Raw genomic sequence first — 54,593 nt, 5'->3', positions numbered from 1 at the left:
TATTTCCGCGAAAAGGCATCGACATGTGGATACGTGGAACAGTGCGCCTCAGCGTAGTCGCACTCCTCGGCATTGAGATCTCCATAATCGCGCTGGCCTCGGCCGCCTCCGCCGCCACCCACCCCGATGGGGGGCCGGCAGCGAGCAGCCTGGACGAGTCCGGACTTCACCACGGGCCGTCCGAGGCCGGCGCCGCCGCCTTCATGGAGGCGTTCTCGGACGCGATGGGCCCGGAGATGACCAGGGCTCTCGAGGATCTCCTGATCATGGAGGCGGTCCGCGACTGGCCGCGGCACGACCAGGCATGGACTCTGGAGGACATGAGAGTGGCTCAGGAGCGCTCGGAACGACCCTCGGCGGTCGCCGAGGCGCGGGAGCGGACGGACGCGGCCGAGCAGCGATCTCAGGCCCTCGAGGCCCATCAGCCGTCACAGGCTCATGAGGCTCATGAGGCTCATGAGGCCCAGCAGCCGTCACAGACCCGCCCGCTCCAGCAGCCGTCACAGGCCCGCGCGACCGAGCCGAAGGAAATGCGCCGGCTCAAGAGCCGCAAGCGCGCGAAGGTCGATCTGACGCGCGTCCTGCCTCGGCAGGCGGCCGTGCGCATGTCCCACATCACCGCGACCGGCTGGCTGAAGAGCGCGGGCCTGCGGACGAGCTCGACCGGCAACTGCACGAGCAAGCACATGCGCCACTGTACGTCGCTCGACAAGGTGCGGACCGGCACGATCGCCCGCATCATCGAGCTGAAGCGGGAGAGCCGCTGCCCGATCATGGTCACGGGCGGCACGGAGGAGGGCCACGCGCCGGGGTACTACAGCCACGGCAACGGCTACAAGCTGGACATCACCCACAACTCGTGCATCGACCGCTACATCATCGAGCGCCACGACAAGGCCGGAGTGCGCAGCGACGGCGCCCGGCTCTACCGCTCAGGCTCGGGCACGACGTTCGCCGACGAAGGCGACCACTGGGACATTCTCTTCCGGTGACAGAGCCGGTGGACGCCGCACGGAACGCACGGCGCCCACCTCACTGATCAGAGCTCGGAAGCGACCAGCTCGGCGATCTCCGCCGCGTTGAGCGCCGCGCCCTTGCGCAGGTTGTCCCCGCACACGAACAGGTCGAGCGTGTTGGGGAAGTCGATCGCCTGACGCACCCGCCCGACGTACGTCGGGTCGTTGCCCACCACCTCGAGAGGCGTCGGATAGACCCCGTTGGCCGGGTCGTCCATGAGGACCACCGTCGGCGCCGCCTCCAGGACCCGGTGCGCGTCCGCGACCGTGATCTCGCGCTCGAAGCGCGCGTGCACGGCCAGCGAGTGCGTCGTGACCACCGGCACGCGTACGCACGTCGCGGAGACCTTCAGGTCCGGGATGCCGAGGATCTTGCGGGACTCGTTGCGGAGCTTGAGCTCCTCGGAGGCCCAGCCGTCGTCCTTGAGCGAGCCCGCCCACGGCACCACGTTGAACGCGATCGGCGCGGGGAACGGCGAATCGTCGGACAGCTTGTTGGCCAGCGCCTTGCGCACGTCACCGGCCGCCTGACCAATCGAACGGTCGCCGGCCAGCGCCTCGACCTCGTCGTAGAGCCGGGCCGAGCCCGCCACGCCGGCGCCCGACACCGCCTGGTAGGACGCCACGACCAGCTCCGTGAGCGTGAACTCGGCGTGCAGCGCGCCCATGGCCGCCATCATCGACAACGTCGTGCAGTTGGGGGTCGAGATGATGCCCCGCGGCCGGTTGCGCGCGTCGAGCGGGTTGACCTCGGGCACGACCAGCGGAACGTCCGGGTTCATCCGGAACGTGCCGGACTTGTCGATGGCGATCGCGCCGCGCTCGGCCGCGATCGGCACCCACACGGCCGACACCTCGTCGGGCACGTCGAAGATGGCGATGTCGATGCCGTCGAACACCTCAGGCGCCAGCGCCTGCACGACGACGTCCTCGCCGCGTACGCGGAGCACCTTGCCCGCCGAGCGGGGCGAGGCGACGAGGCGGATCTCACCCCAGATGTCCTCACGCGACGACACGATGTCCCGCATGACGGTGCCCACGGCGCCGGTCGCGCCGATCAGAGCCAGGTTAGGCCTGCTCATCGTCCTGTCCCTCCATACACCACGGCTTCGACCTGGTCGGCGTCGAGATCGAAGGCGCGGTGCGCGGCCGCCACGGCCGCGTCGATCGCGTCCTGCTCGACGATCACAGAGATGCGGATCTCCGAAGTGGAGATCATCTCGATGTTGACCCCCGCGTCGGCGAGGGCCGCGAAGAACGTCGCGGTGACGCCGGGGTGCGAGCGCATGCCCGCGCCGATCAGCGACACCTTCCCGATCTGGTCGTCGAAGAGCAACGACTCGTAGCCGATCTGGGACTGGATCTTCTTCAGCGCCGTCAGCGCCGTCTGGGCGTCGGCCGTGGGCAGCGTGAAGGAGATGTCCGTGCGGCCCGTGGCCGCGGCCGAGACGTTCTGCACGATCATGTCAATGTTGATCTCGGCGTCGGCCAGCGTTTTGAAGATCGAGGCAGCCTCGCCGACCTTGTCGGGGACCCCGACAACAGTGATCTTGGCCTCGCTCCGGTCGTGTGCGACGCCGGAGATGATCGGCTGCTCCATCTCGGTTCCTTCGGTGTAAGGGTCGGAGACGACCCACGTGCCTTCCCTGGTGCTGAAAGAGCTGCGGACGTGAATCGGCAGGTTGAAGCGGCGAGCATACTCGACGCAGCGCAGATGCAGGATCTTGGCGCCGCAGGCCGCCATCTCCATCATCTCGTCGTAGGAGATCCTGGGGATCTGGCGGGCCGCCGGCACGATGCGCGGGTCGGCGGTGAAGATGCCGTCGACGTCGGTGTAGATCTCGCACACGTCGGCCTCGAGGGCCGCCGCCAGCGCCACCGCCGTGGTGTCGGAGCCGCCTCGGCCCAGCGTGGTGATGTCCTTGGTGTCCTGGGACACGCCCTGAAACCCGGCCACGATCGCGATGTGGCCCTGGTTGATCGCCTCCCGGATGCGGCTGGGCGTCACGTCGATGATGCGCGCCTTGCCGTGCGTGGAGTCGGTGATCACACCTGCCTGCGAGCCGGTGAACGAGCGGGCCTCGTGCCCGAGGTTGGCGATCGCCATCGCCAGCAGGGCCATCGAGATGCGCTCGCCGGAGGTCAGCAGCATGTCGAGCTCGCGTGCCGGAGGCAGCGGCGACACCTGCTCGGCCAGGTCGAGCAGCTCGTCCGTCGTGTCACCCATGGCGGAGACGATCACGACCACGTCGTTGCCGGCTTTTTTCGTCGCGACGATCCGCTGCGCGACCCGCTTGATGCAGGACGCGTCGGCGACGGACGAACCACCGTACTTTTGCACAACGAGCGCCACGAGAGTCTCCCGGTTTGGACTGTGAGCTGCCAGTCTACTGGGGCCATCTCATGCGCCTGTTGGCCTATCCCACTATGCGGATGATCATCACACCGTGGTGGTTTCCTCCGCCACGTCGAGGCGCGAGTGAGCGGCCAGCGCCTGGAGGGCCCGCATCGCGGCGCCCGCGTGGTTGCCCCAGGTGTTGAAGTACGAGTATTGCCACCACCACAGCGCCTCGTGGGGCCGCCCCGCGTGGTAGTGACGGAGCCCGTGGATGAGGTCGGCGGCGACCGCGGTCAGGTCGTCGGACAGCCGGTAGGGGGTGACGCCGGTGTCCTTGTACGGGTCGAACACCTCCGCGTAGTCGTCAACCGGCCCGAGCCGTTCGGCCAGCGCGGTGCGCACGCCGTCGATGTCAGGGTCCTCGCTCATCGGCGGCTCGTAGTTGCCGGCGAGGATCACGTCCCGGTTGGCGCCCAGCTTGGCGCCGGCCAGGCTCACCTGGGCGACCTCCACCAGCAGCAACGACCAGATGGCGTCGCCGCCCTCGCCGCCGGCCACCCTGGTCAAACCGTCCACGTAATCCTGCGCGTGCCCGGAGATCTCTTCCGCCAGCGCGCTCCACTCGTCAGACATCCAGCAGCCTCCGTCCTTCGAACGCGCGGCCCAAGGTCACCTCGTCGGCGTATTCGAGATCGCCGCCGACAGGCAGACCGCTGGCCAGTCGTGTCACTTTGATGCCCATCGGCTTCACCAGACGGGCGAGGTAGGTAGCCGTCGCCTCCCCCTCCAGGTTGGGGTCCGTGGCGAGGATGAGCTCGGTGACCCGGCCGTCGGCCAGGCGTGTCATGAGCTCGCGAATGCGCAGGTCGTCCGGGCCGACGCCGTCGATCGGGCTGATCGCGCCACCGAGCACGTGGTAGGTGCCGCGGAACTCGCGCGTCTTCTCGATCGCCACGACGTCCTTCGGCTCCTCGACCACGCAGATCACATGCACGTCCCGGCGGGAGTCGCGGCAGATGCGGCACTCCTCCTCGGAGGCCACGTTTCCGCACACCCGGCAGAAGCGCGTTTTCTCCTTGACCTCCAGCAACGCGTGCGCCAGCCGCTTGACGTCGGCTGGATCGGCCGCCAGCAGGTGGAACGCGATCCGCTGCGCGCTCTTGGGACCGACGCCGGGCAGCAGGCCCAGTTCGTCGATCAGGTTCTGGACGACCCCTTCGTACATGCCTAGAACCCTGGCAACTGTCCGAGGCCGCCGCCACCCAGCCCCTGGGCCAGCGGGCCGAGTTTCTCCTGCTGGAGGTCGGCGGCCGCGCGTACGGCGTCGCGGACGGCCGCGATCACCAGGTCGGCGATCGTATCGGCCGTGTCCTGCGGGTCCCCGGCGTCGATCACACTCGGGTCGATCTTGAGCTCGAGCAGCTCGCCCGAGCCGTTGACGACGGCCGTGACCAGACCACCGCCGGAAGAGCCCTCGATCTGCGCGTCGTTGAGCTCCTGCTGGGCGCTCACAAGCTGCTGCTGCATGAGCTGGGCCTGCTCCAGCAGCTGCTGCAGGTTGACATCCCCTGGGTTCACCGTCGTGCGCTCCTCGTGGCTCCGCGTCCTTGACTGCCACGAGCCTACGGTGTTTGGGGGGCGACATGTACTGGTGGCCCACCCATTTCGCTCGTTGGCGTCGGCGTTTCCTCCCGGCGCACCGCACAGGGGCGATGTTTTCCCGCCTCGAATGCCATATGGGGCCGATGTTCCCACCTGCTAAATAAGACCGATTTGCTGTTTGGCCGGGTCCCGGCCCCCCTCCAGTGTCCGAGACCCGGCCATCACGCCGGCGGAGCGGCCGCACCACGCCGACGCGTTGGACCGGAACGCTAGCGAGGCCAACGTTGCACACACGTTGCGTTCATTCAAACACCCTCCGCAATCCCCTGAACAGGTTGCGCAGATCGACCGCAAGGCGGATGCTCTACATGACTACTTGGAGTGACCGATGAGTTACGCCCATCTCGACGCGTACTCCCGCCTACTGCGCGGAGCACACGAAGCCGCGGCGACGGGTCGGGCCTGGCCGGAGTCGCCCCGCAGACTGATCGAGGCCTCCTGGCGCCGTTCGCTGGAGGCGGGGATCGATCTGGAGGGCACGAGCGCCCCCCTCGTGTACGACCTGTCGTACATCGAGGACATCCGCCGGGCCCACCCGCTGCAGCCGTTGCTGCCCCTGCTCGCCGAGACGTTGTCCGATCTGGCCCGTCAGACCGGACATGTCATGATCGTCACGGACGGTCAGGGCAGGGTGCTGTGGCGCGAGGGCGGCACCGCCATACTCCGCCGCGCCGACCAGATCGGCCTGGCCGACGGCCACCAGTGGGAGGAGGGCGCCGTCGGCACCAACGGCATCGGCACCGCGCTCGCGACCGGCCGGCCCGTGCACGTGTACTCCGAGGAGCACCTGATGCGCGTCCTGCACGTCTGGTCGTGCAGCGCCGCCCCGATCACCGACCCCGACTCGGGCCGGGTCATCGGCTGCGTCGACGTCAGCGGGACGGCGCGCAGCCTGCACCCCGCCACCGTCGCGCTGGTCGGGGCCGCGGCCAAGCTCGCCGAGAGCCGGCTCGCCCTGCGCATGCACGAACGCGACGAGCGCCTGCGCCGCCGCTACGAGTCCCTGCACGGCCGGCCCGGCGTCCTGCTCTCCCCCACCGGCCGCGTCATCTGCGGCGACCCGGCCGGCCGCCTCGGCGACCGGGTCCCCCTCTGGGACGATCCCGACCCGCCCGGCGACCGGATCCGCCTGCCCGGCGAGATCGGCGAGCACCTGCGCATGTCCGGGCAGCGCATGATCCTGCGCGACGGCACGGTCGGCCTGCTGGAGCCGTTCTCCGACGGCTACCTGCTGCGCACCGTGCCGACGGCCACGCCTCCCGCCCTGACCCTGTCGTTCCTCGGCGAGGGCCCGCCGTCCGTCGCCCTCGGGGACCGCGAACGGCCGCTGTCGCTCCGGCACGCCGAGATCCTCGCCCTGCTGGCGCTGCACCAGCACGGGCTGACGGCCGAGCAGCTCTCCTTCCACGTGTACGGCGACGCCGGCAATCCCGTGACGATCCGGGCGGAGATCCACCGGCTGCGTTCCCAGCTCGGGAACGCGATCGCCGCCAAGCCGTACCGGCTGGCCTGCCCCGTCGAGGCCGACTTCCTCGCCGTCCGGCGCCACCTCGCCGCGGCCGACCCGGGCGCGCTGGCCCGCGCGTACAAGGGGCCGCTGCTGCCGCGGTCGGAGTCGCCGGAGATCCGGCGCGCGCGGGACGAGCTCGAAGCGCAGGTCCGGGCCTGCCTGCTGCGGCACGGCTGTCCTGAGCACCTGTGGGCGTACGCCCAGACCGCGGGCGGCCGCGACGACTACGAGGTCCTCGAACGCCTGGCCGCGCTTCCCTCAACGGACTCCCGCTCCGCGGCCGCCCGCACCCGCCTCCACCCCTGAGGGCCCTGCCTTCGGCGTCGCGGACCACATCCCCCCACACCGGCCGCCGCCTGCATCGCTCTCCGGCCCCCGCTTGACGTTGCCTCCTACGGCGGCTTGCCCTCGTACGCCCCACAAGAGGGCCCGCCCCCGACATCGCGCGCCGGACCGCCCACCCATTACCTCGACATGTCGCGCGCCCACCCCTTCTGGGGCCCGCCATCCGACATCACGCGCCGCACCACCGCCCCGCCGGACAGCGTCAAGTGCGCCGGGGCCGCACGTACCGGCGCCCCCACTGGAGTGCGCCGTAACCTGACGTCGCCCCATCTGCCGGGCTCTCGACGACTGCCATTCGCGACACCACCGCACCCGTTCGGCCGCCCGCCATAGCTGCCACGCACATTCCCGGCATCACGGCTCTGCCTGCGGACCTCGCTACGCCACGACCCGTACCACCCGCGTTCCCTGACGTCGGCCGGACCGCGGACGCGGCGTTGCGCAAGCAAGCCCGCCTGCCGTCGCGGGCGCGGGGCGCGTCAGGTGTGGTCGATCTCGCCGATCACGCGGGCTCCGAGCTCCCGCTCCAGGAGAGCCATGCCCGAGATCGTGTCCACGTCGGCGTCCGCGTCGTTCAAAGGGTCGACCTCATCCGTGTCGGCTCCCTTGTTACGGCCCGGAACGGTTTCCGGCCAGGCCGCGGCACCACCACGCGACGCCGCGGCACGGGGCCCGGCCTGGGCTGCCGCCTTGGCCGCCGACCTGGCGGCCGCGAGCCCCGCACCCGGCTGGGAGCCGGCGGCGGGGACGGTGCGCGTCGGGTCGGGGGCCGGTGGGAGGCTCGGGCCGGGGTCGTCCGGGGCATTGGGCCAGGACTCGTCCGTGGTCTGCCGCCCTGGAGAGGCAGCCGGAGGTTGCCCGGGGTCCTGGGATCCCTGGTCATCGTGAGAGGCGCCATGTGAGGCCGTACGTCCCTGCGGGCCCGACATGCCGTGAGGGGTGCCTTGCGCGTTGGGCGTCGGCGTCTGCCCGCCCGGACCGGTCGGCGCTCCGGGCCGGCCTGGGGCGGCGGGGGCACCGTGCGACGGGGGCTGCGGGGGACGGCCGCGGGAGGGCTGCGGGGGCGGGGCGTTGCCGACGACGGCCTCGACGCGCCAGGTGCCACCGAGCACGTCGCCGAGCGCGCCGGCCACCACGGCGTCCTTGCCTCCGCCCGTGAAGTTCTTCATCGCGCCGACCTGGCTGAAGCCGAGCGTGACCAGGTTGCTTTCCACGCCCACCACCTGGGCGTTGGTGCTCACGTTGGCCCAGACCACGATGCTGCGTTGCTTGAGCGCCGCGAGTACGGAAGGCCACTGCTGCTGCATGACGCCCAACCCGCTACCCGACTGCCCGCCGCCGGACGGCGTTTGCGTGCCGCCTGCCTCCGGGGCGGCCGGTGTCGTGTCGCCTGCGGAAGGAGCGGCCGGGGCGCCGGGACGCGCCGGCTCCGGCCAGTCGTCGGCACCCGCCGATGCGGTGGCATGAGCCTGAGCCGGCTGAGCCCCACCATGAGCCGGCGACGTGGACGGAACACCGTGAGCCTGAGCCGAAGGAGCGCCGGCAGACGGCTGGGCCGCGGGAGCGTCCTGCCCGGCCGCCTGGCCGGTGGGTGAGTGACCGCTGGTGGCGCGAGACACCTGGTCGGCGCCCGAGGAATGAACGGAGGCACTGCCCGGACGGGGAATGGGCACAGAAGCGGTGGGACCGGGCGTGCCCGGGGAAGAGACCCGGGCGGCCATCTGAGCGACGGCGCCGCCGCGCTCGAGGCGTTCGAGGCGGGCGAGCAGGGCTTCCTCGCCGTGCGAGGCGCCGGGAAGCAGGACCCGTGCGCACATGAGCTCGAGCAGCAGCCGCGGCGACGTCGCGCCGCGCATCTCGGTGAGGCCGGCGTTGAAGACCTCCGCCGCCCGCGTCAGCTCGGCGGGCCCCATCGAGGACGCCTGCTGGACGAGCCGCTCCAGCTCGTCGGCGGGCCGGTCGAGCAGGCCACTGGAGGCCGCCTCGGGGACGTTTGCCAGGATCACCAGGTCGCGGAAGCGTTCGAGCAGATCGGCGGCGAAGCGGCGGGGGTCATGGCCGCCCTCGATCACCCGGTTGACCGTATGGAAAACCTTGGCGCCGTCACGCGACGCGAACGCGTTGACGACCTCGTCGAGCAGGTCGCCGTCGGTGTAGCCGAGCAGGGAGACGGCCTTGGCGTAGGTGATGCCGTCGTCGTCGGCCCCGGCGAGCAACTGGTCCAGGATCGACAGCGAGTCACGCGCGGAGCCGGCCCCGGCGCGTACGACCAGGGGCAGCGCATTCGGCTCGAAGGGCACGTTCTCGGAGGAGAGGATCTCCTCCAGCAGCCCGCGGAGCGTCGCGGGCGGCATCAGCCGGAACGGGTAGTGGTGCGTACGCGACTTGATCGTGCCGATGACCTTTTCCGGCTCGGTGGTCGCGAAGATGAACTTCAGGTGCGGCGGGGGCTCCTCGACGAGCTTGAGCAGCGCGTTGAACCCCTCGCGGGTCACCATGTGCGCCTCGTCGATGATGTAGATCTTGTAGCGCGCCGAGACGGGGGCGAAGAACGCCCGCTCCCGCAGGTCACGTGCGTCGTCCACGCCACCGTGCGAGGCGGCGTCGATCTCGATGACGTCGAGGTGGCCGGGGCCGGTGGGGGCGAGCGCCACGCAGGACTCGCAGACGCCGCAGGGGTCGGGCGTCGGGCCCTGCTCGCAGTTGAGTGAACGTGCCAGGATGCGCGCGCTGGAGGTCTTGCCGCAGCCCCGGGGGCCGCTGAACAGGAAGGCGTGGTTGATGCGGCCCGTACGCAAAGCCTGCCGCAGCGGGTCTGTGACGTGCTCCTGACCCTTGACCTCGGCGAAGGTCCCGGGTCGGTACTTGCGATAAAGCGCAAGGCTCATGCGACCACATCCCGCCTGCGAGGGGGCTCCCAACGAAGAGACCCCCCGCACACCCGCCAGAGCCCGCTTATCCTTGCTGCCTTCCGGCCCTGGGGAGGTTCACAGGATGACGCCGCGCGAGGGGTCCTTGGACAGTCTAGCCGCCCGCGGCAGTGCTCGCTCCATGCTCTCTCCACCGATGAACACGAAAAACGTGGTCTGCGCACACCCGGAAGTCCGGTAAGCTCGTCGGCGGAGGATTCGCCTAGTGGCCGAGGGCGCACGCTTGGAAAGCGTGTAAAGGGCAACCTTTCGGGGGTTCAAATCCCCCATCCTCCGCCAGCGAAGAGGGGCCATGCCGAATCAACGGCATGGCCCCTCTTCGCGTCAGTCTCAGTTGCTACCGCTGTTGGCGATGTCTCGGAGTCTCGCTCACATCACTGTTGACGTCCGCCGTCTCCGCAAGCTCGGTCGCGACGACACGCATCCCTCTGACCCACGGCCCTCTGTAGTCGCGCACCATGCGGGCAAGCAGCTTGCGAACAGGCGTGGCTGAGCCCAGCGTCGTCAAGTTCGGCATAAGCGAGATCCGCCCGCTCATGAGGGCGTTCCGTGAGTGTTCGCCCGGTCTAGTTTGGGCGACGTCTATACGTGATGGTCCACCCGGGGCAGGTCGGCGCGGGCGGACCGTGACCGGCCGAAGGGCAACAGCGCGCCGTCGGGCTGATCCGGCATTTCAACGGCCTCCCCGAACCGTACGAGACGGAACATGCCAGGTTCTTCGTCAATGAAGTGGCGATGGGCAATGCTGATCGGACGAGTACGTGATCCTTGACGCAATCAGCCGTGAGCGGCTCGGCAGAGTCGGCCTCCGGCTCCACCGGGGTGGCGCCGGAGAAATCGGCTGTTGGGCCGCTCCAGAGACACGCGGCAAGGGGGTTATCACTCATGCCGTGAAGGCCTTGTGGAGGTAGGCCTTCCGACCACTGGACCTGCACGTGATCCAGTGGCGAGCGGAGTGTCCCCGTAGCCCGGCCACCGTCACCCAGAATTGGGCATTGGGTGACACGCGCCGGGGTGAGGATCAGAGCATGTTCTTGATCGGCTGGGGTGTTTCCGGCACGGGCTGGGCGAGGATCTCGGTCGCCTCCCGGGGTGTGAGCAGACGGGCGTCGCGCAGGAGGCGGATGGACTCCTCCCACTGTTTCCGTGCTTCGCCGTGCCGTTCGAGGTGGTGCAGGGTGGTGCCGAACCACCAGCGTGACACGGCTTCCTTCAGGCGGTATCCCGACTCGCGGAGCAGCCGCACGGCCGTCGTGTAGCTTTCCATCGCCTCGGGCAGCCGACCGGCATGACGGTAGGCGTCGCCCAGCGAACCCTGTGCGATGCCTGCATCGGCGAGCGGGCCCGCATTCGGCCCCAGCTCCACCAATTGGCGTGCTTCCGCAATCGCCTCGTCGTAGCGCCCCTGACGGTAGTAGACATGCACCCGGTTGTTGCGGATCGTGGCCGTGGCCCCGGGGCGTTCGGCGTCGTCGTTGAGGTCCAACGCGGACTCCAGGTAGCCGAGTGCCTCGTCGAGACGGCCCACGATCGTGTTGATGACGCCGAGGTTGTTGAGCACCCCGACCTTCCGCCGAGGCAGGCCAGCACGGTCCCAGTCGGTGAGAGCCGTCTTCAGCTGCGTGATCGCGGCGTCGTAGCGGCCCTGGTCTCGGTAAACCCAACCCAGGAAGCTGCGGAGCTGGGCCTTGTCCTCCCATGCCGCGATGCGATCGGCCACCTCGATGGCGTGCGCGTAGATGTCGGCCAGTTGCGTGTGCCAGCCCTGATAGCAGAAGGGCCAGTGGAGTCCGATGGCCAGGCCGATGGCGGTCGCCGGGTCGGGGCCGTCCAACGCCTGCTGCGCGGCGGCGAGCAGGTTCTCCCGCTCGTCCTGGACCCATCGTTCCGCCTCCGCCAGGTCCTTGAAGGTGATGTCGGGCAACTCGACGGGGCATCGCAGTACGGGATCGCTGTTGAGCATGGTGCTCGCCATCCACAGGGTGGTCAGGTAGTGGTGGAGCGCGCGCCGTACGGCGGTGGTGCGTTCCTCCTCCGGCAGGTCCTGGTGTGCGCGTTCGCGGGCATAAAGACCGACCAGGTCGTGGGACTGGTAGCGGTCGGGTCCGGCGGGTTCGAGGAGGCGGGCGTCCTGGAGGCGTTCCAGGGCGGCTTCGGCGCGGTGGAGGGGCCAGTCGGTCAGGGCGGCGGTGGCGGCGGGGGTGTGGGCGGGCAGGCCGAGCAGGCCGAGCAGGGGCAGCAGGTGGGCGGCGTCGCGGCCGGCGGGTTCTTCGCGGAGGTGGTGGTGGCTGACCGCGATGCCGGCGCGGACGGCCAGGTCGGCGTACTCCAGCATGTCCAGGCGGCGGGTGGCGTCGGCCAGCCGTACTTCCAGGTCGGACAGGGTCCAGTCGGGGCGGGCGGCCAGGCGGGCGCCGACGATCCGCAGGGCAAGGGGGATGCCGCCGCACAGGTGGACGATCCGCTGCATCGCCTGCGGTTCGGCGCGTACCCGGTCGGGTCCGGCCAGGCGGGACAGGAGCGCGGCGGCGTCGGCGGCATTCAGGGTGCCCAGGTGGAGGTGTCGGGCGTTGTCCAGGGTGGCCAGCGGGTCGCGGCTGGTGATCAGGACCCGGCAGCCGGGGCCGGCGGGGATGAGCGGGCGGATCTGGCGGACGTCGCGGGCATTGTCCAGGATGACCAGCAGGTTGCAGGTCGCGGTCAGGGAGCGGTAGCGCGCGGCGGCCTCGCCCGGCTCGGCGGGGACGGCGGAGCCGTCCAGGCCGAGGGAGCGCAGCAGGTGGCGCAGGGCTTGGGCCGGGGTCAGTGGGTCGAGTCCGGGGGTGGATCCGTGCAGGTTGAGGTAGATGACGCCGTCGGTGAATCGGGCGGCCATGGCGTGGGCGACGTGGACGGTCAGGGCGGATTTGCCGATGCCGCCGGGTCCGTCGATCACGGTGATGGCAGGCCCGTGGGTGGGTCCGTCGGCGGGGCCGAGTTCGGTGCGCAGGCGGTGGATCTCGGTGGCGCGGGCGGTGAAGGCGTGGGTGTCGGCGGGCAGTTCGGCCGGGATGTACGGCTCGCTGACCGTGACCTGCTGGGCCGGGGTGGTCAGGTCGAGGACGGGGTCCTTCGCCAGGACGGCCTGATGCAGGCGGCGTAGTTCGGCGCCGGGTTCGATGCCGAGTTCGGCGACCATGACCCGGCGGGTGTCCTGGTAGACGGCGAGCGCTTCGGAGGGGCGGCCGGCGCGGTGCAGGGCGAGCATGAGCTGGGCGGCGGGGCGTTCGCGCAGTGGGTGGGCCCGCACGTGTACGGCCAGGTCGGCGGCCAGCGCGTGGTGGTCGCCGGCGGCGAGGCGGAGATCGGCGTGGTCTTCCAGGAGGGTGCGGTGTTCTTCTTCCAGACGGGTGGCTTCGATTCGTGCCCAGGGGGCGGCCAGTTCGGCCAGTGGTTCGCCTCGCCACAACTGCAGGGCTGTGCGGAACAGGGCGTCCGCGGCGGCCCTGCCCTCCTGTGCCCGGGCGGTGCGGGCACGTTTGGCCAGGCGGGTGAACAGGTGGGCGTCGATGTGGTCGGGTTCGAGCGCGAGCCGGTAGCCGCCGGGCACGGTCTGGATGATCTCTTCGGTGGTGTGGGGTCCGAGGGTTTCGCGGAGTTTGGAGATCACGATGTGGAGTTGTTTGGTCATGGTCGCCGCGGAGCTGTCTCCCCATATGTCGGTGAGGATCCGCTCGGTGGGGACGACCTGCCCGGCGTCCAGGGCGAGTCTGGCGAGCACACCGATTCGTCGATGCCCGGCGAACCGGACCGGTTCGTCAGCAGCCAGGACCTGCCAAGGGCCGAGGAATCTGATCTCCAGCGTCACGAGGAGCGCTCTTCTCCTTCAACGAAGTCGGCATTTAATGGGATGATCGATCCTATTTGCGGCGATATAGGATGGAACGCCGTCTTCGTGCAGACTTCCGGCGTCTTGTTTCACATGTGCATGTCTAGACGTACAGGCTTACAGGTGCCTTACAAATGACTCGCCAGGCTCCTGATCACCAGGAGAGACCACGGCAGGACCTCTCTCAGGGCGTCCGTACCGGCCGGCCACACGGTGGGATCGGGCTGGCGCTGCGCAGTGCGGGCGGACTGCTCGGAGCCATGCTCACCGGATGCGTCGCCGTCGGGTCGGGACAGCATGAGCGCTTCTGCTGCGCGGGGCGGCGCTTGGAGCGTATGAGTGCCACCAGCGCAGTTCCTTGCGATGGCCGGCAGTTCGGCGGCACCGCGGCCAGTCGCTTCATCGACGCGCGCGTCCGCCCTCGCACCTCACGCCTGAAGTTACCGGTCCGCAGGATTGCCGCGCGCTTACCGGGGAGACGAAGCTTTGTCGGGTGTTCACCTGACACCGTCACATTCCTGCAGTACATAGGCTCGCACCCAGCCTTATATGGAGGATTGTGTCGCGATCTTTGTGTCCAATATCATCACCCCTCCATCTTCGTATCGCACGGGAGGTCTCGTGACACACGTCAGACTGCTCAAGAAACTCGCCGTTGTGGCCGCAGCCGGTCTTCTCGCGCTCGGTTTCGGCGCTGCGACCGCCTCTTCCGCCTCCGCCGCTGGAGCCTCCGAGAAAATCTACGGCATCACCCCTTCCGGCGAAATCTCCTCCAGCCCCACCTCGGGCGCCCTTCAGCAGCGATTCCACGGTGCCGCCGGTCCCCGGTGACCAGGTAACCCGCCGTGGCTACCGGTCTCGGGTGCGTTCGAATCACGGTGACGGCGGTGCTGACCGCGCCACCGGTGGGCACGGTCAGCGTCTCTCGACTGAGGCCTGACAGGCATGGAGAGAATCTGTTGGCGATCTCCAGATCGTGCGGGCGCGTAGTCGGCGTGGCACCACCGCGATGTGGGTGCGTGACGCTTGCGGAACGATAAGGACGGTGGTCCCCCACACCGCCGGGATTCCGCGTGAGTACTGGCACGTGCATGGCACGACTAGATCTTGCTCGGGAGCAGTCTCATTTCACCCTCGTACGGAGGCGTTCACCGAGGTCAGCATGGGAGCCGATGCCGCAGTCAGGGACCCCGGTGACCGGCGGTGAACGAAGGTCCACAGACTTGGAAAGCGGGTAAGGGGCAACCCTTCAGGAGTTCAAATCTCCTATCCTCAGCCAGCTGACCCGGTTTGAACATCGACCGTTGCCGTGACCAGAAGATGGCCGCGCTCGCGATGGCCTTGCCGGGCCAGACGGCTTTTCATGGAGCGCAGCTGAGTGCCCTACCGTCCTCCGAAGAGACCAAGAGACCAAGAAATGGGACGGTCGAAGGGCCGCCAACGGTCGTCGGTGGTTCGTGGAACATGTGTGGGCTGACGGGTGCGTGCAGGTCCAGTGGGCCGCATGATCGCCTACGCGCGGTCGTTGCGTGAGCGCGGCATCGCGGTGTCCGATGGCGTTCGGCGACGCTGGCCACGCCCCGGCACAGGAGCCCCACTCGGGTCCGTGTCGGAGAGTTTCGTGACGTCGCCGGACCTGGAGGTGTCGTAGCCGCTGAGTGAGGAGATCCTGTCACGCAGGGTCGGCGTGTGTAGCGCGGCGATGAGATGAGCGGCCGGGTCGAGGGCGTGCCCGACCAGCCCGATGTCGAAGTCCTCCCAAGTCAGGGGAATGAACTCGAGGTCCAGGTCGGTCGCGGCGGAGCGGACTCCGAGGCCGGCATCGACGGTGCCGGTGGCGACGGCCAGAGCAACCTCGAGATGGGTGCCTACCTGCGGTCCCCGGAGCCTGTCCGGGTCGTGACCGGCGGCGAGGAGCAGCCGGTCCAGAAGGATTCGGGTCCCGGTACCTGGGTGTCGGGTAGCGACCCGCCGCTCTGCGAGATCGGCGATGCCGGTGATGTGGTGGGGGTTGCCCGGCAGCACGATCAGCCCTTGTTCGCGTCGCCAGAGATGGATCAGGTGCGGTTCCAGGCCACGCAGCATACCGAGCGCGAAAGGCGCGTTGTAGACCCCGGTGTGGTGCAGCAGATGGATCGCGGCGCCGTCGACGCGACCCTGGCGCACCGCGCCGAGGCCGGCGACACTGCCCTCGCGTGCGACGATTCTCAGCTTTCCGTCCAGCGCGCCGGTGAGGAGGTCGAGAGCGGGATCGTCGCTGCCGGCGAGGGTGAAAACCGAGTCCGCGTGCAGGAACCGCCGGGCAGCGAGCGCAGCGCCAGGGGCTATGCGTGCACGGCGACGGTCGGCCAACTCGAGCATTCCGGCGTCGGCCAGCCGGCGCTGCGCTCGGCTGACGGTTGAGGCGGTGGTGTGCCATTGCTGGGCGAGATCGCGGACCCCCGGCAGTTCGTCGCCTGGGTGGAGGGTCCCCGCGCCTATCCGGTGGGCGAGGTCGGTGCAGATCTCCCGGTATCGGGTCACGCTTGCACAATTTACACTTGCTGCACTGCTCTGAAGTAGCACAGATAGGGCCACAATGATGATTCAAAGGCTCTTGGCCGTTTTCGCGTGGGTCGCGACTGTCTTACTGGCCGGGTGTGGGACCGCCCCGTCCTCCACCGGGCCGGCGTCAAACGCTTCGGCGGAGAAGTCGCTGATCTTGGCAACCACGACCAGCACCCAGGACAGCGGGCTGCTCGATGAGCTGTTGCCGGCGTTCACCCGCGACAGCGGCTGGCAGGTCAAATCCCTGGCGGTCGGCAGTGGGCAGGCCATCGAGCTGGGCCGTCGCGGGGAGGCCGACGTGCTATTGGTGCATTCCCCCGCAGCGGAGGCGAAGTTCGTGGCCGAGGGCGGCGCCGGCTCGCGACGGCTGGTGATGCACAACGACTTCGTGCTGGTCGGTCCACGGGCCGACGCGGCCAAGATACGAGGCACGAGCAGCGTAGAGGCGATGAAGAAGATCGCGGCCGCACAGGCGGTGTTCATCTCCCGGGGCGATGAGTCGGGTACGCATGCCAAGGAGAAGGACCTCTGGTCCAAGGCCGCGGTTTCCCCGGGCGGATCGTGGTACCAGTCCACCGGGCAGGGCATGGGCGAGACCCTGCGGGTCGCCAGCGAGAAGGCCGCCTACACCTTGTCGGACCGGGCCACCTATCTCACCCAGCGCGGCACCCTGGCGCTGGAGGTGCTCGGTGAGGGCGATCCGGGTCTGCTGAACGTCTATCACGTCATCGAGATGACCAAGAAGGCAGGCAATCGGGTGCAGCCCGACGGCGCGAAGGCGTTCGCCGACTGGATCGTCGCCCCGCCCGCGCAGCGGCTCATCGGTGCGTTCGGGCAAGCGAAGTTCGGCCAACCGCTGTTCACCCCGGACGCCGGCGCGGACGAGGCGAAACTGGGCCAGTGAACACGGCTGGGGAGCTTACTTGATGGACGTGCTGTTCGACGGGCTGGTAGACGCGATCGGATTGCTGCTCTCCGGGGACCAGGAGAGCTGGTCGATCATTGTGCTGACCCTGCGAGTGTCGTTGACCGCAACCGCGATCGCCCTGCTGATGGGATTGCCGCTGGGCGCGTTCGTGGCGCTGGCACGCTTCCCGGGCCGGCGGCTCGTCCTGGCGGCGGCCAATACAGGGATGGGCCTGCCGCCGGTGGTGGTCGGCCTGTTCGTCACCGTGCTGCTGTGGCGCAGCGGGCCGCTGGGCGGGCTCGGGCTGCTCTACACCCCGACCGCGATGGTCATCGCTCAGGCCGCGATCGCCACCCCGATCGTGGTCGCCCTGGTTGCGGCCGCGCTGCAACAGGTCGATCCCGACTTCCGGGTTCAGATGCAGGCTCTGGGCGCGACTCCGATCCGCGCGTTCGCGGCGCTGCTGGACGAGGCCAGGTTGCCGCTGCTGGCCGGGGCGATGGCCGCGTTCGGCGCGGTGGTCAGTGAAGTCGGGGCCGCGCAGATGGTCGGGGGCAACCTGGCCGGGCAGACCCGGGTGCTGACCACCGCTGCGGTACTGGCCACCAGCCGGGGCCAGTTCTCGCTCGCGATCGCGTTCGGCATGATCTTGCTGCTGATCGCGTTCGCCGTGAACCTGTCGCTGACCCTGATTCAACAGCGACGGACAGTGCTGCGGTGAGCGGCCTGAGCGCCGGGATCGGGTGCCGAGACCTGCGCGTGCACGCCGGCGGCCGGGAGTTGCTCAACGTGCCGGAGTTGCACGTCGCTTCCGGACGCACGCTGGCCGTGCTCGGCCCCAACGGCGCCGGCAAGTCCACCCTGCTGCGCGCGCTGGGCCTGCTCAGTAGCCACCGCGTCAGCGGACAAATCTTGCTCGACGGCAGCCCCGCGACGCGTTCACTGATGCGCGACGCGATCGCGGCCGTGCTGCAACGGCCAATCCTGCGCCGCGGCACGGTGGCCGCCAACGTGATCAGTGGACTGCGTTTTCGCGGCACAAGCCGCCGCGAGGCACATGTCCGCGCCTGGCCGTGGATCGAGGCGCTCGGCCTCGAGCCCCTCGTCGGCCGGGATGCCCGCAGCCTGTCCATAGGCGAGGCTCAGCGGGTCAGCATCACCCGGGCGCTCGCGGCCGGGCCTCGGGTACTGCTGCTCGACGAGCCGTTCAGCGGGTTGGACAGCACCACCCGCGCCGACCTGCTCGCCGACCTGCGCGCCGCGCTGACCGGGCAGCCCACCGCCACGATCCTGGTCACCCACGACCGGCAGGAGGCCCTCGCCCTGGCCGAGGACACCGCGCTGCTGATCGACGGCCAGATCCGCCAGCACGGCTCGACCGCCGAGGTGCTGGACCACCCCAGTGACGCCGACACCGCCCGGCTGCTCGGTTACACCAACCTCCTCCCACCGGCTCTCACCGGCCGAACACACACCCTCGTGGCGCGGCCCGAGCACACCCAGCTCCTTCTCGACCCGTCCGACAGCCACGCCGTCCAAACCGATGATGTACGGCCGGTGATCGGAACGCTGCGCCGGACCGTCGCACTCGGCATCGCCACCCGCGTCGACGTCGATACCTCCACCGGCCCGCTGACCTGCCTGCACCCCGGCGACGTGCTCGCCACCGAGCTTCCCCCGATCGGCAGCCACGTCCGCGTCAGGATTCGGCACGCGCGGTCGTTGATCTCCGCTGACTGAGACGAGCCGACGGCAAGCCTCGCGAATGGGACAGGGGCGAGTTGGCCCACACCAGAGCCTTCTGGCTTTCCCGTCTCAGTTGGACACTTGATCACTGTCGGTCTGCGTGCACGGCGCGACCGGCCCTTCCGCCAGTTCGAAGCCGATCGCCGAGCCCGAGCCGGAATCAGTGGGATCGTTGAACGTCGCGGTGGCCACCAAGGTCTGACCAGGCCCGATCAACCCGGGACGAACGGTGAAGAGGCTCTTCCCGCTCGCATCCGCCCCCCCTTGGACGACACTGTTGACGACGGCGCCCAGATACCGGGCGCGCGGCTCTTGGCAGTGCTTCCCCTCGGGCACGTAGTCCACGACGGCGGCCACGCCAAGCTGTCCCAGGTCTTGCTCCAGTTTCTTGGCGTCCGTGAACTGGTTGATCGTGATGGTGATCGTGCCGTCGGGATTCTTGGCAAGAAGATAGGCCGCATGGGCAGGGCTTTCCGAGCCGGTCCACAAAGAGACGGCCATCACCGCGGAGAGGGCCAGCCCGGTGGTGATGAGGCCGAGCTTCAGTCTTCGGCGGATCAGGGACCGGAACCGGCCGACGCGGGTGGAGGACAGAGGTGGCGCGGACCGCCGGGGCGTTCCGGCGGGGCTCCCGCCCTGGGCGGCGGCACGTTCGTCCGTTGCCGCTGCCAGCAAGACGGCCCTGGTTCGGGCCTGTGCCTGATCGGACAACGGCGGCACGTCCGTTGCCATGCTGCTCAGCAGGTTGATCTCCTCCATTGCGGTCACTCCGTTTCGTGGTCGGTGATGGAGAGAACGGTGCGCAGCCGGAGCCGTGCCCGGTGGATGCGCGATCGGACGGTTCCGATGGGAATGTGCAGAGCGACGGAGATCTCCTCGTACGTCAGCCCCGCCCAGGCGTAGAGCAGCAGTGCGTCGCGATCACCGTCCGGCAGCTCTTCGAGTACGCCCGCCATCAGCCGGAAGGCGACCTCCGCGTCGACGCGGGCGGCCACTTGGTCTGTCGGCGCCGGCACTGCCGGGTCCACTCCGGTACGCGCCAGCGCGGCCCAGCGCCTGGTCTCGGATCGCTGGTGCATGCGGAGCAAATTGGTCGCGATGCCCAGCAGCCACGGAAGTGCGCCGGTGGGACTTCGGCTGGAACTGAACCGATCCCGTTGCTTGAATGCCGTGAGGAAGGTCTCGGACATCAGGTCGTCGGCATCGGCCGGTCCTGCTCGGCGCGCCAGATAGCGGTGCACCCGGCCTCCGTACCGATCGAACACGAGGGCGAAGATCTCTGGCTCGAGGAGTGATCGGTCGATCAGCGACGTGTCACTTTGCTCGATTTCGATGTTCGGCGAGGTTGATCGATCCATCGTCGTCACACCCTCTATTTGCCGGTGGTCATGATCTGGTTCGTGAGGATGCCGGACCGGTGACGCCTGCGCCGCCATCAGGAGTGCAAAACTCCTATCCTCCGCCATCCGGAAGGGATGCGCCGCGGTGCGCACCCCTTGCGCATTACGCGTACATGACCATGTGGGCCGACCCTAGGCTCTGCGGGTCAATCGCTGTCCCCTGAAGGGGAGGCTCGCATGTCAGAGCCTTACGGCATCGAGGCGATGCCGCAGTCGGTGTCCGTCGCGAGGATCTGCATGTGGATTCAGGCGGGCATGGGTCTGGTCGGACTGCTCCTGCTGTTCATCCTGCTGGGAAGCGCCCCGGCGGGCGCCGTCGAGAGCGCGTTGCTGATCGCTCTCGCCGTCCCGCTGGCCACGATCCTGCTGATCGGGTTCCTGGCGATGAGGATCACCTCACGCCGCGGCTGGGTACGCACCACCGGGCTGGTCGTCGAGTTCCTGCTGGTCCTGTTGGGGATCTTGGAGTTGCTCGGCGACGTCAGCCTCGGGAACGTGCTCGGCATCCTGCTGGCCGCGGTGGTGTTCGGGCAGTTGTGCAAGTCGTCGTCGGCGACGTGGTTCGACCAGTGAGCGGGCGGGCCCCGGAGAACGCCAGGGGTCCGCTCAGGCGCTCACCATGACCTTGGAGCGGTCGGTCGCCATGTGGATCGCGAAGCCGCCGAGCACCGTGCCCATGACGTAGCGCTGGACGCGCAGCCAGAGCGGGCGGGCGGCCAGGAACGCCGCCAGGCTTCCCGCCGAGATCGCGATCAGGCCGTTGACCGTCGTCGCGACGGCGATCTGCACCGAGCCGAGCGCCAGGCTCTGCAGCAGCACGTGGCCCATGGACGGGTCGATGAACTGCGGGAGCAGCGACAGGTACAGGATGGCGATCTTGGGGTTCAGCAGGCAGGTGAACAGGCCCATCCCGAAGAGCTTGGCCGGACGTTCGGCCGGGAGCTCGCGGGGCTGGAAGGCCGACGCGCCGCCGGGCTTGACGGCGTTCCAGGCCAGCCAGAGCAGGTAGGCGGCGCCGGCCAGCTTGAGGGCGGTGTACGCGCCCGGCACGTACGCGAAGACGGCCGTCAGCCCCAGGCAGGTCGCGGTGAGGTAGACGGTGAAGCCCAGAAAGACGCCGGCGAGGGAGATCAGTCCCGCGCGACGGCCTTGGGTGATCGAGCGTGACACCAGGTAGATCATGTTGGGGCCAGGCGTGAGGACCATTCCCAGCGAAACCAGCGCGATTCCAATCAAGGCACCCGTCATTTCATCAGATTATCCCACGTATACGACAAGCAAGCAGAGAGCCCCCAAGTTGTCACAGGGCGTATCCGGTTCGTCGCTGGGGATGTGCGCCCGGGCAAGACATCCAGTTCGACGACGATGCGGGACTCGATCGCCGCACGGCACGCCGCGACGGCGACGAAAGGTGGTTTCAGCATCGGATACGGCAGCGACGCCCCCGAGCGGTGCGACACGTTCTCCGGGGGCATCTAGGCGGCCCTCCGGGGAAGAGGTCCAGCGGCACCCCTCGGAAGGAACGTCAGCGATGGACTTCAGAGACCAGGTGGACCTCGATCCCTCACAGGTGGAGGACGCGGGCGGGGGCGGCGGCTCCTCCGGCGGCGGTTTCCCCGGCGGGATGATCATAGGTGGTGGCGGCATCGTCACCCTGATCGTGTTCGTCCTGGTGGCCGTGCTGAACAACGTGGGCGGCGGCACCGAGCCCGCCCAGCGGCGGCCGCCTTCCAACCTGGCCGACCAGTGCCAGACGGGCAAGGACGCCGACCAGTCGGAGCGGTGCCGCGTGGTCGGCGTGGTCAACAGCATCCAGGACTACTGGAATCGGGAGATCTCCGAATACCGCCCGTCCAAAACCGTGCTGTACTCGGGCCGGTTGCGTACCGGCTGCGGCGCCGCCAGCTCGGCCGTCGGCCCGTTCTACTGCCCCGGCGACCAGCGCGTCTACCTCGACCTGAGCTTCTTCGACCAGCTCCACAGCGAGTTCGGCGCCAAGGGCGGGCCGTTCGCGCAGGCATATGTTATCGCCCACGAGTACGGCCACCACGTACAGGACCTCTTCGGCGACCTCCAGGCGGGCAGCTCGGTCCCGGTCGAGCTCCAGGCCGACTGCTACGCCGGCGTCTGGGCGCGCAACGCGGTCAGCACCGGCTTCTACGAAAAGCCCTTCACGAAGGCGGAAATCGCCGAAGCCCTCGACGCGGCAGCCGCCGTCGGCGACGACAGAATCCAGCAACGCACCGGCGGCAGAATCGATCCTGAATCGTTCACGCACGGCTCCTCCGCGCAACGCGTCGCCGCCTTCCAGCGCGGCTACGAAAACGGCACGCCCGCCGACTGCGCGCAAGCCGACCTGGGGTGACGTGGCCAGATAGCGCAAGGAATCAGAATCTCTCCTAAAATCAGTGGGGTGATCTTCAAGCTTGTCGGCGACGGACGCCCATATCCCGAACACGGTCTGACGAACCGCGAGTGGGCGCAGATCCCTCCACGGCAGGTCCGGCTCGACTCATTGATTACCACGAAGGCCATGCTGGACCTGCATTCGCTGCTCGCCGCCGACTCCACCTTCTACGGGGATCTTTTCCCGCATGTGGTCCAGTGGCAGGGCGAGCTCTATCTGGAGGACGGTCTGCATCGCGCCTTGCGCGCGGCCCTGCATCAACGATCGATCTTGCACGCCAGGGTCCTGGAGCTACCCAGCTGAGAAAGGAAAAAGGGAGTCGCGAATCGCGGCTCCCTTTTGTCGTGTCAACCCGTGCGGGGTCTCGAGCGTCACAGCAGCATCTTTCAACATCATTTTGGAGAATGCCGTGTGGTATCCGCAGCCGCCGCCGCATGGATACGGCTACGGCTTCCAGCCGCAGCCACCACCACCACCGCCCAAGGCGGGCAACCTGGAGATGTTCCTGCTTCTGGTCATCGGGCTGCCGGTGATGTTGCTGGCCGCGGGCAGCGCGGTGTTCTTCGTGCTCACCGACCGCGGGACGGTGTCCGTAGCCGACGCGCTGGAGAGCGGGGACACCGGAGAGGTGCCGACGGTGCGGATCGAGACCGGCACGACGCCGCCCGCATAACGCGGGGAGACCGCTCCGGACGCCCCATGCCCCCAAGTGGGGAGCGAGATGATCTTGTCGTGGTGCCCGACGTTCGGCCCATGGTGATTCAGAGCCGCATCGAGCGTATGTGGCAGCCTGACGCATAGGTGGCACTCGTCCTCGGCGGCGGGCTGCCTTTTCTTGTTGCTACCGCACGGCGGGGCAGTGGGTGCCGCGCGGTGGGACCACGAGGTCGGTGAGGTAACGGTCAACGGTGTTCTCCATACAGGGCCCGCTGGTGGCGCTGCCGTGGCCCCAGCCGTCGTAGGTCAGCAGCACGCCCTTCGATCCGAACTGGCGGGCGACGGACGCGGCCCATCGGTGCGGCGTGGCCGGGTCGTGCAGCGCGTTCGACAGCAGAACGGGCGGGGCCTGGTGCGCCGCCGGATCGAGAAGATGCTGGGGGTTGGCGGTCGGCGCGCCGAGGCAGGCGGCCACCATCCGGAGGGGCAGCAGGTACGGCATGTCGGGGGCGGCGGCGTTCATCCGCCGCACCAGCGACGCGTACCCCCGATAGTCCCGTACGGGGAGACGCCAGTCCGAGCAGAAGATCGAAGTAGTGGGCGGCAAGGGGGACAACCTCGGCGCCGGGCCGTTCACCGGCGCGCTCCTGTCCATCGCATCGATCTCCTTGGCCAGGCCCGCGAAGTCGCCCCGGTAGAACCGCTGGAAGGCGATCGCGTTGACCAGGTCGATCGAAGACACGGTGGGGCCCAGCCTGCGCACCAGGTCCGGCGGGGTGGCCAGCCTGCCGCTCTCAGCGCGGGCCAGCAGTTCCTTCCAGACGGCTCGTACGTCGCGGTCATGGAGCGCGCACGTGGGGTTGGGGCCGCACCACTTCACGAACTCGTCGAAGAGATCCTGCGCGGCCGCCGCTTCGTTCTCCAGGAAGGTCCGCGTGCGGGGGACGCTGTGGTCCATCACACTCTCAAGCACCATCGCCCGGACGTGACGAGGATAGGTCTCCGCGTACTGGGCGCCGAGCATCGTGCCGTACGAGCTGCCGTGGAAGGTGAGCTTTCCCTCCCCGAGCGCCACGCGGAGGGCCTCCAGGTCCTGGATCGCCTGGGCCGAGTCGAGGTGGTCGAAGATCCCGTTCGTGGTCTGCTGACGGCAATCGTCGCGCAGCTCCCGGTTGTACCTCACGGTCGCGTCGAAGTCGGCCTGGCTGGTCATCTCCGGTGACGGGCGGGCCGTGAGCTTCTCCGGTGGGCAGGTCACGGGGCTGCTGCCGCCGACTCCGCGGGGATCGAAGCTGACGATGTCGAACCTGCGGCGGACCTCGGCGCTGAAGCGCGTGATGCCGGTGCCCACACGTTCGACGCCCGAGTCACCGGGTCCGCCCGGGCCGAAGACCAGGGTGCCGACTCGCGTTCCCGGGCCAGTAGCCGTGCGGCGCGCGATCTTGAGATCGAACGTGGGCCCGTCGGGACGGGCCCAGTCGACGGGCAGCCGGAGGCTCGCACACTCCGCCCCCTTCCACACCGCCCACTCCGGACTGTCCGGTTTGCAGGGTGTCCATTGGATGCTTGTGACCGCCGCCGTCGGCGCTGCGTTCACGAGGGGAGCGGCGCCGAGGCTCGAACCGGCCACGAGACCCGCGATGACGAACGCGGCCACGCTGTGCATGAGTGTTCCTCCTGGAATGGATCTTGGGCGCTCCGTACGTTAGGTGCGGGAAAGCCCGAGCAGAACCGTTCTCAGGGACCGTTCAGGGGCGGCTCAGGGATGGTTCCGGGATGGGCTCAGGGATGGGCTCGGGGCAGAACACGGCGTAGCACTTCGGCGAGGTGAAGCCCGCGGCGGGCGGTGCCCTGGCCCGCCTGTGTACGGGACGAGAAGCCGTCGGCGAGGGGCAAGGCGTCCTCCGCGCTCGCCGTCGCGTCCGTTCTCGCGCTTGCCGGCGATGTACCAGACGACGCGGCAGCTCACGCGCCCCTTGACGCCCTTGCGCGGTTCGATCGAAGCCATGTCTCTGGCGTTCCTTCCGAGTCGGAAGGTGAGCGACCACCGACACCAGGAGACCGTCTGCGTGATCATGGCTGAGGGCTGATGCCCCCAAAATCCCCTCATGATCTTGGCAGACGAAGGGCCCCCGACCTGTTGTCCAGGTCAGGGGCCCAACTTAGCGGCGGTGGTGGTGGGATTTGAACCCACGGATGAGTTGCCCCATCACACGCTTTCGAGGCGTGCGCCCTCGGCCACTAGGCGACACCACCGCGAACGAGCTTACCGGATCCGCCGAGCGGCAAAGAACCGCTTTAGGACGGCCGAGCATTCGTCTGCCAGGACCCCCATGACGACCTCGGGCCGATGGTTGAGCCTGCGGTCGCGTACGACGTCCCAGAGCGAGCCCACGGCCCCGCCCTTCTCGTCGACCGCGCCGTACACGATGCGATCGACCCTGGCCTGCACCGCCGCCCCGGCGCACATCGTGCACGGCTCCAGCGTCACCACGAGCGTGCAGCCGCTCAGCCGCCACTCCCCTCGTGCCGCGGCCGCCCGCCGGAGTGCGAGGATCTCGGCGTGCGCGGTGGGGTCGGCGGTGGACTCGCGGTCGTTGCCGGCCGCGGACAGGACCTCGCCGCGCTCGTCGAGCACGACCGCGCCCACGGGGATCTCCTCCCTGGCGGCCGCCGCTACGGCCTCCGCCAGGGCCAGGCGCATGGCCTCCTCGTGGGTCACCGGTCTCGGGGCGTCAGCGCAGCCGGTCGAGCTCGTCGGCGAACGACAACCGCTCGGCGATCACCGACAGGATGTCGGCGGGCAGCATGCCCTCTTCCATGCTGAGCTCCAGCAGCTCCTCCGAGCTCACGCCCAGGTCGCTGAGCAGCTCGAAATCACCGGCCGGGCGTACGCCGAGCCCGTTGCTCTCCTTGTCCGGCGCCACGCCGGCGAACTCGGCGAACAGCTCGCCAAGGCTGTCAGAGATTGTGGCGTGCACGTCGGACAGGAACACGCGCGGCTCGTCCTCGCCCCGGTAGCGGGCGATGGCGAACCACTCGTCCTCCACCTCAACGCAGAGCAGGGCCAGCTCGTCGCCGGTCAGGCTCAGGGCCTCTATGACGGCGTCGCCGAAGTCGTCGACGATCTCAGCCTCGCTCAGATCGACCTCGGCACCGCTCCAGCCGTCGGAGGTCCTCACAAAAGCCGCAGAGAAGGTGTTGGACGCCATGTCCGTCGCTCCAGGGGGTCAGCCGAAGACCGATTCGATGGCACGCTCGAACGGCTCGGAGAAGCCGAGCCGCGCGGCGATGCTGGACAACACATCTTCGGGCAGCAGATCGATGTCGCCGGAGAGGATGCCCAGCTCCATCTCGTCCAACCCGAGATCGGCGAAGATCGACAGATCTCCGGCGGGAAGCACGGTCTCCTCGTCCTGAAGGATCTCGTCGAGCTCCTCCTCGTCGGGCACGGGCACGTCCAGGTAGTCCAGGACCTGCTCCGCCAGCGGGAAGTCCCACGAGGCGGCGATGTCGGACAGGAAGACGTCGACCCGATCACCCAGGACCCGCAGCGCCACGAAGAACTCGTCCCCCACGGCGACCAGGCCGATCGTGCCGCTCTCGCTCGGCTGCTGCCGCAGAGCGTGGATCAGACCCTTCAAGTCGGACGTGAGCGTGACCGGCAGCAGCTCCGCATCCCAGCGCTCGTCTTCGCGATAAACCACGATGGCGAAGTCGAGCGCATCTTCGTCTGTCATCGCCATCCCCACCCGAACACGACAGATATCACCAGGACCCAATCGTTCCAGAACCGGCGACTACCCGTGTGCCTCTCCGACCAAATTGTGATCAAAACCAATACCGCGAGGTGCTGGGGGATCGCCCGCAAGATAGCGTTGTCCTCCATGGAGACCCTCGTCGTCGATCATCCGCTCGTGGCGCACAAGCTCACCGCGCTACGCGATGTCGGCACCGACTCGCCCACTTTCCGCAGGCTCGCGGACGAGCTGGTGACACTGCTCGCGTACGAGGCCACCCGCGACGTGCGTGTGATCGATGTCACCGTCGAGACCCCCGTCGCGCCCGCCAGGGGCGTGCACCTGGCCAAGCCCTATCCGCTGGTCGTTCCGATCCTGCGGGCGGGACTCGGCATGCTCGACGGCATGACGAGGCTGCTGCCCACGGCCGAGGTGGGGTTTCTCGGCATGATTCGCAACGAGTCCACGCTGGAGGCGGAGACGTACGCGACGCGGCTGCCCGACGACCTGTCCGGGCGGCAGTGCTTCGTGGTCGACCCCATGCTGGCCACCGGGGGGACGCTGGCGGCGGCCGTGCAGTTCCTCTTCGACCGCGGGGCCGTGGACGTCACGGCCATCTGCCTGCTGGCCGCCCCTGAGGGCCTGGCGCACATGGACAAGGTGTTCGCCAACTCCGGCAAGCCGATCCGTGTGGTGACCGCCGCCCTGGACGAGCGGCTCAACGAGCACGGCTACATCGTGCCGGGCCTCGGCGACGCGGGCGACCGCCTCTACGGCGTCGTCTGAGCCGTCCCGAGCACCTCCGGACATCATTGCCATTACGCAGCGTCGTCACTTCGTTACATAATGTGGTTGGGTGGGTACGAAGAGACGGGAAGGCAACTTCCGCATGCGCGTGGGGGAGCACGATGAGCGACATGCCCAGTGCCGAGGTGTCCTCGTGAACGAGCACATCGAGGCCGATCCGACTCCGTACGCGGAGGTTGAGGCGGTGCTGCGCGAGGAGTTCGCCGGCGTCCACTCCACGACCACGGTGACGCGCTGCGTCGAGGCAGCACACTATGGCGCGCTGGAGGTCACCGGCTACGCCCATCCGAGCCTGGTCGAACGCATCGCGCGCAAGCACCTTCACGTGCTGGCTCTGGTGGCCAGCGAACGTGGCTAAACCAAGATCAAAACTAACCCGCCAAGTCACCTTTACCCGGGCATCCGGGTGGGTAATGTATACGGCGGGTGGAGTGGGTAAGTGGCACGGAGGCGACAGTGCAGGTCAAAAAAGTCCTCACATACGGTGGTATCGCATTTGTGGCGTACTACCTGTTGGCCCGACCATCTGACGCCGCTGACGCGGTGAAGGGGGCGTTCGACACGGTGTTCAACGCGGCCGACTCTCTGGCCCAATTTGTGAACAGCCTCTCATGAGACTTGTGACCCACGGGGACTCCGCCCCGGCGTCGGTCAACCGCTACCTCCTCCCCCACGAACAACAAGTCCTCATGGTGCGGCGGCATCCTGCCATCCTGCTGCGCCCGGTCGCCGAGGTCTTCGGCGGCCTGGTCCTCGCCGGGCTGCTCAGCAAGTTCTTCGGCGGCGGTCAGGCGGGCGGTACGGCGCTCGTCGTCGTGTGGTGGCTGTGGCTCCTGCTTCTGATCCGTTTTGTATGGAAAGTCGCAGAGTGGTCAGTCGATTACTTTGTGGTGACTTCCAAGCGTATGTTGCTCACCACCGGCCTGATCACCCGCAGGGTCGCAATGATGCCCTTGGGCAAGGTCACCGACATGAGCTTCCAAAGATCTCTGCTTGGGCGCATGCTCGGTTACGGTGAGTTCATCCTGGAGTCCGCCGGTCAGGACCAGGCCCTGTCAACGGTCGAGTACATTCCGTATCCGGAGACCTTGTACCTCGAGGTCTGCCAGATGCTTTTTCCCAGCAAGGACGACAGCGACGATTAATCTCCGGGTGGCAAATTCTTCACGCGGGGATACCAGATTCGGCTACTTCATGCAATCATTGCGTGTTGTTGACCCCTTCCCCGCCTTGAGAGATGAGATGCCGAGTCAGGGAACCATCGGTGACCGCGTCCGTGGATTGCGGCTGAACAGGCGAATGTCGCAGGCCCAGCTGGCCGGACCCGACCTGTCTGACAGTTATGTCTCGCTCATTGAGTCGGGCAAGCGCACGCCGACTCCAGTCGTAGCTCGGCTGCTCGCCGAGCGACTCGGGTGCACAACCGAGTTCCTCCTTCACGGGATCGAGCCTCGGCAGCGCATCGACACCGAGCTCGGGCTGCGGCACGCCGAGCTCGAACTCCAGCACGGCGACTCCGCTGTCGCCGCCGACCGCTTCACGGAGATCGTGAAGGCGGCCGACGAGGAAAACGCCATGCTGACCGCGCAGGCCCGCTTCGGCAGGGCACGCGCTCTCGAGGCCCAGGGTCGGCTCGGCCAGGCGGTGGAGGCGTTCGAGCGCCTGCGCAGAGAGGCCGCTGCACACCCCGAGCGGTTGGCCGACCTCCCGCTCACCATCGCGCTGAGCCGCTGTTACCAGCGGGCAGGCGACCGGCTGCGGGCCCGCGACCTGGCCGCGTACGCGTTGGAGCAGGCCGAGCGGCTGTCCGTCACCGAGGGCGAGATCGCCGTCGACCTGGCCGCCGCGCTGGTTGAGGCCCGCAGCGAGCGGGAGGGCGACACCCCCGGGCTGGCGTACGTCAAGCGAGTGCTGGACACGACCGGCGTTCCGCATGTTGTGGACCGTTCCGGAGAGGTTCACGCGTTGTGGCACGCGAGCTCCGCGGCGGCGGCAGGCGAGGACTCGGCGCTGGCCGTGCGCCTGGCCGACGACGCGATCATGGCGGGCCGTGAGGCCCGGCTGGCGCTGCAGCTCGCCCGGGCCGCCATGCACTGGTCCAGGATGGCCACGGCGCCGATCGACGAGGCCGAGCAGCTCATCACGGGCGCGTCTCAGGTCTTCGCCGGTCTCCCCGCCACGGCGCGCGAATACGGCGAGAGCCTCGTCGTCCATGCGCGGGTCCGGCTGCGCGCCGGCGACCTGGCAGGCGCGGTCGAGCTGGCGGGCGCGGCGCTGGAGCTGTCGTCCGACCGGGCCGGCACGACGCCTGCCGAAGCACGCCTCGTGCTCGCCACCGTGGCGCTCGCCCGGGACGGGAACGCCGCGGCGGACCTCGAGACGGCGTACCGGACGCTCGACGGGCTGAACCGGCCGGTGTTCGGCACCGACAGGCAGGCCGCCCGCTGCTGGCGGGAGCTGGGCGACCTCTACGGCAGGGTCGGGTCCACAACACAGCAGACGGCCGCATATCGTAAGGCGCTCGAAGCTGCCGGAGTTCGCTCCGCCATGGCAGGGGTGACGGCTGACGCCACAGTTTCCCGCTGAACCTCCGGGAGCTCCAGATTTGGCTTTTGCGGTCTGGAATAATTAGGGTCTACCAGTCATTGACTCATAGGATGATTGGTTTCCCGGAGGAGGCGGACTGTGAGTCTGCGTACGGCGCAGCGGGCTTCGCTCGTCGACCAGGTGATCGATCAGCTCAAGGAGCAGATCACCTCAGGATCGTGGCCGATGAACGGCAAGATCCCTACCGAGACCGTGCTCGCCGAGCAGCTCGGAGTGGGGCGTAACACCGTTCGTGAGGCTGTACGCGCGCTCACGCACGCCGGGCTGCTCGAGTGCCGTCAGGGCGACGGCACTTACGTCCGCGCGACCAGCGAGCTGTCCGGCGCCATGCTGCGGCGGCTGAAGCAGGCCGAGCAGCTGGAGATCCTGGAGGTACGGCGCGCGCTCGAGGTCGAGGCCGCGCGCCTGGCCGCCACCCGGCGTACGGACGAGGACATCCTGCGCATCGAGGCCGCGCTGGCGGAGCGGGAGCGCGCCTGGGACCTGGACGACCCCGATCTGTTCGTCGAGGCCGACCTGGCGTTCCACATGGCGGTCGCGCACGCCACGCACAACCTCGTGCTCATCGACCTGTACGAGGACTTCTCGGCGGCGCTGCGCGCCAGCATCACGGCCGCTGGGACGTCGCTGAACAAGAGCTACATCCCGCACGACGCGATCGCCCGGGCCATCGCGGCCGGGGACGCGACGGCGGCGGAGCGGGCGGGGCACACCTGCATGGAGCACATCCTCATCGCCCTCACCGAGTCCTGACCTCTTTCCTGGACCCCGCGCCGCTTGCCGGCACGGGGTCCTTTCGCGTCCGGCAGGGGCCTCATGGGCGCAGCAGGGCGGCGTGGTCCTTGGCGAATTCGGCGAACGACCTGCCGGTGCGGCCTGTCACGTCCTCGAACGTCGAGGTGGTGAAGTCGCCCCACCCCTGCGCGTACGCCATGAGGTATTCCGTGGTGACCGCGGCCATCCACTCTGACAGCCCGGCCGCCAGCATCGAACGGTGGGCGTCGTCCGGCGTGACCGGCCGGTAGGCGATCGGCGTGCCGTACACCCGAGTGAGGTCGGCGGCGGCGTCCCGTAGGGAGATGCTGTCCGGACCCGTGAGAGTGTAGGTCTCGCCCTTGTGCGGCGCGGGATCGCGCAGGACCGCGGCGGCGAAGTCGGCGATGTCCCGTACGTCGATCAGGCCCATCCTGCCCTCGCCCGTCGCGCCGTAGAGGGTGTCGCCGTTGACCGAGCCGAAAAGGTTCTGCATGAAGAAGGCCGGGCGGATGACGGTCCAGTCGAGGCCCGAAGCCGCGAGTTCGACGTCCGACAGGGCGTGCAGCCGGCCGTTGCGGGTGGGCGCGTCGTGGGCGGCGCCAACGGCCGACATGCGTACGACGTGTCCCACTCCTGCCTTTTTCGCGGCCCAGACGGCGTTCATGCTCGCATGCGGCGCCTGCGGACCCATCGCGGTCAGCAGCCACAACGTGTCCACACCCTTGAACGCCTGGTCGAGGGTGGCGGGATCGTCAAGGTCGCCGACCGCCACCTCCACTCCCGACGGCGCCTTCGACGCGTCGCGCACCAGCACCCGCACGTCGTCCGCGCCTTCCAAAGACCTCAGCAGGGCGCCGGAAACGGTGCCGGTGGCGCCGGTGATCAAGATGGTCATCGTACGGTCCCCTCTTCCATGGAAACGAGCTCGTCGATCTGGTCGAAAAAGGCCCGGATGCCGGGCAGGTTGGCGCCCTTGGCGCGGGAGGCGGCGAAGTCCTCCGGCGCACGCCACTCCACGATGTCCAGCCACTCGTCCTCGGACATGCGGATCAGCTTGGCGCCCAGGAATCCGGCCCGGTCGGTCTGGAAGTCCGCGATCATTCCCGGTCGGGCCGCCAGGAGCAGGTCGGCATGATCGGGCGAGACACGGAACCTGGTGAGTTCCATCGTTGTCGTCATGCCACGACGATATAGTAAGAATTAGTGACGGTCAAGATTAGTGACTAATAGGAGCGTGTGAGGTGCGCAGGAGCGAGCACAAGCAGGAGGAGCCCGATCTCGGCATCCTGTCCAGCCGTACCCTTTTCGGTCTGCAGCGGGAGCTGTTCGCCAAGATGAGCGAGCTGGGGCATCCGCAGGTCAAGCCGCGGCACGGGGCGGTGCTGGCGTACCTGGACGAGGAAGGCAGCAGGGCCACCGACCTGGCGGCGCAGTCGGGCCAGCACAAGCAGGTGATCGGCACGCTGGTGGACGAGCTGGTCGAGCTCGGATACGTCGAGCGGCGGCCGGACCCGGCCGACCGGCGGGCCAAGCTCATCGTGCCCACCGAGAGGGGCCTGGATCACATGGCCAAGTCGGACGCTGTTCTCGCCGCGATGGAGGCCGAGCATGCGCGGGCGGTGGGCGAGGAGGCGTACGCGGAGTTCAAGCGGCTCTTCAAGCTGGTCGCCGCCCGCCAGACGGCCCCGGACCGTACGGACCCACCCTGACCGGCGTGACTACGTGGCCGGGGTGGGCAAGCGTCATGCACTCTCCCTACCGAGGCGGGGTGCTACCCACGCCGTCAGACGAGCCCCGGGACTCGGTCAACTCTGGCGGAGGGACATGACCAGGTAGCGGAAGGCGGGCTGGGCGTCGCCCGGGACGTCCTGGATGAGGGCGGGCCGCGTGGGTGACTCCATGTTGATGCAAGCCACCTCCGTCTCGACCCCGATCAGCCCGTCGAGCAGGAACTGCGACTGGAACGCGATCTGGATGTCGTCCCCGCTCAGCTCGCACTCGACCACCTCGGTCCCGCGCCCGATGTCGCCCCCGCCTGCCTGGATCAGCACTTGCCCCTGGGTGAACGACAGCCGGATCGCCGTGTTGCGCTCGGCCACCAGAGCGACCCGCTTGATCGCGTTGACGAACGGCGTCACCGCCACGTCCGCCCTGATCGACCAGTCACTGGTCAGCCTGGAACGGTAGTCGATGAACTGCTCGTCCAGCAGCCGCACGGTCGTGCTGCGCCCCACGCTCTCGAACCCGGCCACCCCGTCGCCCATCGCGACGGACACCTCGCCGCCGCGCAGCGACTTGGCGACCTCGACCAGCACCCGCGCCGGCACCATCGCAGAGAGGGCGACGTCGGGACCGGCCGGACGCCAGGTGAAGTCGCGAGCGGCGATGCGGTAGCGGTCGGTCGCCGCCATGGCCACGGATTCGCCGTCGATGTCGACCCTGATGCCGGTGAGCATGGGCAGCGTGTCGTCGCGGCTGGCGGCGGGAGCGACCTGGGCGACGGCGGAGGCGAACACGCCGCCGCCTATGGCGCCGATGCTGGGCGGCATGGTGGGCAGGGTCGGGAAGTCCTCGACCGGCATAGTGACGAGCCCGAACTCGGCGCTGCCGCAGGTCAGCACCGCCTCAGGACCTTCGGTAACGATCTCTACGTCGTCGGCGGGCAGGCTCCGGCTGATCTCGGCCAGCAACCGGCCGGGGATCAGCACGCTGCCTTCCTCGGCCACGTCGGCGTCGATCGCGGCCCTGGCGGAGACGTCGTAGTCGAAGGCGGACAGGCTCAGCTCCTCGCCCGCCTCCAGCAGCAGCCCGGACAGGACGGGCACCACAGGGCGGCTGGGCAGGACTCGTGCGGCCCATGCCACCGCCTCTGCCAGTACATCGCGGCTAACCCGGATTTTCACCTGTTACACCCCTTCGTCGCGCCGTGCCTCTATGAAAATAGCCGAGGCGACCGACAACACCGGTCGCCTTCGGCCGAGGCTTCATGGGCCTTCCGTCAGGTGCACGGCTTCCCGGTGCCCGAGACCGTATGGCGCTTCCGCCAGGCTGTCGTCAGCCGCGGCTGTTGAGGTACGCGAGCACGGCCAGCACGCGCCGGTTGTCGTCGTCCGACGGCGCGAGGCCCAGCTTGCCGAAGATGTTCGCGGTGTGCTTGGCCACGGCGCTCTCGCTGAGATAGAGCCGCTGGGAGATCGCGGCGTTGGACCGCCCCTCCGCCATGGCCTCCAGCACCTCCCGCTCGCGCGGCGTGAGCGCGGCCAGCGGCTCATGCCTGGCGTTGCTGGCCAGCAGCTTGGCGATGACCTCCGGGTCCATGGCGGTGCCGCCCGCGGCGACCCTGCGTACCGCGTCGACGAACTGCTCGGCGTTGAAGACCCGGTCCTTGAGCAGGTAGCCGATGCCGCCGGAGCCGTCGGCCAGCAGCTCGCGGGCGTACAGCTGCTCGACGTGCTGGGACAGCACGAGAATCGGGAGGCCCGGCACCGACTTCCTGGCCGCGAGCGCGGCCTGCAGGCCCTCGTCGGTGAAGGTCGGCGGCAGGCGCACGTCCACGATCGAGACGTCCGGGCGCAGTTCGAGCAGGCCCTTCAGCAGTTCGGGGCCGCTCTCGACGGCGCCCACGACCGTGAAGCCGTGCGCCTGGAGCAGGTGGACCAACCCGTCTCTGAGTAGGTAGAGGTCTTCGGCGATGAGCACACGGTTCATGAGCACCAGAGTTTGGTCGGCGTCGCGTCCGCCATCCAGCGCTCCCGGTTGTGGGTGGCGGGGATCCAGATGGCAAGGGCGTGCATGGAAAGCCCGAGCACGATCATCCCGATGATCGTCGGCCACTGCCAGACCTCGGGGAGATGCAACGCGAGGAACCAGGACTTCTGGTCGAAATCGATGATCTTGAAGATGGCCGCCACGATCCCCTGCGGAAAGGTCGGGCACCAGGCCGTCAACCACAGGAAGGCGAGCAGGATCGCCTTCCGGCGAGGGAGCCTGGACAGGTCGCCCGCCCAGTGCTCCGGCAGCGCCCTGGGCAGCCCCATCATCACGGAGGTGGGGCCGCCGGGCGGGCTGTTCAGCGCGAGCACCCCGTCGAAGGCGGCCAGCCGCCGTTCGATGCCGGCCAGGCCGCTGCCCTTGGCCGGATCGGCGCCGCCCATGCCGTCGTCGGTGACCGTGATGCGCAGGTCGGGGCCGTGGGAGCTGATGTCCACGATCGCCGACCGGGCGCCGCCGTGCCGGGCGGCGTTGGAGAGCAGCTCGCTGATGGCGAAGTAGACCGCCGCCTCCACCGGCGGCTCGGGCCGGTGCGGCAGATCCACCTCCACGGTGACCGTCAGCGGGCTGTCCATGGCCAGCGCGCGTACTGCGTCGGCGAGCCCGCGCTCGGCCAGGACCGGCGGGTGGATGCCCCGGATGACCCGGCGCAGCTCGGTGAGCGTCTCCGAGGACGCGTCCCTGGCCTTGGCCAGGAGCGCCTTGGCGGACGCGGGGTCGCTTTCCACGAGCTGCTCGACCGCGCCGAGCGTCATCCCGATCGCCACCAGCCTGGCCTGGGTGCCGTCGTGCAGGTCGCGCTCGATTCTGCGCATCTCGGCTGCCTGGGAGTCGGTCGCCAGATTGCGCGTGCGCTTGAGGTGGCTCACCTGTCCGGCCAGGCGGCTCTTGGCGGTCGCGCCGAGCAGTATGTCGCTCCAGAGTGCGTACAGACGCAAGCCCTGCGCGGGGAGCAGGACGAACACCGGTAAGAGTGCCACCTTGGTCACAGGTTCCAGCAGCAGCCAGAGATCATCGCGCCAGGTCGCCGGATCGCTGATCAACCACTTCCAGCGGTCGTGCCGGGCGGGGACGCGCGGCGACTTGTAGAGGGTGCGGTCCGAGCGGTACATCCCGTCCGCCTGCGGCAGCGGAGGCGGGGGCTTGGGGAGGTACGGGGCCTCGATCGGGATGCCCGTCCACGCGCGTGTCAGCCCCCTGTTGAGCTCGGCGAGCCTCCTGACCATCCGAACCTGCGGCGGGAACAGGAAGACCATGCCCATCGCCACCGACAGAAACAGCATGAGGAAGGACAGGATGATCGCCGGCACCTCGACGACGAGCAGCGCGAGGAGCGCCGCGACGTGACCGAACCTGCTGAGCATGCCTCCAGTGTGCGCCAGCGGGGGCGGTGCGGTCACTGCATCTAGGTACACCCTCGCCGGGCACCTAGCCAGCTTCTCCGGCGAACCGCCGGTTCCTAGCGTCGATGCCATGAAAATCATCGAAGTCAGGAACCTGCGCAAGCAGTATCCGAAGCACCTGGCGGTCGACGACGTGTCGTTCGATGTCGCCGAGGGTGAGATCTTCGGCATCCTGGGCCCGAACGGCGCCGGCAAGACCACCACGGTGGAATGTGTCGGGGGCCTGCGGGCGCCCGACGGCGGCACCGTACGAGTGGCCGGGCTGGACCCGCGGCAGGACCGGGACGAGCTGCGCCGGGTGCTCGGCATGCAGCTGCAGAGCGCCGCCCTGCCGGAGAAGATCAAGGTGTGGGAGGCCCTGGACCTCTACGCCTCCTTCTACCCCGACCCGGCCGACTGGACCGAGCTGATGGAGCGGGTCGGGCTCGGCGACAAGCGCGACACCGCGTTCAAGAAGCTCTCCGGCGGACAGCGGCAACGGCTGTCCGTGGCGCTGTCGCTCGTCGGCAGGCCGCGTGTGGCGGTGCTCGACGAGCTGACGACGGGGCTCGACCCACAGGCCCGCAGGGACACCTGGGAGCTGGTCGAGCAGATCCGCCAGTCGGGAGTGACGATCGTGCTGGTTACCCACTTCATGGAGGAGGCCGAGCGGCTCTGCGACCGGCTTGCGCTGATCGACGCCGGCAAGGTGGTCGCCACCGACACGCCCGCCGGGCTGGTCGCGCAGGTGAGCGGGGAGCGGAGGGTGCGCTTCCGCCCCTCGGCGCCGGTCGACGACGCCGTGCTGATGGCGCTGCCGGAGGTACACGAGGTCAGCAGGAGCGGCGACGAGATCACTGTCAGCGGCTCGGGCGACCTCGCGCCCGCGGTCACCCTCGCCCTCGCCCAGCGCCAGGTCGTTCCCCGGAACCTGCGCACCGAGCAGGCCACACTCGACGACGCGTTCCTCGCGTTCACCGGAAGGAAGCTGTCATGAGAAAGATCCTCTTCCTGGAGACCAAGCTCTACCTGCGCGACTGGCCGTTCATGGCGTTCACCATCGGCCTGCCGGTCACCCTGCTGGTCGTGCTGGGGCTCAGCATCCCGACGATGACCAAGGTCGGCGCATCCGGGCTGCGAGGCGTGGACGCGCAGATGCCGACCATGATGATGCTGCTCTCGCTGCTCGTGCTGGCCTGCAGCGTGTTGCCGGCGGTGCTGACGACGTACCGGGAGCAGGGGGTGCTCAAGCGGATGTCGACGACGCCCGTGCATCCCGCGCGGCTGCTGACCGTGCAACTGCTGATCAACCTGGCCATGGGAGCCGTCTCCACGGCCGTCCTCATCGGTTCGGCCCGGCTGGTGTTCGGAGCGCCGCTGCCGCGGCAGTGGGGCTGGTTCCTGCTGGTCTTCCTGTTCGGCACCGCCGCGCTGCTGGCGATCGGGCTGGTGATCGCCGCGCTGGCGCCCAACGGCAGAGCCGCTCCCGGGATCGGGTCGGTGGCGATGATTCCGCTGGCGTTCTTGGGGGGCGTGTATTTTCCACGCGAGATAATGCCCGACACACTGCGGACGATCAGCGACTTCTCCGTGGCCGGACCGGTCAACCAGGCGCTCACGGACGCCTGGGCAGGCCAGGCCCCGCAGCCGCTGCACCTGGCGGTGATCGTCGGTGGACTGGTGGTGTTCGGGGGCCTGGCCGTGCGGTTGTTCCGGTGGGAGTGAGGCTAGCGCCCGGCCCAGACCGGGCGCGCGCCGGTCACGTTGGTCATCAACGAGTAGAGCGAGGTGGCGGCGGCGATGAACACGCGGTTGCGCTTGGGCCCCCCGAACACCAGGTTGGCGGCGGACTCGGGGAGCTTGAGCCGGCCGATCAGGGTGCCGTCGGGGTCGTAGCAGAGCACCGCCTTGCCGGCCACGGTCCAGATCCGGCCGGTGTCGTCCAGTCGCATGCCGTCGTAGTTGTCGTCCTCGCCGCCTGCGGCGAAGACCTTGCCGCCCGTCAGCGTGCCGTCCTCGCGCACCTCGAACACGCGCACGTGCCGCTCCCTGGTGTCGGCGACATACAGCAGGCTCTCGTCCAGCGAGAACGCCAGCCCGTTCGGCCTGACGAAGTCGTCGGCCACGATGCGCACCTCGCCCGTCACCGGATCGGCCCGGTAGACGTGGCAGCCGTCGATCTCCTGCTCGGCGGCGTGGCCCTCGTAATTGCTGAGGATGCCGTACGGCGGGTCGGTGAACCAGATGGAGCCGTCGGACCGGACGACCACGTCGTTGGGGCTGTTGAGCCGCTTGCCCTCCCACCGGTCGGCGATCACGGTGATCGAGCCGTCGTGCTCGGTGCGGGTGACGCGGCGGTTGCCGTGCTCGCAGGAGATCAGCCGGCCCTCGCGATCCAGAGTGTTGCCGTTGACGTAGCCGGACGGCTGGCGGAACGGCCCGACCGCGCCCGTCATCTCGTCCCAGCGCAGCATCCGCTCGTTGGGGATGTCGCTCCACACCAGGAACCGGCCCGCGGGGAAATAGACCGGGCCCTCCCCCCAGCGGGTGCCGGTGTAGAGCACCTCGATCCGGTCGTCTCCGCCGATCTCGGCGAACCGCTCGTCGAACACCTCGAACTCAGTGAGGATCGTCTCCGTCATGAGTCCTACCATACGCTGTTCGGCCTGAACTGAATATCACGAGATATCATCCTGTTGTGGATGAAATCGACAGGATGTTGCTCAGCCTGCTCCAGGAGGACGCGACGCGGTCGTACGCCGTGCTCGGCCAGGCGGTGGGCCTGTCCAGTGGAGCGGCGCACGAGCGGGTGCGCAAGCTGCGCGAGCGAGGCGTGATCAGGCGAACCACGATCGAGGTCGACCAGGCCGCGCTCGGGCGGGCGGTGACGGCGTACGTGCTGGTCGAGGGCAGCACGTGGATGGGTGGCAGCGCGGACCGGCTGGCGGCGATCCCCGAGATCGAGGAGGCGCACGTCATCGCGGGGCCCGCGTCGGTGCTGCTCAAGGTCCGTACGTCCGGGACGAAGGAACTGCAGGACCTGCTGCGCCGGGTGTTCGAGGTGGACGGTGTGACGGGAACGCAGACGGTCGTCGTCCTGGAGACGTTCTTCGAAAGAACCCTCAAGTAAGCTCCAGGTATGACCAAGGTCGTCTGGAACACCAAGGAGCTCACGGTCGGCCAGCTGGCCGAGCGCAGCGGCGTCGCCGTCTCGGCCCTGCACTTCTACGAGGCCAAGGGTCTCGTCAAGAGCCGGCGCACAGCAGGCAACCAGCGCCGCTACAGCCGTGACAGCCTGCGCAGGGTCGCGTTCATCAGGCTGGCCCAGCGCATCGGCATCCCACTCAAGACCATCAAGGACGCACTGGACGAGCTGCCGGACGAGCGCACGCCCACCCGCGACGACTGGGCCAGGCTGTCGGCCGCGTGGCGCGGGGAGCTCAACGATCGCATCCTGCAGCTGCAACGGCTGCGGGACGACCTGACGGACTGCATCGGGTGCGGCTGCCTGTCACTCGACCGGTGTCCGGTCGCCAACCCGCACGACCGACTGGGAGACGAAGGGCCGGGCGCCCGGCGCATCGACACCCACCTGTGCCCGCCCCAGGATTGCCGCGCCTCCTGATCCTCCGTCACGTTTGCCGGTTCTCATTCGTCAAGGACATGGAAACCCTGACGAAGGATGTGGCCTGTGAACACTGACGACTTTCTGGCCGGTCGGTTCGAGGAGCACCGCGCCCATCTCAACGCGGTGGCCTACCGGATGCTCGGCTCGCTCGCCGAGGCCGAGGACGCCGTCCAGGAGGCCTGGCTGAAGCTGAGCCGTACGGATTCCGGCGAGATCGACAACCTGGGCGGCTGGCTCACCACGGTCGTCGGCCGGGGGTGCCTGGACATGCTGCGGGCCCGTACCACCCGGCGCGAGGCGCCGCTCGAGCAGCGCCTTCCCGACCCGGTGGTCAGTCGCGAGCACGACGGCGATCCCGAGCAGCAGGCGTTGATCGCCGACGCCGTCGGCCTGGCGCTGCTCGTGGTGCTGGAGTCGCTGAGCCCCGCCGAGCGGCTGGCGTTCGTGCTGCACGACATGTTCGCGGTGCCGTTCGAGCAGATCGCGGCGATCGTGGACCGTTCTCCCGACGCCTCGAAGAAGCTGGCGAGCCGCGCGCGGCAGCGTGTACGGGGAACGCTTCCCCCTCCCGAGGGACCCGAGCCGCCGGCGCCAAGTCGTCGACGCCTTCCTGGCGGCCGCGCGCGGCGGCGATTTCCAGGCCCTGCTCGCCATCCTCGACCCCGACGTGGTGATGCGCATCGACGCGGGGGCCGGGGCGGAGGGCGGCATTCAGACGTTCCGTGGTGCGGCGGCCGTGGCCGGACAGGCGCGCGCTTACCAGCGGCACACGACCACGCGGCAGGTGCTGGTGAACGGCGCCGTCGGGCTCGTCAGCATGGAGAACGGGCAGCCGCGAGGGCTTCTGAGCTTCACCATCGCCGATGGAAAGATCATCGCCATCGACATCCTGTCCGACCCCGAGCGCCTGGCCCGGCTCGATCTGACGGCGCCGGGCGCGAACTGAACGTCGCCGGCCTGGGGTTTTCCTGAGTGTGACAGAGCAGACAGCGACTCGAGGAATGGCGAGTGATCACTTCTTTGCTCTAGCGGATGACTGAAGCGGAAGGGAGCACGCCATGACCATCCTTGTCGCCTACGACGGCTCGGCCGACGCGCGTACCGCGATCGAGTTCGCCGCCAGGCATCTCTCGGCCGAGCCCACCGTCGTCCTCACCGTCTGGGAGCCGCTGCTCGTGCAGGTACGCAAGTATCCGCTGGCCGGGATCGTCCCCTCTGACACCGGCGACGAGGCGCAGGCACAGGCCGAACAGCACGCCAAGGAAGGCGCCGAGCTGGCGATCGCCTCGGGACTCGCCGACGTCGCCCATCGGGCGGTCGCCGACAACGAGTCGACCTGGAAGACCATTGTGGACGTCGCGGACGAGATCGACGCCTCGCTGATCGTCACGGGCTCGCGCGGGCTGGCCGGGGTCAGATCGGTGCTGCTCGGCAGCGTCTCCAACCACGTGCTGCACCACGCACACCGGCCCACCCTCATCGTCCCGCCCGCCAAGACGCCCCGCTGAGACGGGGCCGCCCTCGTCGCGCCTCTTGAGACGGGGTCACCCCAGCTCCCGCAGGGCCGGCACGGCGGCCGCCAGGGTCGCCGGCTCCTCGTCGCTCCAGGGGCCGGCCGTGATGACGATCACATGGCCGATCCCGAGCGCGGCGATGCCGGCGCATCGCCGGGCGAAGTCGCCGGGCGAAGTCGTCCGCCGATTCGCCGTCGCCCATGCGGGTGTTCAACGTCTTCTCGATCTCCTCGTACGGGCGCCCGACCTCGGCGGGACGAAGTCATGTCCCTGGCCCTGGCTGCACGCCGGTCCCTGGTGATTGTTCGAAGAAACAAGGAAGCGACTCAAGCGCTGCGATGCCGGCCGGCGGAAACCGGTGCGGAGGGTCAACGGAACCTTCCTCGTTCGCACGCAGGTGCCGGTCGATGAAGCGTTGCGTTCTGCTGAGGACCGCGGCGCACTGAGCGGCTGTGATCTGGCCCTGGCAAAGGGCATCAGCAAGCTCGTCGAGGTCCAGGACGTGGTAACGATCAGCACCGGGTGGCACCAGGAAGTCAACGTAGAGGTCATGGACGACAAGTCCGGCCTCGGTCAGTTCGACCTCGACCAGGTCGATGTACCACCAGCCCTCTACCGGCCCCTCGAACACAACGGGCCTGGTCAACTGGATGCCTTGGTCGAGCAACAGGAAGCTGCGATCGATGGTCGGCCGTCCGGCCACTTCATACTCGGGCAAGAGATGTGCGTCGTAGGCGACAACGTCTCCGATCCGGCGGCCGGGGCACCGCTGACCCGTTCGGTGAAAGACCCAGACACTCTCGATGAGCGGCGTTGTGGTCACCTCGCGACTCTCTCATGACCCAGCGAGGTTCGGCCGGCACGTGTGATCCCTGGTGGCCGGGGCGAGGTTGAGGAAAGCGATGGTGTGTTCGTCCTCGTGGATGGTCTGCGAGGGCTCGGAGCCGGCGACGATACGGCGACCCGTTCCACCGCGCCTTACCGCGCTCGCCGAGACGGAAGCTCAGCTTGTGAAGACGTGAAATGGCGACTGATGACCTGTAGGGTCCGGGATTCGCTCGATGCCGGCGAGCTGATAGCTGAGGGTGCCTGGAGCGACTCCCGGTGCGGAGGCCGCCGCGGATAGTTCCTATGGCCCGGCATGTTGATGAGGTGACGAAGGCGGGGCAGGCAATTCCTGGTGCGGCTGACGGTCTTCATGACGGTTCCAGTCGGACAAGCCGTGTCCGTCAATCTTGTTACGAGGGTGTCCGACCGGTGAGAAGATCGAGAGTGCTCCGAATGGCAAACGCAGTACTCGCAAGATTACCGGAACCGCTGCACGCACTTGCGCTGAAGCACCGTGAACTGCTGAAGTTCGCGATGGTGGGTGGAACAGCGTTCTTAGTGGACAACACGGTGTTCTATGGGCTGAAGCTGACCATTTTGGAACCGAAGCCGGTGACCGCGAAGATCATCGCGGTGCTCGTGGCGACGATCGTTTCCTACGTGTTGAACCGCGAATGGTCGTTCCGGACCAGGGGCGGCCGCGAGCGCCGTCACGAGGCGGCGCTGTTCTTCCTGGTCAGTGGCGTCGGTCTAGTGCTCAGCTCCGCGCCGCTATGGATCTCCCGGTACGTATTTCGCCTGGAGACCCCGGATGTGAGCCTGGTGACCCAGGAGATCGCCGACTTCATGAGCGCGCAGATCATCGGCACGCTGATCGCCATGGTCTTCCGCTTCTGGGCGCTCCGGAAGTGGGTCTTCCCCGACGAGATGACCGAGTCCGGCAGCGTGCGACTGGCTCCCACTCCCGATTCCAGGGACGAGGCGGCTTGATGGCAGCGAATCCAGAAAGCCGTTTCGGCGGTTGGACTGCTTCATGCCGCTGCTGCGCCCCACGAGCCCGGCCCCGCGGATGACCGCCTCAGTGCTGGGCCATGTCGACGAACCGGCTGTAGTGACCCTGGAAGGCCACCGTCACCGTGGCCGTGGGGCCGTTACGGTGCTTGGCGACTATGAGGTCCGCCTCGCCCGCTCGCGGCGACTCCCGCTCGTACGCGTCCTCCCGGTGGAGCAGGATGACCATGTCGGCGTCCTGCTCAATGCTGTTGTGCACAGATATGCCATTGGCGATGAAGTTGTGCGTGCCCAGCACCGTGGCATCGAACACTGGCTGATCGCCCAGGCTCTCGATCGAGGCGACCTCGTCCCAGAACACATCGTTCGTGGCCAGCATCTCCATATCGGCGTCGCCGAGGATCGAGGCCACCCTGCCCAGGCGTTCCCGGCTCGGTGCGCGTTTCCACAGCGTGCTGCCACAGAACTGGGTCCCGAGTCGAGCTGAGAACTCCCGGTGGGTCATGCCTTGCTCCGTCAAGACACCGCGTACGCGATCCCAGATCTCGCGGGGAATCGTGTCAAGGTTGGTGTTGCCCTTGATCTCCCGCAGCGTGGCTGCCGACCTGGCCGCCTGCGCTGACCGCTCGCCGTGGACGCCCACCTCGTCCAGGAATCGGAGCTGATTCTCCGCACCGTAGACGACCAGGTGATATCCAGGCCGGTGGTCGCCTTTCCGTACTTCTTTCACGCGCGTCATCACGTTGAACTGAAGAAGCAACCGGGCCACGTCATCCACCAGGCGACGACTCGTCGATGCGTAGTAGATCCTCGACTGGCCAAGCTTCGCATCCCACCACACGCATCCATCCGTTGCCCAAAGATGCCGCAGGAACAACGCGATCTGCTTCTTGGGCAGAGAAAAGATCCCATCGGGGATGAACTTCTCGTGACTTCGCAGCCCAAAGAGCCCCAGGTGGTCCAGCCAGGCGGCGACGGGGTTACGCTTTCCGTGAGTCAGCCGATAGGGAGCGGGAAGCCTCAAGGTCGTGACCCGCGCGGCGGCGTATTCGTCCCGAACGGCTTTGACGCCGAAGTGCTCGGCCGCCTGAGTCACCGCCGAAAGGCACGCTTCGTCCGTGCTCGCGTAGCGGATCGGTTGGCGTTTCACGAAGGATCCGTCACCGATCATGTGCGCGAGCAGCACAATCTCCGCCTCCGGCCACTCCTGGAGGTGCTCAGGAGCCGGGACATGACGCGGGACCGCCAACCGTGACCCCACGGTGAGCTCCGCCAGCGGACGCCAGCCGTCGTAGGTCAGGAAGGGGTGGTTCGCCGTGGCCTCGATCTCACGTCCCGAGCGCAGCCGCAGGCGGAAGACCTCTTTGATGCCGCTCGGGAAGACGTGCGTCAGCGTCCGGGGCACGAGCCGCAGCCGGTCGTCGAGCGACCACACCGGGATGTCGCGCGCCCCGCTCTCCAGCAACTCGCCGATCGACGCCTCCGCCCCGGTATCCGCGCGCATGATCCGGGTGGCCGCCGTCAGGCATCCGGACTCGCGCAGGTCGCTGACCTGGGGGCGCTTGTCGGTGCGCTGCTCAGGTCCTCGGTTGAGCTGGGAGATCGCGATGACGGGGACCTCGAGCTCCTTGGCCAGCAGCTTGATCGCACGGGAGATCTCGGAGACCTCGTTCTGGCGGCTCTCGGTCTTCTTCGGCGAGCTCATCAGCTGGAGATAGTCGATGACCACGAACCTCAGGTCGTTGCGCTGCTTGAGCCGCCGGCACTTGGCCCTGATCTCCATCATCGACATGTTGGGCGAGTCGTCGATGAACAGCGGCGCCTCCGCCACCTCGCTCATCCGGCGGGCCAGACGCGTCCAGTCGTCGTCGCCCATCATGCCCGACCGCATGGCATGCAGCGCCACCCGGGCCTCGGCGGACAACAGACGCATGGTGATCTCGTTCCGGGACATTTCCAGCGAGAAGATGACCGTGGTCATCCCATGCTTGATCGCCGCAGAACGAGCAAAATCCAGACCTAGGGTACTTTTTCCGATCGCTGGCCGGGCGGCCACGACGATCATCTGGCCCGGGTGGAGGCCGTTGGTGAGCTGGTCGAGGTCCTGGAAGCCGGTGGGAACGCCGACCATCTGGCCGCCGCGGCTGCCGATGGCCTCCAGCTCGTCCAGGGCGCCGGGCATGATGTCGGCCAGCGGCGCGTAGTCCTCCGAGGTGCGGCGCTCGGTGACCTTGTAGATCTCCGCCTGGGCGCGGTCCACGAGCTCGTCGACCTCTTCGTTCTGGCCGCCGTAGCCGAAGGAGACGATGCGGGTGCCGGCCTCGATGAGGCGGCGGAGGATGGCCTGCTCTCTGACGATCTTGGCGTAGTAGCCGGCGTTGGCCGCGGTGGGGACGACGGCTGTGAGCGTGTGGAGGTAGCCGGCGCCGCCGACCCTGGCCATCTCCCCGCGCTTTTGCAGCTCGTCGAAGACGGTGACGGCGTCGGCGGGCTCGCCGCGGCCGTAGAGGTCGGTGATGACGTCGTAGACCATCTGGTGGGCGGGCCGGTAGAAGTCGTCGGACCGCAGGATCTCCACGACGTCGGCGATGGCGTCCTTGGACAGCAACATGCCGCCCAGCACCGACTGCTCCGCCTCGATGTTGTTCGGCGGGGTGCGCTCGAAACCAGGACCCGCACCGGTCTCTTCGTCAATGCTCACCGCGCCCCCTCGACAACCTTGCAGGCGGTCGCACCACCCCCACTTGTAGTCGACCGGTGTGACAGTTTCCCGGAGCCGGGCACCCAACGGCAACGCGGCCTGTGGACAACCCTGTGGTCAAGCTGTGCATGACCCCGGCCAGGGTGTGAACGGCCTGTGGACGGAGGCTGGGGATAACTCTTTCGGATATCCACCGATCAGCCTCTGACCTGGACAAACGATGTCCACCGGCTGTGGAGGAAAGAAAGTTGTGCCGACACGCCGTGTAATGGCCATAATGGACAAATGCCCATTACATCAACAGACAGGGAGATCCTCCGGCTGGCCGTGCCCGCGTTCGGCGCGCTGGTGGCCGAGCCGCTCTTCCTGCTCGCCGACTACGCCATCGTGGGCCACGGCCTCGGCACCACGGCGGTGGGCGCGCTGGGTGTAGCGGGCACCGTGCTGGCGACGCTGGTGAACCTGTGCGTCTTCCTCGCCTACGGCACGACGGCGTCGGTGGCGCGGCAGAGCGGGGCCGGCAATCACACGCGGGCCATGCGCAGCGGTGTGGACGGGATCTGGCTGGCGCTGGGCATCGGCGTGGCGTTGATCGCCCTCGGCTGGCCGCTGGCCCCGGCCGTCGTGGAGCTGTTCGGGGCGAGCCCGGAACAGGCCGCGCAGGCCGTGACGTACCTGCGGATCAGCCTGCTGGGCACGCCGGGGATGCTGGTCGTGCTGGCGGGCACGGGCGTGCTGCGCGGGCTGCGGGACACCGTCACCCCGCTGGTCGTCGCCATCGGCTCGTTCGCGCTCAACGCGGTGCTGAACGCCTGGTTCGTGCTGGGGCTGGATTGGGGCATCGCCGGATCGGCGTGGGGCACCGTGCTGGCGCAGACGCTGGGCGCCGCCGTCTACCTCGTCGTGGTGGCCAGAGGAGCACTGCGGCTCGGCACGCCGCTCACGCCCGGACTGGCCGGGCTCAAGCAGGCGGGTACGGCCGGGTTCGCGCTGTTCATCCGCACCATCTGCCTGCGCGTCGTGCTGACCGTGGCAACCGTGATCGCCACCAGGATGGGCCAGGCCGAACTGGCCGCGTACGCCATCACCACCCAGGTGTGGACGCTGCTCGCGTTCGCGCTGGACGCCATCGCCATCGCGGGGCAGGCCATCACGGGGCGCTCGCTGGGCGCCGGCGACGCCGCCGCGACCCGGGCCGCCACCAAGCGCATGGTGCAGTGGGGCGTCTGGTCGGGGATCGTGCTGGGCCTCCTCGTCATCGCCGCCAGGCCCTTGCTTCCGGGATTGTTCGACGCCGATCCGCTGGTCGCCGAGCTGCTGCTGGCCCTGCTGTGGCCTGTGGCGCTGTTCCAGCCGGTGTGCGGGGTGGTGTTCGTGCTGGACGGCGTGCTGATCGGCGCGGGTGACCAGCGCTATCTGGCGTGGGCGGGGGTGTGGACGACTCTGGCGTACCTGCCGGCGGCCTATCTGGCGTCCGGTCTCGGCGTCGTGGCCCTCTGGTGCGCGCTGGGCGTGTGGATGATCGCCCGCATGATCACCCTCGTACGCCGTGCCGCCGGAACCGCATGGCTGGTAACCGGGGCGTAATCGTCCCGTGCTTGCTGTTGTTCAAGTGGTGAGACATTGTGGGCGAGTTCCCTGAGCGGGGTGTTCCTTGACCACGATATTGCGACGACTGCCACCTTCCGAGGCGACCGGCCTGCGTACCGGCGCCCGGCACAGCCTGGCCGAGCTCTACCGTCCGGCCGATCTCGTCGTGCTCGGGCTCGGTGTGATGATCGGCGCGGGCATCTTCTCCATCGCCGGTCAGCAGGCCGCCACCTCGGCGGGCCCCGGCGTGATCCTCTCCTTCATGATCGCGGGAATCGCCTGCCTGCTGGCCTGCCTCTGCTACGCCGAGCTGTCGTCCACCATGCCGACCTCCGGCAGCGCGTACACCTTCACGTACGTCATCTTCGGCGAGGTCTGGGCCTGGATCATCGGCTGGGCGCTGATCCTGGAGCTACAGTTCGCCGTCGCGGTCGTGGCCAGGGCGTGGGGCCTGATCACGGTCGGCGCGATCACGAACCTCGGCGTACGCTTGCCGAACCCGGACCTCGTCGCGGACCTCCTCGTGCTGGTCATCCTCGTGCTGCTCACCGGAGTCGTGGCGCTGGGCGCCCGGGTGGGGCTGCGCGCGCTGTGGATCATGGTGGCGGCCAAGCTCCTGGCCATCGGCGCGGTCATCATCGTGGGCCTGCCGCACGTGGACGCCGCCAACTTCGGCGACTTCTACGTGGCCCCCAAGACGCTGGCGACTCAGCCGGCGACCGTGCTGGAGGTCGTCGTCGGGGAGAGCCACGCGTTCGGCTGGTTCGGGATCTTCACGGCGGCCTCGGCCATCGCGTTCGCGTACATCGGCTTCGACGTCGTGGCCACGGCGGCCGAGGAGACCGTCAACGCGCCCCGCGCCGTGCCCAAGGGCATGATCCGCAGCCTCGTGATCGCCACGATCATCTACATCGCGGTGGCGGTGGTCATGGTGGGCATGGTGTCGTACGCGAAGATCTCCGTGGAGGCGCCGCTGGCCAGCGCGTTCCGGGCGGCGGGCGTGGACTGGATGGTCCACTTCATCGACGTGGGCGCGGTGCTGGGGCTGACGACGGTGATCCTGGTGCTGATCGTGGGGCAGACGAGGGTGCTCTTCTCGATGGCGCGTGACGGCCTGATCCCGCGCGGCCTGGCCTCGGTCAGCCGCCGTTACCACACGCCGTCGCGGGTGACGCTGGTGATCGGGTTCGTCGCGATCGTGCTGGCGGAGTTCGTGCCGGTGCTCACGCTGCAGGAGCTCGTGGTGATCGGGACGCTGTTCGCGTTCGCGTTCGTGGCGGCCGGGGTGATCGTGATGCGCCGGCGCATGCCGCACCTGGAGCGGGGGTTCCGTGTGCCGCTCTCGCCGCTGGTGCCCGCGCTCTCGCTGATGGCCACGCTCTGGCTCATGGTGAACCTGCGGGTGCTGACCTGGGCGTGGTTCACCCTGTGGATGGTCTTCGGCCTGCTGGTCTACCTCGTGTACGGCCGCCGGCACAGCCTCCTGGCCCGCCCGGCGGCCGAGCCGACGTCGCACGCACGCGGCCGGCACCGGCGCTAGAACCGCCGGGCCTCGAGCACGCTCCGCAGGAACTCCCTGGTCCTGGTGTTCTCCGGGTCTGTGAAGATCTTCTCCGCAGGTCCTTTCTCGAGCAGCACTCCGCCGTCGAGAAAGCACACGGTGTCCGAGATGTCGCGGCAGAAGCCCATCTCGTGAGTCGTCAGGATCATCGTCATGCCCGACTCCTTGAGCTCCCTGATGATCCCCAGCACCTCGACCACCAGCTCGGGATCGAGCGCCGACGTCACCTCGTCGAGCAGCATCAGCCTGGGCTGCGTGGCCAGCGCCCTGATGATGGCCACACGCTGCTGCTGCCCGCCCGACAGCCGGTCAGGGTACGCCCGCGCCTTGTCCGCCAGCCCGAACCTGGCCAGCAGCTCCTGCGCCTGCTCCTCGGCCTGCTCCTTGTCCACCCCGTGCACCCGGCGGGGCGCGAGCGTGATGTTGTCCAGCACGGTCATGTGCGGGAACAGGTTGAACGCCTGGAACACGATGCCCAGCCGCTTGCGCACGTCGTCGACGTTCGCCCGCGGATCGGTGATGTCCTCGCCGTCGAGGAGGATCGCGCCGTCGTCCACCGTCTCCAGCAGGTTGACGCAGCGCAGCAGCGTGGACTTGCCCGAGCCGGAGGCGCCGATCAGGCTCACCACCTCGTGCGGGCTCACGTCGAGGTCGATGCCCCGCAGCACGTGGTGGCCGTGGAAGTTCTTCCACACCCCGTCGATCGTCAAAACGCTCATGCGCCGCGCCTCCTGCGGGTGCGGGCGGCCAGGTGGTCGGTGAACCTGGCCATGGGGATGGTGAGCAGGATGAACAGCAGCGCCGCCGCCAGGTAGGGCGTGTAGTTGAACGTGCTGGCCGCGTGGATCTGCGCCTGCCTGAGCGCGTCCAGCGGACCGATGGTGGCCACCAGCGCCGTGTCCTTCTGCAGCGAGACGAAGTCGTTCAGCAGCGGCGGCGCCACTCTGCGGGTGGCCTGCGGCAGCACCACGTACCGCATGGTCTTGGCATGGCTGAGCCCGAGCGAGCGAGCCGCCGCCACCTGGCTCGGGTGGATGGACTCGATGCCGGAGCGGAACACCTCCGCCACGTAGCCGCCGTAGGAGAGCGTCAGCGCGATGATGCCCAGCGTCGCCAGATCAGTGGGAATGCCCTGGAGCCGGAGCGCGGGCAGCCCGAAGCCGATCAGGTAGATCACCAGGATCGTCGGCACGCCGCGGAAGACGTCGGTGTAGAGCGTGGCCAGCGCCCTGACCGGGAAGAACGCCGGCGTCTTGATCCCTCTGGCCAGCGCCACCAGCAGCCCGACCACCAGGATCAGCACCTCGGCGATCAGGAAGATCTTGACGTTGAGCAGGAACCCGCTCAGCACGTCGGGCATCGCCTCGGCGAACCGTTCCCAGTCGAAGAACGTCTCCCGCACCCGCGGCCAGCCGGGCGAGCTCGTGACTGCCCACACGACCAGGACGATGAACACCACCGTCGAGGCCGTCGCGATGGAGGCCGAGCGGCGGGCGCGCGACTTGCGCACCCGCTCCCGCTGCAACTGCCGCTCAGACTTGACCCAGTCGCTCATCGCAGTTCAGGCGCGCCGACGGCCGAGCCGAGCCACTGCTCTTCGATCTTGGCCAGCTCGCCCTTCGACTTCAGCGCGTCGACGGCCTTGTCCACGCACGGCTTGAGCCCGCTGCCCTTCTCCATGACCAGCCCGAACTCCTCCGGCGTGCCGCCCGTCGCACTGAACTGCCCCACGATCTTGGACTTCTCCACCTGCGCCGCCGTCACGTAGAACGCCGTCGGCAGGTCCACGACCACCGCGTCCACCTGCTTGTTCTTCAGCGCGTTCACGGCGTCTACCTGCTCGTTGTAGACGTTGGGCTCGTTGGCCGGCTTGATCACGTCCTTGACCGCGGTGAGCGAGGTCGTGCCCACCTGTACGCCGATCTTCGCGTCCTTCAGCTCGGCCAGGCTCTTGGCGTCGGCGTACTTGCTGCCTTCGATGGCCACGACGGCCTGCTTGACCGTGTAGTAGCCGTTGCTGAAGTCGACCACCTTGGCCCGATCAGGCGTGATCGACACCTGGTTGACGTCGAAGTCGAACTGCTTCTCACCCGGCGCGAACGCCGAGTCGAACTTGACGGTGGCCCACTGCACCTCGCTGCGGTCGAACCCGAGCTCCCCCGCCACGGCAAAGGCCACCGCACTCTCGAACCCCTGCCCGTTGCTCGGGTTGTCGTCCTTGAACCACGGGTCGTAGGCCGGCTTGTCGGTCCCGATCGTCAGCTTGCCGGGGTTGACCAGCGTGAGCTGCTCCTTGGTGCAGGCGGTGGACGCCGCGGGACTTGCCGACGCCGTACTCGCCGTGTTGTCCACGGGCGCACAACCAACGACCGCCACGGCCAGTGCGAGCAGCATGAAAGGACGGGCCATGGCTAGAGCCTCCAGGGGGAACGTGCTAAAGAACGAACGCATTCTACGCAGGCCGAAGCGGAAATAACGCCTCAGGGTGCCCTGGGAGGGCCCTGTTCATGGTCGCGCTCGCACGGGGCTCCGCTGGTCACGCAAGCTGCCGCTCTCCGCCCCAGGCTCGCCGCACTGCGTTGAATGGTCGCGCTCGCACGGGGCTCCGCTGGTCACGCAAGCTACCGCTCTCCGCCCCAGGCTCGCCGCTCCGTCAGCCGAAGTACGGCGGGTGGTAGGCCACGGCAGCGCGTAAAGAAGGAAAAAGCCCCGCTCCGAAGGGGAGCGGGGCTTTCATCACAAACCTCAGCTTGCGACGACCTCTACATCCAAAGACGCAGATACTTCCGGGTGGAGCTTGACGGTCACCCGGTGGGAGCCGATGCTCTTGATCGGGTTGACGATCTCGATGCGGCGGCGGTCGAGCTGCGGGCCGCCGGCGGCCTTGACGGCCTCGGCGATGTCGCCCGTGGTGATCGAGCCGAACAGGCGGCCGGAGTCGCCCGCGCGGGTGGTCAGGCGGACGCGCAGGGCGCCGAGCCGGCCGGCGACCTCCTTCGCGGTGCCCAGGTCACGGATCTCGCGAGCGTCGCGAGCCTTCCTGATGGACTCGATCTGCTTCTCGGCCCCACGGGTCCAGCGCATGGCGTAACCGCGCGGGATGAGGTAGTTGCGGCCGTAGCCGTCCTTGACCTCGACGACGTCACCAGGGGTGCCGAGGCCGGAGACCTCGTTGGTGAGGATGAGCTTCATGTCGGCAAGTCCTCCTTAGCGCGCGGTGCTCGTGTAGGGCAGCAGGGCCACCTCACGGGCGTTCTTGATCGCGGTCGCCACGTCACGCTGGTGCTGGGTGCAGTTGCCCGTCACCCGGCGCGCACGGATCTTGCCGCGGTCGGAGATGAACTTCCGCAGCAGCGCCGTGTCCTTGTAGTCGACGTAGGAGATCTTGTCGTGGCAGAACAGGCAAACCTTCTTCTTCGGCTTGCGCAGTGCCGGCTTGGCCATCGTGGTGCTCCTTTCAGAGCCCCGCCTTCCGGGCGGGAATGGACTCGGACTGATGGACAGGGATTAGAAGGGAGGCTCGTCGCTGAAGTCGTTGCCGCCGCCGAAGCCGCCGCCGCTCTGCTGGCCGCCGCCGCCGCCCCCGCCGCCACCCTGGTAGCCGCCGCCCTGGGGCGGGGCGGGCGTCGCGGAGGCCCACGGGTCATCGGCCGGGCCGCCGCCGAAGCCGCCACCGCCACCGCCCTGACGGGAGGTGCGGTTGACCTTGGCGGTGGCGTTGCGCAGAGACGGGCCGACCTCGTCGACCTCGACCTCGTAGACCGTGCGCTTCTCGCCTTCCTTGGTCTCGTAGGACCTTTGCTTGAGCCGCCCCTGAACGATGACCCGCATGCCGCGCTGGAGGCTCTCAGCGGCGTTCTCCGCCGCCTGCCTCCACACGTTGCAGGTCAGAAAGAGGCTCTCGCCATCCTTCCACTCATTGGTCTGGCGATCCATGAACCGCGGAGTGGACGCGATGCGGAATCGAGCCACCGCTTGCCCCGTCGGGGTGAAGCGCAGCTCCGGGTCGTCGACGAGATTGCCGACGATGGTGATTACGGTGTCGCCTGCTGCCATGGCTAGCGCTCGCCTTCCTGCACGCCTTCGCTTGGGTTACGGCTCAGACTACGGGTCCTTCCCGACAAAAAGCCGGGTCTTAGTGCACGTCGGGACGCAGGACCTTGGTACGCAGAATGCCCTCGTTGAGGTTCATCTGCCGGTCGAGCTCCTTGACCGTCGCGGGCTCCGCGGACAGGTCGATGACGGCGTAGATGCCTTCAGACTTCTTGTTGATGTCGTAGGCGAGCCGGCGACGGCCCCAGACGTCGACCTTCTCCACGGTGCCGCCGTCGTTGCGGACCACGGTGAGGAACTGGTCAAGGGACGGCGCGACGGTGCGCTCGTCGAGTGAAGGGTCCAGGATGACCATTACTTCGTAACGACGCATGCGGGACTCCAACCTCCTCTGGACTCTTGCGGTCACGACACTCTGCCGTGACAGGAGGACGCTGACGTTTGAACCGGAGCGCCCACTTCGGCGCCACCGGGCGACGGATCATCCATCACAACGCAGCTTGCCCAGGTTACCAGCCGCGAGTACATGGGAAGGCCTGTAGGAAACCTGAAGGGGGTGGTGGCAGTGCCACATGTGCTTCATCCCTCCGAGAGGGAGCGGTTCAGGATCACGCTCAACACCGACGGGCATCCGCACCCGGTCGAGAACATCCTGGCCATCGCGACGCTGCTGCTCGGCGTCGTGGCGTTCGTCTCGACGTTCTGGGTCGCCGCGCACGCCATCTCGGCCTGGGCCGGCACACTCGGGTTCGGCGTCGGGCTCTACTCTCAGTACGTCTCGGAGACCACGCCGCAGCGCTCGCTCAACGTCGTCGGGCTCGTGGGGTCGTTCGTGGGGGCCGCGCTCGGCATCGCCCACGGCGGTTTCCTCCCCCATCCATGACCGACCCCATCCTGACCCCCATCCATGAGCAACGGCCCCGGCTCGCGAAGTCCGGGGCCGTTTCGTCTATGTAGTTCACCCGATGTGCAGGTCTATGCCGAGCAGGACGAGGAACCAGAGGAACACCGCCAGCAGCGCCTCCGCGAGATCCCTGAGCAGGCCTGCCGTGATGTAGTCGTACACCCAGGCGATGTAGATCCCGATCACCACGTAAATCAATAAGATCAGCGCCCGCCAGCGCCACCTTGCCATATCGCAACTCCTCCTGTAGGGGGCGCTGTGCGACTGCCCCGACACTGTCAGGGCAAACGCGTCTGAGGGTCGCGCTCGTAGGGGGCTCCGCTGGTCACGCAAGCTACCGCTCTCCGCCCCAGGCTCGCCGCACTGCGTTGAATGGTCGCGCTCGCACGGGGCTCCGCTGGTCACGC

Annotated in this window: 57 protein-coding genes, 2 tRNA genes, 1 other RNA gene and 1 pseudogene; 29 read left to right on the top strand and 32 right to left on the bottom strand. The window is 68.3% G+C overall.

Translation table 11 applies throughout. The annotated features are described in order from the left end of the window. Positions 1-41 precede the first annotated feature (41 nt). Positions 42-992, top strand: a complete 951-nt coding sequence (locus ACIBX3_RS50090; protein ID WP_397127806.1) for a DNA-binding protein — start codon at positions 42-44, stop codon at positions 990-992. Positions 993-1,039: 47 nt separating this feature from the next. On the opposite strand, the gene ACIBX3_RS50085 is transcribed toward ACIBX3_RS50090, so the two are convergent. From ACIBX3_RS50085 to ACIBX3_RS50065, 5 genes are all read right to left on the bottom strand, one after another. After that, complete coding sequence (locus tag ACIBX3_RS50085) at positions 1,040-2,098, bottom strand: aspartate-semialdehyde dehydrogenase (RefSeq protein ID WP_397127805.1); 1,059 nt, start codon at positions 2,096-2,098, stop codon at positions 1,040-1,042. Further along, entirely contained in the window at positions 2,095-3,369 is a 1,275-nt protein-coding gene (locus ACIBX3_RS50080) for an aspartate kinase (RefSeq protein ID WP_397127804.1), read from the bottom strand. The genes ACIBX3_RS50085 and ACIBX3_RS50080 overlap by 4 nt, the downstream gene beginning before the upstream one ends. A gap of 87 nt (positions 3,370-3,456) precedes the next feature. Next, the gene (locus ACIBX3_RS50075) at positions 3,457-3,987 is read right to left on the bottom strand and encodes a DUF5063 domain-containing protein (RefSeq protein WP_397127803.1); all 531 of its coding nucleotides are present in this window, start codon (positions 3,985-3,987) and stop codon (positions 3,457-3,459) included. After that, on the bottom strand, positions 3,980-4,579 hold the full coding sequence (gene recR, locus ACIBX3_RS50070) for a recombination mediator RecR (protein ID WP_397127802.1): 600 nt from the start codon (positions 4,577-4,579) through the stop codon (positions 3,980-3,982). The genes ACIBX3_RS50075 and recR overlap by 8 nt, the downstream gene beginning before the upstream one ends. Before the next feature lie 2 nt (positions 4,580-4,581). Further along, the gene (locus ACIBX3_RS50065) at positions 4,582-4,932 is read right to left on the bottom strand and encodes a YbaB/EbfC family nucleoid-associated protein (protein ID WP_127937722.1); all 351 of its coding nucleotides are present in this window, start codon (positions 4,930-4,932) and stop codon (positions 4,582-4,584) included. A gap of 412 nt (positions 4,933-5,344) precedes the next feature. On the opposite strand from ACIBX3_RS50065, the gene ACIBX3_RS50060 reads away from it, so the two are divergent. Next, the gene (locus tag ACIBX3_RS50060) at positions 5,345-6,832 is read left to right on the top strand and encodes a GAF domain-containing protein (protein ID WP_397127801.1); all 1,488 of its coding nucleotides are present in this window, start codon (positions 5,345-5,347) and stop codon (positions 6,830-6,832) included. Positions 6,833-7,350: 518 nt separating this feature from the next. Here ACIBX3_RS50060 and ACIBX3_RS50055 read toward each other — a convergent pair. Both ACIBX3_RS50055 and ffs read right to left on the bottom strand, forming a co-directional pair. Then, positions 7,351-9,759 carry a DNA polymerase III subunit gamma and tau gene (locus ACIBX3_RS50055; protein WP_397127800.1) on the bottom strand — a complete coding sequence of 803 codons (2,409 nt, stop codon included), beginning with the start codon at positions 9,757-9,759 and terminating at the stop codon, positions 7,351-7,353. 33 nt (positions 9,760-9,792) lie between these two features. Beyond that, an RNA gene (gene ffs, locus ACIBX3_RS50050) (signal recognition particle sRNA small type) lies at positions 9,793-9,888 on the bottom strand. 104 nt (positions 9,889-9,992) lie between these two features. On the opposite strand from ffs, the gene ACIBX3_RS50045 reads away from it, so the two are divergent. Both ACIBX3_RS50045 and ACIBX3_RS50040 read left to right on the top strand, forming a co-directional pair. Then, positions 9,993-10,080: transfer RNA gene (locus ACIBX3_RS50045), tRNA-Ser, on the top strand. Between the two features lie 482 nt (positions 10,081-10,562). After that, the gene (locus ACIBX3_RS50040) at positions 10,563-10,712 is read left to right on the top strand and encodes a GNAT family N-acetyltransferase (RefSeq protein ID WP_397127799.1); all 150 of its coding nucleotides are present in this window, start codon (positions 10,563-10,565) and stop codon (positions 10,710-10,712) included. A gap of 110 nt (positions 10,713-10,822) precedes the next feature. On the opposite strand, the gene ACIBX3_RS50035 is transcribed toward ACIBX3_RS50040, so the two are convergent. Beyond that, the gene (locus ACIBX3_RS50035) at positions 10,823-13,648 is read right to left on the bottom strand and encodes a BTAD domain-containing putative transcriptional regulator (RefSeq protein ID WP_397127798.1); all 2,826 of its coding nucleotides are present in this window, start codon (positions 13,646-13,648) and stop codon (positions 10,823-10,825) included. Between the two features lie 1,533 nt (positions 13,649-15,181). Continuing rightward, positions 15,182-16,192, bottom strand: coding sequence for a substrate-binding domain-containing protein (locus ACIBX3_RS50030; protein WP_397127797.1), 1,011 nt, complete (start codon positions 16,190-16,192; stop codon positions 15,182-15,184). Positions 16,193-16,265: 73 nt separating this feature from the next. On the opposite strand from ACIBX3_RS50030, the gene ACIBX3_RS50025 reads away from it, so the two are divergent. Genes ACIBX3_RS50025 through ACIBX3_RS50015 form a run of 3 tightly spaced genes read left to right on the top strand, consistent with a single transcriptional unit; the run spans position 16,266 to position 18,863 of the window. Next, positions 16,266-17,120: a substrate-binding domain-containing protein gene (locus ACIBX3_RS50025; protein ID WP_397127796.1), complete on the top strand. Its 855-nt coding sequence runs from the start codon at positions 16,266-16,268 to the stop codon at positions 17,118-17,120. A gap of 22 nt (positions 17,121-17,142) precedes the next feature. After that, positions 17,143-17,844 carry an ABC transporter permease gene (locus ACIBX3_RS50020; protein ID WP_397127795.1) on the top strand — a complete coding sequence of 234 codons (702 nt, stop codon included), beginning with the start codon at positions 17,143-17,145 and terminating at the stop codon, positions 17,842-17,844. Beyond that, positions 17,841-18,863 (top strand): ATP-binding cassette domain-containing protein, encoded by a 1,023-nt coding sequence (locus tag ACIBX3_RS50015; protein ID WP_397127794.1) that lies wholly within the window; start codon positions 17,841-17,843, stop codon positions 18,861-18,863. The genes ACIBX3_RS50020 and ACIBX3_RS50015 overlap by 4 nt, the downstream gene beginning before the upstream one ends. Before the next feature lie 75 nt (positions 18,864-18,938). Here ACIBX3_RS50015 and ACIBX3_RS50010 read toward each other — a convergent pair whose 3' ends face one another. Then, the gene (locus tag ACIBX3_RS50010) at positions 18,939-19,628 is read right to left on the bottom strand and encodes a hypothetical protein (RefSeq protein ID WP_397127793.1); all 690 of its coding nucleotides are present in this window, start codon (positions 19,626-19,628) and stop codon (positions 18,939-18,941) included. Between the two features lie 5 nt (positions 19,629-19,633). Next, a complete protein-coding gene (locus tag ACIBX3_RS50005; RefSeq protein WP_397127792.1) occupies positions 19,634-20,362 on the bottom strand; it encodes an RNA polymerase sigma factor in 729 nt (242 codons plus the stop codon). An 84-nt stretch (positions 20,363-20,446) separates the two neighbouring features. Between ACIBX3_RS50005 and ACIBX3_RS50000 the strand changes: the two genes are divergently transcribed. Then, positions 20,447-20,842 carry a hypothetical protein gene (locus tag ACIBX3_RS50000; protein WP_397127791.1) on the top strand — a complete coding sequence of 132 codons (396 nt, stop codon included), beginning with the start codon at positions 20,447-20,449 and terminating at the stop codon, positions 20,840-20,842. Positions 20,843-20,875: 33 nt separating this feature from the next. Here ACIBX3_RS50000 and ACIBX3_RS49995 read toward each other — a convergent pair whose 3' ends face one another. Continuing rightward, a complete protein-coding gene (locus ACIBX3_RS49995) occupies positions 20,876-21,517 on the bottom strand; it encodes a LysE family translocator (RefSeq protein WP_397127790.1) in 642 nt (213 codons plus the stop codon). 283 nt (positions 21,518-21,800) lie between these two features. Between ACIBX3_RS49995 and ACIBX3_RS49990 the strand changes: the two genes are divergently transcribed. From ACIBX3_RS49990 to ACIBX3_RS49980, 3 genes are all read left to right on the top strand, one after another. Further along, positions 21,801-22,634: a neutral zinc metallopeptidase gene (locus ACIBX3_RS49990; protein ID WP_397127789.1), complete on the top strand. Its 834-nt coding sequence runs from the start codon at positions 21,801-21,803 to the stop codon at positions 22,632-22,634. Positions 22,635-22,682: 48 nt separating this feature from the next. Then, positions 22,683-22,979, top strand: coding sequence for a type II toxin-antitoxin system VapB family antitoxin (locus tag ACIBX3_RS49985; protein WP_397127788.1), 297 nt, complete (start codon positions 22,683-22,685; stop codon positions 22,977-22,979). A gap of 106 nt (positions 22,980-23,085) precedes the next feature. Next, positions 23,086-23,349 carry a hypothetical protein gene (locus ACIBX3_RS49980; RefSeq protein ID WP_397127787.1) on the top strand — a complete coding sequence of 88 codons (264 nt, stop codon included), beginning with the start codon at positions 23,086-23,088 and terminating at the stop codon, positions 23,347-23,349. Between the two features lie 168 nt (positions 23,350-23,517). Here the strand turns inward: ACIBX3_RS49980 and ACIBX3_RS49975 are convergent, their stop codons facing one another. The 5 genes from ACIBX3_RS49975 to ACIBX3_RS49955 form a co-directional block, all read right to left on the bottom strand. Then, positions 23,518-24,999 carry an alpha/beta hydrolase gene (locus tag ACIBX3_RS49975; protein WP_397127786.1) on the bottom strand — a complete coding sequence of 494 codons (1,482 nt, stop codon included), beginning with the start codon at positions 24,997-24,999 and terminating at the stop codon, positions 23,518-23,520. Between the two features lie 503 nt (positions 25,000-25,502). Next, positions 25,503-25,589: transfer RNA gene (locus ACIBX3_RS49970), tRNA-Ser, on the bottom strand. A gap of 10 nt (positions 25,590-25,599) precedes the next feature. Beyond that, a complete protein-coding gene (gene tadA, locus ACIBX3_RS49965) occupies positions 25,600-26,055 on the bottom strand; it encodes a tRNA adenosine(34) deaminase TadA (RefSeq protein ID WP_397127785.1) in 456 nt (151 codons plus the stop codon). Positions 26,056-26,068: 13 nt separating this feature from the next. Continuing rightward, entirely contained in the window at positions 26,069-26,545 is a 477-nt protein-coding gene (locus ACIBX3_RS49960; protein ID WP_397127784.1) for a tRNA adenosine deaminase-associated protein, read from the bottom strand. An 18-nt stretch (positions 26,546-26,563) separates the two neighbouring features. Continuing rightward, the gene (locus tag ACIBX3_RS49955; RefSeq protein ID WP_397127783.1) at positions 26,564-27,079 is read right to left on the bottom strand and encodes a tRNA adenosine deaminase-associated protein; all 516 of its coding nucleotides are present in this window, start codon (positions 27,077-27,079) and stop codon (positions 26,564-26,566) included. A gap of 141 nt (positions 27,080-27,220) precedes the next feature. Here ACIBX3_RS49955 and upp point away from each other — a divergent pair, with 141 nt between their 5' ends. The 5 genes from upp to ACIBX3_RS49930 all read left to right on the top strand — a co-directional run bounded on the left by upp (position 27,221) and on the right by ACIBX3_RS49930 (position 31,240). Beyond that, a complete protein-coding gene (upp, locus tag ACIBX3_RS49950; protein ID WP_397127782.1) occupies positions 27,221-27,859 on the top strand; it encodes a uracil phosphoribosyltransferase in 639 nt (212 codons plus the stop codon). 154 nt (positions 27,860-28,013) lie between these two features. Continuing rightward, complete coding sequence (locus ACIBX3_RS49945; protein ID WP_397127781.1) at positions 28,014-28,238, top strand: hypothetical protein; 225 nt, start codon at positions 28,014-28,016, stop codon at positions 28,236-28,238. 253 nt (positions 28,239-28,491) lie between these two features. Next, positions 28,492-29,025 carry a PH domain-containing protein gene (locus tag ACIBX3_RS49940; RefSeq protein ID WP_397127780.1) on the top strand — a complete coding sequence of 178 codons (534 nt, stop codon included), beginning with the start codon at positions 28,492-28,494 and terminating at the stop codon, positions 29,023-29,025. Between the two features lie 49 nt (positions 29,026-29,074). Continuing rightward, complete coding sequence (locus ACIBX3_RS49935; protein WP_397127779.1) at positions 29,075-30,466, top strand: helix-turn-helix domain-containing protein; 1,392 nt, start codon at positions 29,075-29,077, stop codon at positions 30,464-30,466. A gap of 99 nt (positions 30,467-30,565) precedes the next feature. Then, a complete protein-coding gene (locus ACIBX3_RS49930) occupies positions 30,566-31,240 on the top strand; it encodes a FadR/GntR family transcriptional regulator (RefSeq protein ID WP_397127778.1) in 675 nt (224 codons plus the stop codon). Between the two features lie 61 nt (positions 31,241-31,301). On the opposite strand, the gene ACIBX3_RS49925 is transcribed toward ACIBX3_RS49930, so the two are convergent. Together ACIBX3_RS49925 and ACIBX3_RS49920 are read right to left on the bottom strand one after the other, a co-directional pair. Beyond that, positions 31,302-32,138, bottom strand: a complete 837-nt coding sequence (locus ACIBX3_RS49925) for an SDR family oxidoreductase (RefSeq protein ID WP_397127777.1) — start codon at positions 32,136-32,138, stop codon at positions 31,302-31,304. Continuing rightward, positions 32,135-32,422, bottom strand: coding sequence for a hypothetical protein (locus ACIBX3_RS49920; protein ID WP_397127776.1), 288 nt, complete (start codon positions 32,420-32,422; stop codon positions 32,135-32,137). The genes ACIBX3_RS49925 and ACIBX3_RS49920 overlap by 4 nt, the downstream gene beginning before the upstream one ends. 62 nt (positions 32,423-32,484) lie before the next feature. Between ACIBX3_RS49920 and ACIBX3_RS49915 the strand changes: the two genes are divergently transcribed. Next, complete coding sequence (locus ACIBX3_RS49915; protein ID WP_397127775.1) at positions 32,485-32,952, top strand: MarR family winged helix-turn-helix transcriptional regulator; 468 nt, start codon at positions 32,485-32,487, stop codon at positions 32,950-32,952. 96 nt (positions 32,953-33,048) lie between these two features. Here ACIBX3_RS49915 and dnaN read toward each other — a convergent pair whose 3' ends face one another. The 3 genes from dnaN to ACIBX3_RS49900 all read right to left on the bottom strand — a co-directional run bounded on the left by dnaN (position 33,049) and on the right by ACIBX3_RS49900 (position 36,378). Next, positions 33,049-34,146, bottom strand: a complete 1,098-nt coding sequence (gene dnaN, locus ACIBX3_RS49910; protein WP_397127773.1) for a DNA polymerase III subunit beta — start codon at positions 34,144-34,146, stop codon at positions 33,049-33,051. Positions 34,147-34,297: 151 nt separating this feature from the next. Continuing rightward, complete coding sequence (locus ACIBX3_RS49905; protein ID WP_397127772.1) at positions 34,298-34,951, bottom strand: LuxR C-terminal-related transcriptional regulator; 654 nt, start codon at positions 34,949-34,951, stop codon at positions 34,298-34,300. Beyond that, positions 34,948-36,378, bottom strand: a complete 1,431-nt coding sequence (locus ACIBX3_RS49900; RefSeq protein WP_397127771.1) for a sensor histidine kinase — start codon at positions 36,376-36,378, stop codon at positions 34,948-34,950. The genes ACIBX3_RS49905 and ACIBX3_RS49900 overlap by 4 nt, the downstream gene beginning before the upstream one ends. A 109-nt stretch (positions 36,379-36,487) precedes the next feature. Between ACIBX3_RS49900 and ACIBX3_RS49895 the strand changes: the two genes are divergently transcribed. Both ACIBX3_RS49895 and ACIBX3_RS49890 read left to right on the top strand, forming a co-directional pair. Further along, positions 36,488-37,393, top strand: coding sequence for an ABC transporter ATP-binding protein (locus tag ACIBX3_RS49895; RefSeq protein ID WP_397127770.1), 906 nt, complete (start codon positions 36,488-36,490; stop codon positions 37,391-37,393). After that, entirely contained in the window at positions 37,390-38,121 is a 732-nt protein-coding gene (locus ACIBX3_RS49890; protein WP_397127769.1) for an ABC transporter permease, read from the top strand. The genes ACIBX3_RS49895 and ACIBX3_RS49890 overlap by 4 nt, the downstream gene beginning before the upstream one ends. A gap of 2 nt (positions 38,122-38,123) precedes the next feature. On the opposite strand, the gene ACIBX3_RS49885 is transcribed toward ACIBX3_RS49890, so the two are convergent. After that, positions 38,124-39,038, bottom strand: a complete 915-nt coding sequence (locus ACIBX3_RS49885; RefSeq protein WP_397127768.1) for an SMP-30/gluconolactonase/LRE family protein — start codon at positions 39,036-39,038, stop codon at positions 38,124-38,126. A 56-nt stretch (positions 39,039-39,094) separates the two neighbouring features. On the opposite strand from ACIBX3_RS49885, the gene ACIBX3_RS49880 reads away from it, so the two are divergent. From ACIBX3_RS49880 to ACIBX3_RS49850, 7 genes and pseudogenes are all read left to right on the top strand, one after another. Beyond that, entirely contained in the window at positions 39,095-39,526 is a 432-nt protein-coding gene (locus tag ACIBX3_RS49880; RefSeq protein WP_397127767.1) for an Lrp/AsnC family transcriptional regulator, read from the top strand. A 9-nt stretch (positions 39,527-39,535) separates the two neighbouring features. Further along, the gene (gene soxR, locus ACIBX3_RS49875) at positions 39,536-40,021 is read left to right on the top strand and encodes a redox-sensitive transcriptional activator SoxR (RefSeq protein WP_397127766.1); all 486 of its coding nucleotides are present in this window, start codon (positions 39,536-39,538) and stop codon (positions 40,019-40,021) included. 57 nt (positions 40,022-40,078) lie between these two features. Next, positions 40,079-40,516, top strand: a pseudogene (locus ACIBX3_RS49870) (sigma-70 family RNA polymerase sigma factor); the annotation flags it as partial. 52 nt (positions 40,517-40,568) lie between these two features. After that, positions 40,569-40,970: a nuclear transport factor 2 family protein gene (locus ACIBX3_RS49865; protein WP_397127765.1), complete on the top strand. Its 402-nt coding sequence runs from the start codon at positions 40,569-40,571 to the stop codon at positions 40,968-40,970. 112 nt (positions 40,971-41,082) lie between these two features. Next, a complete protein-coding gene (locus tag ACIBX3_RS49860) occupies positions 41,083-41,532 on the top strand; it encodes a universal stress protein (RefSeq protein ID WP_397127764.1) in 450 nt (149 codons plus the stop codon). 307 nt (positions 41,533-41,839) lie between these two features. Then, positions 41,840-42,379: a hypothetical protein gene (locus tag ACIBX3_RS49855; protein ID WP_397127763.1), complete on the top strand. Its 540-nt coding sequence runs from the start codon at positions 41,840-41,842 to the stop codon at positions 42,377-42,379. Positions 42,380-42,819: 440 nt separating this feature from the next. Next, positions 42,820-43,356 carry a GtrA family protein gene (locus ACIBX3_RS49850; protein ID WP_397127762.1) on the top strand — a complete coding sequence of 179 codons (537 nt, stop codon included), beginning with the start codon at positions 42,820-42,822 and terminating at the stop codon, positions 43,354-43,356. 88 nt (positions 43,357-43,444) lie between these two features. Here ACIBX3_RS49850 and ACIBX3_RS49845 read toward each other — a convergent pair whose 3' ends face one another. Further along, entirely contained in the window at positions 43,445-46,078 is a 2,634-nt protein-coding gene (locus ACIBX3_RS49845) for a replicative DNA helicase (RefSeq protein WP_397127761.1), read from the bottom strand. Positions 46,079-46,363: 285 nt separating this feature from the next. Between ACIBX3_RS49845 and ACIBX3_RS49840 the strand changes: the two genes are divergently transcribed. Further along, on the top strand, positions 46,364-47,665 hold the full coding sequence (locus tag ACIBX3_RS49840; RefSeq protein WP_397127760.1) for an MATE family efflux transporter: 1,302 nt from the start codon (positions 46,364-46,366) through the stop codon (positions 47,663-47,665). A gap of 67 nt (positions 47,666-47,732) precedes the next feature. Then, positions 47,733-49,208, top strand: coding sequence for an APC family permease (locus ACIBX3_RS49835; RefSeq protein WP_397127759.1), 1,476 nt, complete (start codon positions 47,733-47,735; stop codon positions 49,206-49,208). Here ACIBX3_RS49835 and ACIBX3_RS49830 read toward each other — a convergent pair. From ACIBX3_RS49830 to rpsF, 7 genes are all read right to left on the bottom strand, one after another. Next, complete coding sequence (locus tag ACIBX3_RS49830) at positions 49,205-49,948, bottom strand: amino acid ABC transporter ATP-binding protein (RefSeq protein ID WP_397127758.1); 744 nt, start codon at positions 49,946-49,948, stop codon at positions 49,205-49,207. The two genes, ACIBX3_RS49835 and ACIBX3_RS49830, sit on opposite strands and share 4 nt — an antisense overlap. Next, complete coding sequence (locus ACIBX3_RS49825) at positions 49,945-50,784, bottom strand: amino acid ABC transporter permease (protein ID WP_397127757.1); 840 nt, start codon at positions 50,782-50,784, stop codon at positions 49,945-49,947. Before ACIBX3_RS49825 ends, ACIBX3_RS49830 begins: the two co-directional genes overlap by 4 nt. Continuing rightward, positions 50,781-51,638 carry an ABC transporter substrate-binding protein gene (locus ACIBX3_RS49820; protein WP_397127756.1) on the bottom strand — a complete coding sequence of 286 codons (858 nt, stop codon included), beginning with the start codon at positions 51,636-51,638 and terminating at the stop codon, positions 50,781-50,783. The genes ACIBX3_RS49825 and ACIBX3_RS49820 overlap by 4 nt, the downstream gene beginning before the upstream one ends. A gap of 336 nt (positions 51,639-51,974) precedes the next feature. Then, on the bottom strand, positions 51,975-52,421 hold the full coding sequence (gene rplI, locus ACIBX3_RS49815) for a 50S ribosomal protein L9 (RefSeq protein ID WP_397127755.1): 447 nt from the start codon (positions 52,419-52,421) through the stop codon (positions 51,975-51,977). Between the two features lie 15 nt (positions 52,422-52,436). Continuing rightward, positions 52,437-52,673 (bottom strand): 30S ribosomal protein S18, encoded by a 237-nt coding sequence (gene rpsR / locus ACIBX3_RS49810; RefSeq protein WP_020543048.1) that lies wholly within the window; start codon positions 52,671-52,673, stop codon positions 52,437-52,439. Positions 52,674-52,736: 63 nt separating this feature from the next. Further along, complete coding sequence (locus tag ACIBX3_RS49805; RefSeq protein ID WP_397127754.1) at positions 52,737-53,285, bottom strand: single-stranded DNA-binding protein; 549 nt, start codon at positions 53,283-53,285, stop codon at positions 52,737-52,739. A 79-nt stretch (positions 53,286-53,364) separates the two neighbouring features. Beyond that, positions 53,365-53,655, bottom strand: coding sequence for a 30S ribosomal protein S6 (gene rpsF / locus ACIBX3_RS49800; protein WP_055504125.1), 291 nt, complete (start codon positions 53,653-53,655; stop codon positions 53,365-53,367). A 192-nt stretch (positions 53,656-53,847) separates the two neighbouring features. On the opposite strand from rpsF, the gene ACIBX3_RS49795 reads away from it, so the two are divergent. After that, the gene (locus tag ACIBX3_RS49795) at positions 53,848-54,165 is read left to right on the top strand and encodes a hypothetical protein (protein WP_397127753.1); all 318 of its coding nucleotides are present in this window, start codon (positions 53,848-53,850) and stop codon (positions 54,163-54,165) included. A gap of 75 nt (positions 54,166-54,240) precedes the next feature. On the opposite strand, the gene ACIBX3_RS49790 is transcribed toward ACIBX3_RS49795, so the two are convergent. Continuing rightward, positions 54,241-54,417 (bottom strand): hypothetical protein, encoded by a 177-nt coding sequence (locus tag ACIBX3_RS49790; RefSeq protein WP_397127752.1) that lies wholly within the window; start codon positions 54,415-54,417, stop codon positions 54,241-54,243. Between the last annotated feature and the right edge of the window lie 176 nt (positions 54,418-54,593).

Origin of the sequence: Nonomuraea sp. NPDC049480, from assembly GCF_044465905.1 — a bacterium.
Lineage (GTDB): Bacteria > Actinomycetota > Actinomycetes > Streptosporangiales > Streptosporangiaceae > Nonomuraea.
The sequence above is the reverse complement of the archived record's forward strand: the minus strand, read 5'-3'. Positions and strand labels throughout refer to the sequence as shown.

What these genes read in the sequence shown, in the direction of transcription:
- ACIBX3_RS50020 (WP_397127795.1), top strand. Translation starts at nt 17,143, where the DNA reads ATGGACGTGCTGTTCGACGGGCTGGTAGACGCGATCGGATTGCTGCTC.
- ACIBX3_RS49850 (WP_397127762.1), top strand. Translation starts at nt 42,820, where the DNA reads ATGGCAAACGCAGTACTCGCAAGATTACCGGAACCGCTGCACGCACTT.
- ACIBX3_RS49890 (WP_397127769.1), top strand. Translation starts at nt 37,390, where the DNA reads ATGAGAAAGATCCTCTTCCTGGAGACCAAGCTCTACCTGCGCGACTGG.
- rplI (WP_397127755.1), bottom strand. Translation starts at nt 52,421, where the DNA reads ATGAAGCTCATCCTCACCAACGAGGTCTCCGGCCTCGGCACCCCTGGT.
- recR (WP_397127802.1), bottom strand. Translation starts at nt 4,579, where the DNA reads ATGTACGAAGGGGTCGTCCAGAACCTGATCGACGAACTGGGCCTGCTG.
- ACIBX3_RS49920 (WP_397127776.1), bottom strand. Translation starts at nt 32,422, where the DNA reads ATGACGACAACGATGGAACTCACCAGGTTCCGTGTCTCGCCCGATCAT.
- ACIBX3_RS49805 (WP_397127754.1), bottom strand. Translation starts at nt 53,285, where the DNA reads ATGGCAGCAGGCGACACCGTAATCACCATCGTCGGCAATCTCGTCGAC.
- ACIBX3_RS49830 (WP_397127758.1), bottom strand. Translation starts at nt 49,948, where the DNA reads ATGAGCGTTTTGACGATCGACGGGGTGTGGAAGAACTTCCACGGCCAC.
- ACIBX3_RS49925 (WP_397127777.1), bottom strand. Translation starts at nt 32,138, where the DNA reads ATGACCATCTTGATCACCGGCGCCACCGGCACCGTTTCCGGCGCCCTG.
- upp (WP_397127782.1), top strand. Translation starts at nt 27,221, where the DNA reads ATGGAGACCCTCGTCGTCGATCATCCGCTCGTGGCGCACAAGCTCACC.
- ACIBX3_RS49825 (WP_397127757.1), bottom strand. Translation starts at nt 50,784, where the DNA reads ATGAGCGACTGGGTCAAGTCTGAGCGGCAGTTGCAGCGGGAGCGGGTG.
- ACIBX3_RS49900 (WP_397127771.1), bottom strand. Translation starts at nt 36,378, where the DNA reads ATGCTCAGCAGGTTCGGTCACGTCGCGGCGCTCCTCGCGCTGCTCGTC.
- ACIBX3_RS49895 (WP_397127770.1), top strand. Translation starts at nt 36,488, where the DNA reads ATGAAAATCATCGAAGTCAGGAACCTGCGCAAGCAGTATCCGAAGCAC.
- ACIBX3_RS49885 (WP_397127768.1), bottom strand. Translation starts at nt 39,038, where the DNA reads ATGACGGAGACGATCCTCACTGAGTTCGAGGTGTTCGACGAGCGGTTC.
- ACIBX3_RS49990 (WP_397127789.1), top strand. Translation starts at nt 21,801, where the DNA reads ATGGACTTCAGAGACCAGGTGGACCTCGATCCCTCACAGGTGGAGGAC.
- ACIBX3_RS50085 (WP_397127805.1), bottom strand. Translation starts at nt 2,098, where the DNA reads ATGAGCAGGCCTAACCTGGCTCTGATCGGCGCGACCGGCGCCGTGGGC.
- ACIBX3_RS49820 (WP_397127756.1), bottom strand. Translation starts at nt 51,638, where the DNA reads ATGGCCCGTCCTTTCATGCTGCTCGCACTGGCCGTGGCGGTCGTTGGT.
- ACIBX3_RS50060 (WP_397127801.1), top strand. Translation starts at nt 5,345, where the DNA reads ATGAGTTACGCCCATCTCGACGCGTACTCCCGCCTACTGCGCGGAGCA.
- ACIBX3_RS50000 (WP_397127791.1), top strand. Translation starts at nt 20,447, where the DNA reads ATGTCAGAGCCTTACGGCATCGAGGCGATGCCGCAGTCGGTGTCCGTC.
- ACIBX3_RS49905 (WP_397127772.1), bottom strand. Translation starts at nt 34,951, where the DNA reads ATGAACCGTGTGCTCATCGCCGAAGACCTCTACCTACTCAGAGACGGG.
- ACIBX3_RS49790 (WP_397127752.1), bottom strand. Translation starts at nt 54,417, where the DNA reads ATGGCAAGGTGGCGCTGGCGGGCGCTGATCTTATTGATTTACGTGGTG.
- ACIBX3_RS49860 (WP_397127764.1), top strand. Translation starts at nt 41,083, where the DNA reads ATGACCATCCTTGTCGCCTACGACGGCTCGGCCGACGCGCGTACCGCG.
- rpsR (WP_020543048.1), bottom strand. Translation starts at nt 52,673, where the DNA reads ATGGCCAAGCCGGCACTGCGCAAGCCGAAGAAGAAGGTTTGCCTGTTC.
- ACIBX3_RS49960 (WP_397127784.1), bottom strand. Translation starts at nt 26,545, where the DNA reads ATGGCGTCCAACACCTTCTCTGCGGCTTTTGTGAGGACCTCCGACGGC.
- ACIBX3_RS50010 (WP_397127793.1), bottom strand. Translation starts at nt 19,628, where the DNA reads ATGGAGGAGATCAACCTGCTGAGCAGCATGGCAACGGACGTGCCGCCG.
- soxR (WP_397127766.1), top strand. Translation starts at nt 39,536, where the DNA reads ATGACCAAGGTCGTCTGGAACACCAAGGAGCTCACGGTCGGCCAGCTG.
- rpsF (WP_055504125.1), bottom strand. Translation starts at nt 53,655, where the DNA reads ATGCGTCGTTACGAAGTAATGGTCATCCTGGACCCTTCACTCGACGAG.
- ACIBX3_RS50075 (WP_397127803.1), bottom strand. Translation starts at nt 3,987, where the DNA reads ATGTCTGACGAGTGGAGCGCGCTGGCGGAAGAGATCTCCGGGCACGCG.
- ACIBX3_RS49995 (WP_397127790.1), bottom strand. Translation starts at nt 21,517, where the DNA reads ATGACGGGTGCCTTGATTGGAATCGCGCTGGTTTCGCTGGGAATGGTC.
- ACIBX3_RS49955 (WP_397127783.1), bottom strand. Translation starts at nt 27,079, where the DNA reads ATGGCGATGACAGACGAAGATGCGCTCGACTTCGCCATCGTGGTTTAT.
- ACIBX3_RS49840 (WP_397127760.1), top strand. Translation starts at nt 46,364, where the DNA reads ATGCCCATTACATCAACAGACAGGGAGATCCTCCGGCTGGCCGTGCCC.
- ACIBX3_RS49935 (WP_397127779.1), top strand. Translation starts at nt 29,075, where the DNA reads ATGCAATCATTGCGTGTTGTTGACCCCTTCCCCGCCTTGAGAGATGAG.
- ACIBX3_RS50055 (WP_397127800.1), bottom strand. Translation starts at nt 9,759, where the DNA reads ATGAGCCTTGCGCTTTATCGCAAGTACCGACCCGGGACCTTCGCCGAG.
- ACIBX3_RS49940 (WP_397127780.1), top strand. Translation starts at nt 28,492, where the DNA reads ATGAGACTTGTGACCCACGGGGACTCCGCCCCGGCGTCGGTCAACCGC.
- ACIBX3_RS49975 (WP_397127786.1), bottom strand. Translation starts at nt 24,999, where the DNA reads ATGCACAGCGTGGCCGCGTTCGTCATCGCGGGTCTCGTGGCCGGTTCG.